The sequence below is a fragment of the Pseudomonas parasichuanensis genome, assembly GCF_021601385.1.
Taxonomy (GTDB): Bacteria; Pseudomonadota; Gammaproteobacteria; order Pseudomonadales; family Pseudomonadaceae; genus Aquipseudomonas; species Aquipseudomonas parasichuanensis.
Genome location: NZ_BQHO01000012.1, coordinates 1 through 57,297, shown reverse-complemented (window position 1 = coordinate 57,297; position 57,297 = coordinate 1). Strand labels below are relative to the sequence as shown.

Genomic DNA, 57,297 nt, shown 5'->3' with positions numbered 1-57,297 from the left:
TCACCCTGAGCCTGCATCCGGCCGGCCATGTGCTGGGCTCGGCCCAGGTGCGCCTGGAACATCAGGGCCAGGTGTGGGTCGCCTCGGGCGACTACAAGGTCGAGCCCGACGGTACCTGCGCGCCGTTCGAGCCGGTGCGCTGTCACACCTTCATCACCGAATCGACCTTCGGCCTGCCGATCTATCGCTGGCCGGCACAGGCCAAGGTGTTCGCCGATATCAATGCCTGGTGGCGCGGCAATGGTGAACAGGGCAAGGCCAGCGTGCTGTTCTGCTATGCCTTCGGCAAGGCCCAACGCATCCTCCATGGGCTGGATGCCAGCATCGGGCCGATCCTGGTGCATGGCGCGGTCGAGCCGTTGAACCGGGTTTATCGTGACGCCGGTGTGCAGCTACCCGACACCCTGTACGCCGGCGATATACCGCGCAATGACCCACTGCTGCGTCAGGCCCTGGTGTTGGCACCACCGTCGGCGGCCGGCAGTAGCTGGATGAAGCGTTTCGGCGACTACAGCGACGGTTTCGCCAGTGGCTGGATGCGCTTGCGCGGTACCCGAAGGCGACGGGGTGTGGACCGGGGCTTCGTGCTCTCCGACCATGCCGACTGGCCGGGCCTGCTGTGGGCCATCGGCCAGACCGGTGCCGAACGGGTAATGGTGACCCATGGTTCGGTGGCCACACTGGTGCGCTACTTGGGTGAACAGGGCCTGGATGCCCGCCCGTTCGTCACCGAATACGGTGAGGAGGACGATGTACCCGACGCCGAGGCCGGGCCATGAAAGCGTTCGCCGACCTCTATCTGCGCCTGGACGCCACCACGTCGAGCAACGCCAAGCTGCAGGCGCTGCGCGACTACTTTGCCGAGGCGCCGCCCAGCGATGCCGCCTGGGCCGTGTATTTCCTGGCCGGCGGCCGTCCTCGACAGATGGTCCCCAGCCGCCTGCTTCGCGAACTGGCCACCCGGTTGTCGGGCCTGCCCGAGTGGTTGTTCGAGGAAAGCTATCAGGCGGTGGGCGACCTGGCCGAAACCGTCTCGCTGCTGCTGCCGGAAAACCCGCAGGGCAGCGACGAAGGGCTGGCCGAATGGGTCGAACAGTACCTGCTGCCGTTGCGCGGGCGGCCGCCAGAGGAAGTACGCGAGCGGCTGCCGCAGCTGTGGTCGCGACTCGATCGCCCGAGCCTGATGCTGTGCCTGAAGCTGGTCACCGGCAGTTTGCGCGTGGGTGTTTCAAAACTGCTGGTCACCCGCGCCCTGGCCGCCCTCGCCGGCCTCGATGCCAAGCGCGTGGCACAGCGCCTGGTGGGCTATACCGACCTCAGCCATCGCCCCGGCGCCGCCAGTTACCTCAAGCTGATCGCCCCGGAGTGCGCCGATGAGCACCAGCAGCGCGGTGGCCAACCCTACCCGTTCTTTCTTGCCCATGCCCTGCAACTGCCGGTCGAGCAGTTCGACGCCCTGCTGGGGCCGCCGAGCGATTGGCAAGTGGAATGGAAATGGGATGGCATCCGTGCTCAGGTGGTGAAGCGTGAGGGCCAGCTTTGGATCTGGTCGCGGGGCGAAGAGCTGATCACCGACCGTTTCCCCGAACTGCACAGCCTTGCTGCGACCCTGCCCGATGGTGCGGTGCTCGATGGCGAAATTCTGGTATGGAAACCCGGCGCCAGCCCCGCTGAGGTCGCCGTGCAACCCTTCGCGCTGCTGCAGCAGCGCCTTGGTCGCAAAACCCTGGGCAAGAAGTTGCTGGCCGAAGCGCCAGTGGTCCTGCAGGCGTACGACCTGCTGGAGTGGCAAGGCGAGGACTGGCGCCAGCGCCCGCAACAGGAACGCCGCCGCCAACTGGAGCAGTTGCTCGAGCAGTACCCGCTGGCACCGGTGCGGCTTTCGCCCCTGCTCCCCGGCGACAGTTGGGCCGACCTTGCCCGCCAGCGTGAGGCCTCGCGCAGCCTGGGTGTCGAAGGCCTGATGCTCAAGCAGCGCGAGGCCCTCTATGGCGTGGGCCGGACCAAGGACATGGGCCTGTGGTGGAAATGGAAGATCGACCCGTTCAGCGTCGACGCGGTGCTGATCTACGCCCAACGTGGCCATGGCCGCCGCGCCAGCCTGTACAGTGACTACACCTTCGCCGTATGGGATGCCCCGGCGAGTACGCCGCAGCGCAGCCTGGTGCCCTTCGCCAAGGCTTACTCGGGCCTGACCGACGTGGAAATGCGCCAGGTCGATGCGATCATCCGCAAGACCACCGTGGAAACCTTCGGCCCGGTGCGCAGTGTCACCCCCACGCTGGTGTTCGAACTGGGTTTCGAAGGCATCGCCCTGTCCAAACGGCACAAGAGCGGCATCGCCGTGCGCTTCCCGCGCATGCTGCGCTGGCGTCATGACAAGCCGGTCGAGCAGGCCGACGACCTGGCCACGCTGCAGGCGTTGCTTGGCTGAGCACTGGCAATGATGCAGCGGGCGTGAAGTTGTGCTTCTATCCTTGATCCCAGCCCCTGGTCGCCGACCGTTTCAATCAGGACCCCCATGCACCATTCGACCCACGACCTGCTGTCCCCCGCGCCCGGCATCGCCCGCCAGTTGCACAGTTTCCACTTCGGCCCGCGCGGTGGCGGCAAGGTGTATATCCAGGCCTCGCTGCACGCCGACGAACTGCCGGGCATGCTGGTGGCCTGGCACCTCAAGCAGCGCCTGCTGGAGCTTGAGCAGCAGGGCCGCTTGCGCCGCGAGGTCACCCTGGTGCCGGTGGCCAACCCGGTGGGCCTGGAGCAGGTGTTGCTGGACGCCCCCCTGGGGCGTTTCGAGCTGCAGAGCGGGGAGAACTTCAACCGCAATTTCGTTGACCTGTCGGACAGCATCGGCGACCAGATCGAAGGCCACCTCAACGACGACCCTGCGCACAACCTGGCGCTGATCCGCGAATACCTGCGCCGCGGCCTGGACGCGCACCCCGCGCACACCCCGCTGCAGTCCCAGCGCCTGACCCTCCAGCGGCTGGCCTGCGACGCCGACATGGTGCTCGACCTGCATTGCGACTTCGAAGCCGTCGAGCACCTGTACACCACCCCGGATGCCTGGCCCCAGGTCGAGCCGCTGGCACGCTACCTCGGCGTGCACGCCAGCCTGCTGGCCACTGACTCGGGCGGGCAATCGTTCGATGAGTGCTTCAGCCTGGTCTGGTGGCAATTGCAGCAGCGCTTCGGCAAGCGTTTCCCGATCCCCCTGGGCAGTTTCTCGGTGACCCTCGAGCTGCGCGGCCAGGCCGATGTCAGCCATGCCCTGGCGACCCAGGATTGCCAGGCAATCCTCGACTTCCTCTGCCACAGCGGCGTGATCGACGGTCAAGCCGCGCCGCTGCCCGCCCTGCGCCAGCCTGCCACGCCGCTGGCAGCCGTGGAGCCGGTGACCGCGCCGCTGGGTGGCTTGCTGGTGTTCCACGCCAAGCCTGGGCAGTACCTGGAGGCGGGGCAGCTGATCGCAGAGGTCATCGACCCGCTCAACGATCGCGTGACCCCGTTGCGCAACACCCAGGCCGGGCTGCTGTATGCCCGCAGCGTGCGACGCATGGCCACGGCAGGGATGGTCATCGCCCATGTCGCCGGTGAGCAGGTGTGCCGCAGCGGTTACCTGCTGGGTAACTGACCCGGTAAAACCAAACCCTATGGCGGGTGGTCACTAAAGGCATAGCCCTTCGAAGGACTTGCCCCCATGCCCCATGCCTGCGACCTTGCCAACGCTTGGTTTGCCACCCGTGGCTGGACACCGCAGGCCTTCCAGCGCCGGGTGTGGGCAGCCGTCGGGCGCGGTGAGTCTGGCCTGTTGCACGCCAGCACAGGCGCCGGCAAGACCTACGCGGTATGGCTGGCGGCCTTGCGTGCATTCGCCGACCGCCACGGCACACGCCAGCCGGCGCCGCTGCAGGTACTGTGGATCACCCCCATGCGCGCCCTGGCGGCGGACACCGCGCGCGCCCTGCAAAGCCCTTTGGACGAACTGGGGCTGAACTGGAACGTCGGCGTGCGCAGCGGTGACACCGGCAGCGCCGAGCGCGCCCGCCAGGCCCGGCGCCTGCCCAGCGTCCTGATCACTACCCCGGAAAGCCTGACCCTGCTGCTGACCCGTGCCCAGGCCGAGCAGACGTTCGCCAGCCTGCGCATGGTGGTGGTGGATGAGTGGCACGAGCTGCTCGGCAACAAACGCGGCGTGCAACTGCAATTGGCCCTGGCCCGACTGCGCCGCTGGCAACCCCGGTTGCTGGTGTGGGGGTTGTCGGCGACGCTGGGCAACCTGGACCACGCGCTGCAGGTACTGTTGCCCGACGGCGGCCTGCTGGTCGAGGGGCGTCAGGACAAGCGCATTCAGGTCGACAGCTTGCTGCCAACGCAGATCGAGCGCTTTCCCTGGGCCGGGCACATGGGGTTGAAGATGCTCGAACAGGTGGCCGCCGAGCTTGACCAAAGCAGTAACAGCCTGGTGTTCACCAATACCCGCGCACAGGCAGAGCTGTGGTATCAGGCACTGCTGGGCGCCCGCCCCGACTGGGCCGGGCTGATCGCCCTGCACCACGCCTCGTTGGCGCGGGAAACCCGTGACTGGGTCGAGCAGGCGCTCAAACAGGGGGCGCTCAAGGCGGTGGTATGCACTTCGAGCCTGGACTTGGGGGTGGATTTCCTGCCGGTCGAGCGGGTGCTGCAGATCGGCTCGGCCAAAGGCATCGCCCGCTTGCTGCAGCGCGCCGGGCGCTCCGGGCATGCCCCGACGCGGACCTCGCGCATCACCCTGGTACCCACCCATAGCCTGGAACTGGTCGAGGCCGCCGCGGCGCGCCAGGCACTTGCCGCAGGGCATATCGAGGCACGCCAATCACCCAGGCTATGCCTGGATGTGCTCGTCCAGCACCTGGTCAACATGGCCCTGGGCAGCGGCTTCAGGCCCGCCGAACTGCTGGCGGAAGTCCGCAGTACCTGGGCCTTTAACGGGCTGCACGACAGCCAGTGGCAATGGGCACTGGATTTCGTCCACCACGGCGGCAGCGCGCTGGGCGCCTACCCCGACTATCAACGGGTCGAGGCGCACGCCGACGGGCTGTGGCGGGTGACCAGCGAGCGGCTGGCACGGCGCCAGCGCATGAGCATCGGCACTATCGTCAGCGATGCCAGCCTGCAACTGAAATTCTGGAGCAAAGGCGGCGGCGGCAAGTCATTGGGCAGCGTCGAGGAGGCGTTCATCGCCCGCCTGCGCCCCGGTGACACCTTGCTGTTCGGTGGCCGAGTGCTGGAACTGGTGCGGGTCGAGAACATGACCGCCTACGTACGCCGTTCCAGCGCACGCAAAGCGGCGGTGGCCCGCTGGAATGGCGGGCGGATGCCACTGTCGAGCGAGCTGGCCGATGCCCTGGTCGAGCAGCTGGATGCAGCGGCCCAAGGCCGTTTCGAGGGCGAAGAGATGCGCGCGGTAGCGCCACTGCTGCAGCTGCAGGCGCGCTGGTCGGCGTTGCCCACGCCCCATACGTTGCTCGCCGAAACCCTGACCAGCCGCCAAGGCTCGCACGTGTTTCTCTACCCCTTCGCCGGGCGCATGGCCAACCTGGGGTTGGCCAGCCTGGTAGCCTGGCGGATCAGCCAACAACAGCCTCTGTCGGTATCGATTGCGGTCAGTGACTATGGCTTCGAACTGCTCAGCCCGAGTGCCATCGATTGGGCCGCTCATCTACCGGCCGCACTGTCTGCCGAGCACTTGCTGGAGGATGTGCTGGCCAGCCTGAATGCCGGTGAGATGGCCCTGCGACGCTTTCGCGAGATTGCCCGTATTGCCGGCCTGGTGTTCGCCGGCTATCCGGCAGCGCAAAAAAGCACGCGGCAGGTACAGGCCTCCAGCGGGTTGTTCTACGAGGTCTTGCGCAAACATGACAGCGGCAACCTGCTACTGGGCCAAGCGCGCGATGAGGTGTTGCGCGAAGAGCTGGACATCGAGCGGCTGCAGCGCCAGTTGCTGAAAATGGCTACCCAGCGCCTGGACCTGCACGCACTGCAGCGCCCCGGCCCCCTGGCGTTCACCCTGCTGGTGGAGGGCATGCGCGAAACGCTGAGCAACGAGAAACTGGCCGACCGTATCGCCAGGATGGTCGCCGACCTGGAAGAGGCGGCAAGCAGGGGGCACCGCAATGCCTGACCACCTGGCCATCGAACATTGCGGCGAAAGCCTCTGGCTGCTGGCGGACAAGGCCATCTACTGGCCAGCGCGGCAGGCGCTGCTGGTGGCCGACCTGCACATCGGCAAGGCCGCCAGCTACCGAGCCCTGCACCAGCCTGTTCCCCGCGGCACCACAGCAGCAACCCTCGCGCGCCTGGATACCCTGCTGGCCCGGTATGCCTGCTCGACGTTGATCGTCCTGGGCGATTTCCTGCACGCCCGAAGCGCCCGGGCACCGGCGACGTTGGCCAGGTTGCAGGCTTGGCGTGATCGCCATTCGGCGTTGCAGATCGTGCTGCTGAGGGGCAATCACGACCGTCATGCGGGAGACCCGCCCGCTGCGCTGGGTATTGAGGTGCAGGATGAGCCATGGTTGCTCGCCCCTTTCGCCCTGCAGCACGAACCACGGGCTCACCCCACCCACCCGGTATTGGCCGGCCATGTGCACCCGGTCTTCATCCTGCGTGGCCGCGCCCGTCAGCGCCTGCGCTTGCCGTGCTTCGTATTCGACCCGCAAGTGGCCGTGCTGCCAGCATTCGGTGAATTCACCGGCGGCTGGCCAGTGAGGCCTACGGCAGGCACCCGCGTCTTCCTGGCCGGTGCCGAGCGCGTCTGGCCACTGAGCGACTGATCAGGCCACGGGGGCGGGAGGGGGTTCGTCGGGCAGGGTCGGCTCGCCGGGCTCCATCGGTGGATGCTCGCCGGGTTCTGGCGGTTGCGGGGTGTCCGGGTCGGGCTGGTGCGGCACGCCGCCGGCCTGATGGTGTGTTGGCGGATGCGCCAGCAGGGCCCAGGCCAGCAATCCGATCTGGTTCGGCTGCAGGACGGCCAGCTTGGCGCTGATTGCGGGATCGAGTTTCATGGGCTGCTCCTGACGAGAGCCGGCGCGCGTCGTACGCGCCGGGACTGCTACCTCGTTGGAGTGCCGCGCGGGCAAACAATTCCCGCGCTTGGTCGGCTCAGGTGCGTGGCAGGGTAACGCCGCGCTGGCCCTGGTATTTGCCGCCACGGTCCTTGTACGAGACTTCGCATTCTTCGTCGGACTGCAGGAACAGCATCTGCGCCACGCCTTCGTTGGCGTAGATCTTCGCCGGCAGCGTGGTGGTGTTGGAGAACTCGAGCGTGACATGGCCTTCCCACTCAGGCTCGAGCGGGGTGACGTTGACGATGATGCCGCAACGGGCATAGGTGCTCTTGCCCAGGCAGATGGTCAGCACGTCGCGTGGAATGCGGAAGTACTCGACGGTGCGGGCCAGGGCGAAAGAGTTCGGCGGGATGATGCAGACGTCGCTCTTGATGTCGACGAAGCTGCCGGCATCGAAATTTTTCGGGTCGACAGTGGCCGAGTTGATGTTGGTGAACACCTTGAATTCATCGGCGCAGCGCACGTCGTAGCCGTAGCTGGAAACACCGAAGGAGATGACCCGGCTGTCCTGCTCGCCGCGCACCTGGCGCTCGACGAACGGTTCGATCATGCCGTGTTCCTGCGCCATGCGGCGAATCCACTTGTCCGATTTGATGCTCATGGCGGGTGTGTCCTGAGAGTGCAAGGTGAAAAAATCGTGGTGCGCATCTTACCGGTCCCGGCGCCCGCGGCAAAGTCGCATCCCACAGTCTCTCTACAATGCCCGCCGGACGGGGCCTGCAGCCGCCGCCGATCCGAATTTCGACAAACCTCTCACCAGTTATTGGCAGGTCAGGGAAAGTGGGTTATGGTGTCGCCACTGTGCTGCACGCGACACCGAAGATCTGTTTGATGCACGATTTACGATCGGCCCATCTCCATGACACCTTCTGCTCCTTTGCACTCAGTCACGGTCGGGGTTTTCCTGGCCGCCATCAACTTTGTCCAAGGAGACAGAAAAATGTCCAATCGCCAATCCGGTACCGTCAAGTGGTTCAACGATGAGAAGGGCTACGGCTTCATCACCCCTCAGTCGGGCGACGACCTGTTCGTGCACTTCAAAGCCATCCAAGCTGACGGCTTCAAAACCCTGAAAGAAGGCCAAGCTGTTACTTTCGTCGCTACCCGCGGCCAGAAAGGCATGCAGGCTGAAGAAGTTCAGATCGCCTAAGTCGATCTCGCTTCCTAGCTTTCAGAAAAAACCCGCCATTGGCGGGTTTTTTTGTGCCTGTTCGAACAGGCATTTGCGCCACCGTGGGAGCGGGCTTGCCCCACCCCCACGTATATTTCTGGCGATCAATCTTCGCTGATGGTGATGCTCGGCATTGCCGGCGCTGCCGCTTCCTGCAACACGATCCGCGCCCCTACCTGGCGCGCCAGCTCCTGATAGACCATGGCAATCTGGCTTTCCGGCTCGGCAATAGCGGTTGGCTTGCCGCTGTCGGCCTGCTCGCGAATCAGCATCGACAACGGCAGCGAAGCCAGCAGCTCGACACCGTACTGGGCTGCCAGCTTCTCACCGCCACCCTCACCGAACAGGTGCTCGGCATGGCCGCAGTTGGAGCAGATGTGCACGGCCATGTTCTCCACCACACCCAGCACCGGGATGTTGACCTTGCGGAACATCTCCACGCCCTTCTTCGCATCCAGCAGCGCCAGGTCCTGTGGCGTGGTGACGATCACCGAGCCGGCCACCGGCACCTTCTGGGCCAGGGTCAGCTGGATGTCGCCCGTGCCCGGCGGCATGTCGATCACCAGGTAGTCGAGGTCGTCCCAGGCGGTCTGGGTCACCAGTTGCAGCAAGGCGCCGGAAACCATTGGGCCGCGCCACACCATCGGCGTGTTGTCGTCAGTGAGGAAGGCCATGGACATCACTTCAACGCCATGGGCCTTGATCGGCACGAACCATTTCTGGTCGCGCACCTGCGGGCGAGTGCCTTCGGCAATACCGAACATCACGCCCTGGCTGGGGCCGTAGATGTCAGCATCAAGAATGCCGACCCGCGCGCCCTCTCGCGCCAGCGCCAAGGCCAGGTTGGCCGCAGTGGTCGACTTGCCGACCCCACCCTTGCCCGAGGCAACGGCGACGATGTTCTTCACATTGGCCATGGCCGGCACCTGGGCCTGGGCCTTGTGGGTGGCGATCACGCAATCGATGGTCACATGCGCCGAAGAAACGCCATCGAGGTTCTCGATCGCGGTCTGCAGCACCTGGGCCCAACCGCCCTTGAACAGGCCGGCGGCATAGCCCAGCTGCAACTGCACGCTGACCTGCGCGCCCTGGATGTCGATGGCGCGCACGCAGCCGGCGCTGACCGGATCCTGGTTCAGGTAGGGGTCGGTGTACTGGCGAAGCACGCCTTCGACGGCGGCACGGGTAACGGCACTCATGGAGGCTCCCATTGGCAAACTGAATACGAAACAGGCGCCTATGCTAACCCGTCAATCGTCAGCAGATGCGTTCGCAAGGTGAAATATCTTCGCCAGCCCTTTATAGTGGCCGATCACCCTCATTTTTACCCCGTAGCCAGATAAGTAGCCGAGCCACCATGTCCGAGCCACGTCAGATTCTCGTCACCAGCGCCCTGCCCTATGCCAATGGTTCCATCCACCTTGGCCATATGCTCGAGTACATCCAGACAGACATGTGGGTTCGCTTCCAGAAGCTGCGCGGCAACCAGTGCATCTATGTCTGCGCCGACGACGCCCACGGCTCGGCAATCATGCTGCGCGCCGAGAAGGAAGGGATCACCCCGGAGCAGCTGATTGCCGCCGTCCAGGCCGAGCACAGCGGCGACTTCGCCGATTTCCTGGTCGACTTCGACAACTTCCACTCCACCCACAGCGAAGAGAACCGCGAGCTGTCGGGCATGATCTACACCCGTCTGCGTGACGCCGGCCACATCGCCACCCGTTCGGTCACCCAGTATTTCGACCCTGAAAAAGGCATGTTCCTCGCCGACCGTTTCATCAAGGGCACCTGCCCCAAGTGCGCGGCCGAAGACCAGTACGGCGACAACTGTGAAAAATGCGGTGCCACCTACGCGCCGACCGAACTGAAGAACCCCAAGTCGGCGATCTCCGGCGCAACCCCGGTGCTGCGCGACTCGCAGCACTTCTTCTTCAAGCTGCCCGACTTCCAGGCCATGCTGCAGCAGTGGACCCGCAGCGGCACGCTGCAGGACGCCGTGGCCAACAAGCTCGCCGAATGGCTGGACTCCGGCCTGCAGGAATGGGACATCTCCCGTGACGCGCCGTACTTCGGCTTCGAAATCCCGGGTGAGCCTGGCAAGTACTTCTACGTCTGGCTGGATGCGCCGATCGGCTACATGGCCAGCTTCAAGAACCTGTGCGCACGCCGCCCGGAGCTGGACTTCGACGCCTTCTGGAACAAAGACTCCAAGGCCGAGCTGTACCACTTCATCGGCAAGGACATCGTCAACTTCCACGCCCTGTTCTGGCCAGCCATGCTTGAAGGCGCGGGTCTGCGCAAGCCGACCGCCGTCAACGTGCACGGTTACCTGACCGTCAACGGCGCCAAGATGTCCAAGTCGCGCGGCACCTTCATCAAGGCGCGCACCTACCTCGACCACCTGCAGCCGGAATACCTGCGCTACTACTATGCCGCCAAGCTGGGCCGCGGCGTCGACGACCTCGACCTCAACCTCGAGGACTTCGTGCAGAAGGTCAACTCCGACCTGGTCGGCAAGGTGGTCAACATCGCCAGCCGTTGCGCCGGCTTCATTCACAAAGGCAATGACGGCGTAATGGTTGCCGGCGATGCCGCCCCCGAGCTGACCGAGGCCTTCCTCGCCGCCGCCCCATCGATCGCTGAAGCCTACGAAGGCCGCGACTTCGCTCGCGCCATGCGCGAGATCATGGCCCTGGCCGACCGCGCCAACGCCTGGATCGCCGACAAGGCGCCGTGGTCGCTGGCCAAGCAGGAAGGCAAGCAGGATGAAGTCCAGGCCATCTGCGCCCAGGGCATCAACCTGTTCCGTCAGCTGGTCATCTTCCTCAAGCCGGTTCTGCCGCTGCTGGCCGCCGACGCCGAGGCGTTCCTCAACGTCGCCCCGCTGGCCTGGAACGACCACCTGTCGCGCCTGGAAAACCACAAGCTCAACCCGTTCAAAGCGTTGATGAGCCGTATCGAGCCGGCCAAGGTCGAGGCCATGGTCGCCGCCAGCAAGGAAGACCTGCTGGCCTCGCAAGCCCCGGTTCCAGCTGGTAACGGCGAACTGACCAAGGACCCACTGTCGGCCGAAATCGAGTTCGACACCTTCGCCGCCGTCGATCTGCGCGTGGCGCTGATCGTCAAGGCCGAGTCCGTCGAAGGTGCCGACAAGCTGCTGCGCCTGACCCTGGACATCGGTGACGAGCAGCGCAACGTGTTCTCCGGCATCAAGTCGGCCTACCCCGACCCAAGCAAGTTGGAGGGGCGCCTGACCATGATGGTGGCCAACCTCAAACCACGGAAGATGCGTTTCGGCATCTCCGAGGGCATGGTCATGGCGGCCGGCCCTGGTGGCGAAGAGATCTACCTGCTGAGCCCGGACAGCGGCGCCAAGCCCGGCCAGCGCATCAAGTAACGCCCCTGCCCCGGCCAACTGGCCGGGGCATTTCCATCCAGCGGCCGCTGCCGGATAATCACGGCATCCTCAGGCGGCAGGCATTTCATGAGCGACTACATCCTGGTCCTGGTCAGCGCTGCGCTGGTCAACAACCTGATGTTGCAACCCGACCCGATCGAGCGCGACCGGCTGCAAGTGCTCGGACTGTGCAGCGCGTTACTGATCTGCCTTGCCCTGCCCGCCGGGCTGCTGCTCCAGCAATATATCCTGGCCCCCCTGCAACTGCAGGACTTGCGCCTGTTCCTCTTGTTGCCACTGCTGGCGATGCTGGCCTGGGGCCTGCCGCAACTGCTAAGCCGTGTGCGACCTGGCTGGCCTGTGGAGGGCCTGCAAAGGTTACTGCTGGGCAATGTCGCGGTGCTAGGCTTGCTGTTGCAGCTTGGCAGCGATGGCAGCGGCGGATGGCAAGCGCTGGCCTGGGGCGTGGCCGGCGGGCTGGGCTTCTGGCTAGCCCTGCTGCTGTTCGCCGACCTGCGTGAACGCAGCCGCCATGCGGATATTCCGCTGGCCCTGCGTGGCCTGCCTATCGAGCTGATCGGCGCTGGCGTGATGGCCATGGCGCTCTCCGGCCTCAGCGGACTATTCACACCATGAGCCTGCAAACCCATGCCACTGCCTGACCCACGCCTGCGCAACGCCATGGGCCAGGTCTTGCTGGCCTGTGTGCCGGGCTTGCTGGCGCTGTTCTGGCTGCACGGCTGGGGGGTACTGATCAACCTGCTACTGTGCGCCAGTACCGCACTGGCGACAGAGGCACTGCTACTGACCTGGCGCAGGCAAGCTGTTCGACCGGCACTGGAAGACGGCAGCGCACTGGTCAGCGCGGTGCTGCTGGCGGTGGCATTGCCCAGCCAGGCCCCCTGGTGGCTACCGGTAGCCGCAACCACTGTTGCCATAGGGTTGGGCAAGCAGGCCTTCGGCGGCGTCGGGCGCAACCTGTTCAACCCGGCCATGATTGGCTATGCCTTCGCCCTGCTGAGTTTCCCGCTGCAGATGAATCACTGGCCCGGTCAGACGCCAGGCCTGCTCGACAGCCTGCACCTGAGCTTCACGACCAGCGAGCAGATCGACGCCTGGGCCAGCCCGACGATACTGGATACCCTGCGACACAATCGCAGCCTGACCATCGATGAACTGTTTGCAACGCATCCGGCCTTCGGCCACCTGGGCGGGCGAGGCAGCGAATGGGTGAACCTGGCATTCCTGCTGGGCGGACTGTACCTGTTGCAGCGCAAGGTGTTCAGCTGGCACGCCCCTGCCGGCCTGCTCGGCGGGCTCCTGATATTCAGCCTGCTGGCCTGGAACGGGTCGGGCTCCGACTCCAATGGTTCACCTTTGCTGCACCTGCTCTCTGGCTCAACCATGCTGGCAGCGTTTTTCATCTGTACCGAGCCCATCTCCGGGTGCAAACGTCCGCTGGCCCGCCTGTTGTTCGGTATCGGAGCAGGTTTGCTGATCTACCTGCTGCGTAGCTGGGGAAGCGTGCCAGACGGGACCGCCTTTGCAATCCTGCTGATGAATCTCTGCGCCCCGGCGCTGGACCGCTGGGCCGAGCGTCGCCAAGCGGTGCCCACATGAACAGACGAGCGCGCAGCATCCTGCTGCTGTCATCGGTGACGGCACTGACGCTGGCTGCCTGCCTGGCCTGGCAACACTGGACCGCAGGCCCCATCCACGAAGCCCAGCGCTTGCTGCAAGAACGCGAGTGGCTGGCCGCGCTGCCAGAGGGCAGCTACGACAACCGGCCACTCCAGCAGCCCCTGGCGCTGACCGACAATCGGTTGCAACACAGCCGGCTGCTGGCAGGCTATCGCGCCAGCCTGGCCAACAAGCCCGTCGCCGTCATGCTGCACAGCGAGGTGCCAGGATATGGCGGACCGATCGAACTGGTCATTGCCATCAACATTCAAGGCCGCTTGATCGGGCTGCGCGTACTTCGCCAGCAGGAAAGCCCCGGGCTGGGCGACCAACTGGTCAATCCCGCACGCCACTGGTTGGATCAGTTCATCGGCAAGGCCCACGACGCCCCGCCCGAGCAGGCCTGGGCGCTCAAGCGGGACCGAGGCGCGTTCGACCAATTGGCTGGCGCGACAGTCACGTCGCGGGCAGTGATCGACGCGGTGCAGGATGCCCTGCGCTACTTCGATCAACACCGTACCTCGTTGCTCGGGGAGAACTCACATGAATAGGCACTGGTTGCTGAGCGTTTGCCTGGCACCCTTGATTGGCACGACCGGGACGGTCGTACAGGCCTTGACGATGCTGGCCTGCATGAGCGTGCTGATACTTGCGCACCAACTGCTCATGGTTACGCTACGCGACCATCTCGAGCCCGCCATGCAGGCGTGGATGTCCATGGTACTGGCCGCCGCGCTAACCACTTGCCTGCAACTCGGGCTGCAGGCCTGGGCGCTACCCATGGCGCTCGTGCTTGGCCACTACCCCGCACTGCTGGCCCTGCAATGCCTGGCCATCGAAAGCCTGCTACCGCAAACCGGCCGCTGGCGCGCTCTGCTCATTGGCCTTGCAAGCCTGGTGGCGGCCGGCCTGGCTCTGGCCATCTGCCGCCAAGCCCTGGCCGGCAGCCCAGGTTTGCACATCACTCATCTGGCGCCGGGCGCACTGATACTGCTCGGCCTTCTCCTGGGCTTGTACAATCGGCTGCGCCCCGAGCCCACCACTGCACATCGTCAAGGAACGCGTTGACCCCATGAATGCCGCAAAACGCCTGGAGATTTTTCGCAGGCTGCACGAAGACAACCCCGAGCCAAAGACCGAGCTGGCCTACACCACACCTTTCGAACTGCTGATTGCCGTGATTCTCTCGGCGCAAGCAACCGATGTGGGGGTCAACAAGGCCACCGCCCGCCTGTTCCCCGTAGCCAACACACCAGAGGCGATTCATGCCTTGGGGGTGGATGGCCTGAGTGAGTACATCAAGACGATCGGGCTATACAACAGCAAGGCCAAGAACGTCATCGAGACCTGTCGGCTGCTGGTGGAGCAGCATGGTAGCGTGGTGCCCGAAACCCGCGAGGCGCTCGAAGCCTTGCCCGGGGTAGGCCGCAAGACCGCCAACGTCGTGCTCAACACGGCCTTTGGCCAGCTCGCAATGGCCGTTGACACCCATATCTTCCGGGTGAGCAACCGCACCGGTATCGCACCGGGCAAGACCGTCCTGGAGGTGGAGAAGAAGCTGCTCAAGTTCGTGCCCAAGGACTACCTGCTCGACGCCCATCACTGGTTGATCCTGCATGGCCGCTATGTCTGCCAGGCACGCAAGCCGCGCTGCGGCAGCTGCCGTATCGAGGACCTGTGTGAATACAGGCACAAGACATCGGACGATTGAGGCAATAGAGAAAATACCGGCATTACGATTGAAAAAATCTTTTTTACCCGCTCGGTGAATCCCGCTATAAGGACGGCCAATGGCCCTTTGGCTTGGAGTGACGCATGAGCACCGATAAAGAAGACCTGGCTATCGACGACGAGTTTCAAAACGCAGAAGAAGACGCTGAGCCTCAGCCTGAAGTGGCCAAGACCAACCTCAGCAAGCGCCGGACCATCGACAATATGCTGGAAGAGCGCCGCCTGCAGAAACAGCTGGCCGATTTCGATTACGACCTGTAACCCAGGCATGAAAAAGCCTCCCGCTGGAGGCTTTTGAAGGATCAGGCCAGACCGTGCCGCTGGGCCAGCTCGATGAGATCCACCAGCGAACGGGCATTGAGTTTGAGCAGCAGCCGGGTTTTGTAAGTACTTACTGTCTTGTTGCTGAGAAACATGCTATCGGCAATTTCCTTGTTGGTCTTGCCCCGTGCAAGTTGCTGCAGCACCATCATCTCCCTACCGGAAAGACGCTCGACCATTTCAACTTCGCTGCCACCACCCACACCTGTGCGCCCCTTGTGCAGCGCCTGATTGGGAAAGTAGCTGTACCCCGACAGAACAGCCTTGATTGCACTAAGCAACTCGGTCAGCTCCTGTTGCTTGCAGACATATCCCGCGGCCCCAGCCTGCATGCAGCGCATCGAAAAATGGCCCGGCGCCTGCGAAGTCAGCACCAGCACCTTGCTTGCCGGGCTTGCCAAGGTCATTCGTGCAATGACCTCGAGCCCATCCAGTTTGGGAATTCCAATATCCAGAATGACAATGTCTGGCAGATGCTCCCGCGTTAACTGCAACGCGTCCACCCCATTGTCGGTTTCCGCCATCACCTCGTATCCATGCCGTTCCATTAACATGCGTACCGCCAGGCGAATGACCGGGTGATCATCCACGATCAGCACTTTGTTCATGCGATATCCATTATTTCGTTATTTTAGTTTTGATGCTCCGCGACAACCGAGCATAACGATTATTCATGCGCCAGTTTCCTTGGCAGATGCATCGAAGGAAGGCGCCTACTATTTTTGAGGAATATTCCTACGCGCGGTTATTTCGCAGAATTTAATGCATCCAAGACCGTGGTAGTCGTGCGCAAGTTAGCACCCTGCTCATCGGGCTCCAAGCGCACACGCGTTACACGTCGCGCAGGAAATTTCTACTATTCAATCAAGATATCGGCACGTCGATAACCAAGAGCAGCGGGAGTTGCAGAGAGGGAAATCCCTCACAGTTACTCAGTATTCACAAACAGGCTACTGATGAGCAAAGCATGCCCAGGCGCTCATCATGACCAACCAATCATTCAGCCCATTGACGCTTATCGCCGTCTTCGCCGGTGTCATCGAAGCCTCCGCCCTGGCTTCGCTGCCCTTTCTGAGTGAAGAGAGCCAGACCATCTATACCTGGTTCCTCGTGGGCTTCCCCTTCTTCCTGACAGTGTTGTTCTTCCTCACCCTGAACTTCAATACCGGGTCGTTATTCGCTCCGGAGCAACATGACCCCGCGCCCAACAACCTGCACCCCGTTCAACCCTCGGCAGCAACAAACCTCAACGTGACGACGAAAATTCAAGAGGTGCAAGCACCGCTCAACCCGCCCCCGGCGCACGCCAGCGAAGGCACAAATGCCATGATCATTGCCATCTCCGGGCCTGAGAGCCGCAAGATGTTCGATTGTCACGTCTTGCGCATGATCGATCGTCCGCACACCACTACTCGCAGCTGGATCTTGTACAACCTCGATACCCGGGCTTGCTTTCATCTATCGGCAGGCCCTATGCAAGAGGGCAGCGAGTCACTGTTCGATCAGGCCGAAGCCCCTGATTGAAGACCAAAAAAAACCCGGCCTGGGCCGGGTTCTTTTCAGCTGGATGCTCAGAGCATCGAACGGCCTTTGTTGGCCGCAATGCGCATACGCAGTGCATTGAGCTTGATGAAGCCAGCAGCGTCGGCCTGGTTGTAGGCGCCGCCATCTTCTTCGAAGGTGGCGATGTTGGCGTCGAACAGCGAGTCGTCCGACTTGCGACCGACAACCACGACATTGCCTTTGTACAGTTTCAGGCGAACCACACCATTCACGTTCACCTGCGAGGCGTCGATCATCTGCTGCAGCATCAGACGCTCCGGGCTCCACCAGTAGCCGGTGTAGATCAGGCTGGCATACTTCGGCATCAGCTCATCTTTCAGGTGAGCGACTTCGCGGTCCAGGGTGATCGACTCGATGGCACGGTGGGCCTTGAGCATGATGGTGCCGCCAGGGGTCTCGTAGCAGCCGCGGGACTTCATGCCGACGTAGCGGTTCTCGACGATGTCGAGACGGCCGATACCGTTGGCGCCGCCGATGCGGTTGAGGTCGGCCAGCACAGTGGCCGGGGACTTCTCGACGCCATCGATGGCAACGATGTCACCGTTGCGGTAGGTCAGCTCGATGTAGGTGGCCTGGTCCGGGGCGTTCTCAGGCGAGACGCTCCATTTCCACATGTCTTCCTCGTGCTCGGTCCAGGTATCTTCCAGGACACCGCCTTCGTAGGAGATGTGCAGCAGGTTGGCGTCCATCGAGTACGGCGACTTCTTCTTGCCGTGACGCTCGATCGGGATGCCGTGCTTCTCGGCGTAGTCCATCAGCTTCTCGCGGGACAGCAGGTCCCACTCGCGCCATGGGGCGATGACCTTGACGCCTGGCTTGAGCGCGTAGGCACCCAGCTCGAAACGCACCTGGTCGTTACCCTTGCCGGTGGCACCGTGGGAAATGGCGTCGGCGCCGGTTTCGTTGGCGATTTCGATCAGGCGCTTGGCGATCAGCGGACGAGCGATGGAGGTACCCAGCAGGTACTCGCCTTCGTAGACGGTGTTGGCGCGGAACATCGGGAACACGAAGTCACGCACGAATTCTTCGCGCAGGTCATCGATGTAGATTTCTTTAACGCCCATTGCCTGGGCTTTGGCGCGGGCCGGCTCGACCTCTTCGCCCTGACCCAGGTCAGCGGTGAAGGTCACCACTTCGCAGTTGTAAGTGTCCTGCAGCCACTTGAGAATCACCGAAGTATCAAGGCCGCCGGAATACGCCAGTACGACCTTTTTTACGTCCGCCATGCCATCACTCCACGGGGTTGTACGGAAAGCCTTCGATTCTAACGGCCTTGCCGCAAAAATTACAGTGGGGCGACAGCTTGTGACGACAAAGCGACAGGAACTGTCGACAGCGCGACCAGTGGTCGCACTCAACCCTGCTTGGCAGGAGCCTGCTGGACCGGTGCGGCTGCCGGTGTGGTCGTGGCCGCTGGCGCAGGCGCTGCAGCGGGAACTGCCGGCGCTGCAGCCGGGACCGGCTTCTCGACCGGGGCCACCCGATCGAGCTGGATGTTGACCCGACGGTTGCGCGCACGGTTGGCCGCGCTGTTGTTCTTGGCCAAGGGGTAGCGCTCGCCATGGAAGCGCACGGTGATCTGCTCTTCGGCGATGCCATGCGCCTTGAAGTACTCGGCGACCGCCAGGGCACGACGGCGCGAAGCGTCACGGTTGGTCAGGCGGTTGCCACTATTGTCGGAGTGGCCGTCGAGTTCGATGTGATTGACCGTCGGGTCGGCCTTCAGGTAGTCGAGAATCACGTCCAGGCGTACACGCGCCGAGCTGTCCAACTCGAAACCACTGCCGGGGAAGCCGACCTGGGTCTGACGAATCTGGTCGTAATTCATCGGCAGCAGCTTGTTCGCACAAAGCTGGTAATCGCTGTAGGCCTTGGCAAAACTGACCGGAAGCACCCGCACTTCCATGGCTCGCCCGCCTTCACCGGCATAGTTGCGCACCACCGTGCTGCGACCATCGAGCAAGCCATTGATCAAGCGGCTCGCCTGGCCTTGCGAGGACGTGAACAGCACACCCGTGCGGCCCATGCGCACAGCCCCGAGATTGATGTCGGCACGGCCCGGCTGCCACGGTGCGGCTGCCGCCAACAACGTGGCGGACCCGGCACCGAGCACGTTACTGCTGGAGCGCAGCTGGAAGGTCGGCAGCTCGCCGGCACGGCGCACGAACTCGCCACTGCCGAAACCATCGATCGGCTGAACCAGACGGCATTCGAACTGGTCACCCTCGACATTCCAGGTGACATGCTCCACGCGAGTCTGGAAGGTGAGTGCCCCGGCCGGCAGGCTGGCGACAAGGGTGAACAGGGCTAGGTAACGCTGGCGCACGGGCGGCTCCACAGATTCTGACGGCTTACATCAACGCTATCGGACGCTGGCTGGAAAACTTGATAGCCGTGCTCGTCCAAGGGTTTTCCGGTAGCATTGGCTTCTGAGTTCGACCCGCCTGGAATCCCCAATGTCCGATCGCCTGACCCTCCTGCGCCCCGACGACTGGCACATCCATCTGCGCGATGGTGCCGTCTTGCCACATACCGTTGGCGACGTGGCGCGCACCTTCGCCCGTGCCATCATCATGCCCAACCTCGTGCCCCCGGTGCGCAACGCCGCCGAAGCCGGCGCCTACCGTGAGCGCATCCTCGCAGCGTGTCCGGCCGGCAGCAACTTCCAGCCGCTGATGGTGCTCTACCTCACCGACCGCACCAGCGCCGACGATGTCCGCGCGGCCAAGGCCAGCGGCATCGTGTACGCCGCCAAGCTATACCCGGCCGGCGCCACCACCAACTCCGATTCCGGCGTGACCAGCATCGACAACATCTTCCCGGCGATCGAGGCCCTGGCCGAAACCGGCCTGCCCCTGCTGGTGCATGGTGAAGTGACGCGCAGCGAGATCGACGTGTTCGACCGTGAGAAGCGCTTCATCGACGAGCACATGCGCCGCCTGGTCGAGCGCTTCCCCACGTTGAAGGTGGTCTTCGAGCACATCACCACCAGTGACGCCGCGCAGTTCGTCACCGAGGCCCCGGCCAACGTCGGCGCGACCATCACCGCCCAGCACCTGCTGTACAACCGCAACCACATGCTGGTCGGCGGCATCCGCCCGCACTTCTATTGCCTGCCGATCCTCAAGCGCAACACCCACCAGGTGGCGTTGCTGGACGCGGCCACCAGTGGCAACCCGAAGTTCTTCCTCGGCACCGACTCCGCCCCCCACGCCCAGCACGCCAAGGAAGCCGCCTGCGGCTGCGCTGGCTGCTACACCGCCTACGCCGCCATCGAGATGTATGCCGAGGCATTCGAACAGCGCAATGCGCTGGACAAGCTCGAAGGCTTTGCCAGCAAGCATGGCCCGGACTTCTACGGCTTGCCGCGCAACACCGACACCATCACCCTGGTGCGTGAAGAATGGACGGCTCCCGCCAGCCTGCCGTTCGGCGACAACACCGTGATCCCACTGCGCGCCGGTGAAAAACTGCGCTGGCGCCTGCTGGAGGAAAACGCGTGAGCGAAGACCTCTACGACGACGATCAGGACAGCCAGGTCAGCAGCGGCTCGCGCCATCCAATGGCCGAACGCTTCCGCGGTTATCTGCCGGTAGTGGTGGATGTCGAGACGGGCGGCTTCAACAGCGCCACCGACGCCCTGCTGGAAATCGCCGCGGTGACCATCGGCATGGACGAAAAAGGCTTCCTGTTCCCCGAGCACACCTACTTCTTCCGGGTCGAACCGTTCGAAGGTGCCAACATCGAGCAGGCCGCCCTGGAATTCACCGGGATCAAGCTGGACCACCCACTGCGCATGGCAGTGAGTGAAGAAAGCGCGCTCACCGACATCTTCCGCGGCGTGCGCAAGGCACTCAAGGCCAACGGCTGCAAGCGGGCGATCCTGGTCGGCCACAACAGCAGCTTCGACCTGGGCTTCCTCAATGCCGCCGTGGCCCGCCACGACCTCAAGCGCAACCCGTTCCACCCCTTCTCCAGCTTCGACACCGCAACACTGGCCGGCCTGGCATACGGCCAGACCGTGCTGGCACGGGCCTGCCAGAGCGCCGACATCGACTTCGATGGCCGCGAGGCGCACTCGGCGCGCTACGACACCGAGAAGACCGCCGAGCTGTTCTGCGGCATCGTCAACCGCTGGAAAGAAATGGGCGGCTGGCGCGATTTCAACGACTAAGCCGCAAGCTTCAAGCGACAAGAAAGAGCAACCCGCGTACGCAGTGCTTTTTCTTGACGCTTGCAGCTTGAAACTTGAAGCATAAAAAAACCGGCCACCAGGGCCGGTTTTTTTATGCGCTCGACAATTACAGCTTGCCAGCGTTCTCGCTCAGGTAAGCGGCAACGCCTTCCGGCGAAGCGTTCATGCCCTTGTCGCCTTTTTTCCAGTTGGCCGGGCAGACTTCGCCGTGCTCTTCGTGGAATTGCAGGGCGTCGACCAGGCGCAGCAGCTCGTCCATGTTGCGGCCCAGTGGCAGGTCGTTGACGATCTGCGAACGGACAACACCGTTGGTGTCGATCAGGAAGGCGCCACGGAAGGCCACGCCGCCTTCGGACTCGACATCGTAGGCCTTGCAGATTTCGTGGGTCATGTCGGCTGCCAGGGTGTATTTGACCTGGCCGATGCCGCCGTTGTTGACCGGGGTGTTACGCCAGGCGTTGTGGGTGAAGTGCGAGTCGATCGACACGCCGATCACTTCCACGTTGCGGGCCTGGAAGTCAGGGATACGGTTGTCCAGGGCGATCAGCTCGGACGGGCAAACGAAGGTGAAGTCCAGCGGGTAGAAGAACACCAGGCCGTACTTGCCTTTGATGGCCGAGGCCAGGTTGAAGCTGTCGACGATTTCGCCGTTGCCCAGCACGGCTGGAACGGTGAAGTCAGGGGCTTGTTTACCAACGAGTACGCTCATTCGATTTCTCCTGATGAGGGGTGAAAAACCTTGCCCGGGCTCAAGTGAGTTCCCCCGGATCCGGCAAAGGCCGACCATCATACACGGCTTCTGGTGACAGGCCGAATCTCTACCATCGGTCGCTCAAGGACGGCCCTTTCAGAAAGTGCTTTGACAAGCATTCTCATTACCATTACTCTCCAACCCATCGAATCCAACCGTAATGGTCAGCCTTTATGTATGTGTGTCTCTGTGTCGGTGTCACCGATGGACAGATCCGCGATGCGATCTACGAAGGATGCTGCAGCTACAAGGATGTCCGCGCCGCCACCAACGTCGCCAGCCAATGCGGTAAATGCGCCTGCCTCGCCAAACAGGTGGTGCGTGAGACGCTGACCGAGCTGCAACTCAGCCAACAGGCTGCGCTCCCCTACCCCGTTGAATTCAACGCGGCGTAAAAATGAATTTCGAAGAACCGGGCCCAGTGCCCGGTTTTTTTATACCTGTATTTCAATAAGTTAGCGCCCTAACGCGTTTCACAAACATTCTTATTCCGATTAATTTTCACTTATTATTCAATCACTTAGGTTTGACATAGGTAGTTGTCGGGCTCAAACTTGTTTTCATTGGCTCAACTTCTACAGGGCAGGACCCCATCATGAAAGGCGACGTAAGCGTCATCCAGCATCTCAACAAGATCCTCGGAAACGAGCTGGTCGCAATCAACCAGTACTTCCTGCACGCGCGCATGTACGAAGATTGGGGCCTGAACAAGATCGGCAAACTCGAGTACAAAGAGTCCATCCAGGCGATGAAGGACGCTGACAAGCTGATCAAGCGCATCCTCTTCCTCGAAGGCATCCCCAATGTCCAGGACCTGGGCAAGCTGATGATCGGCGAGCACACCAAAGAGATGCTCGAGTGCGACCTGAAGCTTGAGAAAAAAGCCCACGCCGACCTGAAAGCCGCCATCGCCCACTGTGAAACGGCAGGCGACTTCGGCTCGCGCGATGTGCTCGAAGACATCCTCGAAGACCAGGAAGAGCACATCGACTGGCTGGAAACCCAGCTGGGCCTGATCGACAAGATCACCCTCGAGAACTACCTGCAGTCGCAGATGGGCGAAGAGTAACGCTCGCCAGATACGCCAAAGCCCCGCCAAGTGCGGGGCTTTTTTATTGGGCCTGTGGGAGAGGCTTTGCCAGGGCCCGCTGCGCGGTCCTTTCGCGGCACAAGGCCGCTCCTACAGGCAACAAAAAGCCCCGCATATGCGGGGCTTTTGCATTCCGGCGAACTAACGCTGGAATCAGGCCTCGGAGGCCTTGGCCTTGGCAGCCGCGTCCTTGATCAGGGCTTGCAGCTCACCCTTTTCGAACATTTCCAGCATGATGTCGCTACCGCCGACCAGCTCACCGGCCACCCACAGTTGCGGGAAGGTTGGCCAGTTGGCGTACTTGGGCAGGTTGGCGCGGATTTCCGGGTTCTGCAGGATGTCGACGTAGGCGAACTTCTCGCCACAGCCCATCACCGCTTGCGATGCCTTGGCCGAAAAGCCGCACTGCGGGGCATTCGGCGAGCCTTTCATGTAAAGCAGAATGGTGTTGTTGGCGATCTGCTCTTTGATTGTTTCGATGATATCCATGAAGCACCTCGGCTGAACTTTCCGACTTGGTTGTCGGCACGGTGACGCATTGTATCGGAAACCCGAGCGGCATGCTCGGCCTTGCCGGCCTCTAAGCGGCCTCCACCTGCACCGGTACGCCATTAAGTGCCGCATTGCCGGAAACACCATCACGCAGGCGCTCGTCGGTCAGGTCATTGGCGCTCACCCCGGGTTGCGCGCTGGCCACCTGCAACTGGGCGCCCTGGCGCCCATGCCCGTAACCATGGGGCAGGCTGACCACGCCCGGCATCATCTCTTCACTGGCCTGAACCTGTACGTCGAGCACACCGGTACGTGAACGCACGCGTACCGTCTGGCCGTCCTGCAGTTGACGTTGTTGCAGGTCGCTCGGGTGCATCAGCAACTGATGGCGCGGCTTGCCTTTTACCAGCCGATGGAAGTTGTGCATCCACGAATTGTTGCTGCGCACATGGCGACGGCCAATCAGCAACAACTGGCCAGGCTCGGGCGGCAATTGCCGGGCAAGCCGCTGCAGGTCTTCGAGCAAGGCCATGGGTGCTGCCTCGATCGCCTGGCTGGCAGTGCGCAAGCGACCCGCGAGGTTCGGCGCCAGCGGCCCCAGGTCGAGGCCATGGGGATGCTGGTCAAGGGTTTGCAATGACAGCTTCCAGGCAGACGCATCGCCATAGGGCCCCTTGCGCAGCGCGTAGTCGATCATCTGTGCCGGCGGCATGGTCGCCTTCAGTTCGGCCTGGGCGCGCGCCGCAAAGGCCTTGGCCAGGCCGACGAAAATCTCCCAGTCGTGCAACGCCCCCTCGGGCTTGGCCAGGATCGCCCGGTTGAAACGGGTCACATTGCGTACCGCCAGCAGATTGAAAGTGGAGTCGTAATGGTCGTTTTCCAGCGCCGAGGTCGAGGGCAGGATCAGGTCGGCATGGCGGGTGGTCTCGTTGATGTACAGGTCGATGCTGAGCATGAAGTCGAGCCCGTCCAATGCCTGATCCAGGCGCCGCCCATTGGGCGTGGACAACACCGGGTTGCCCGCAACGGTCACCAGCGCCCGTACCTGCCCTTCGCCCGGCTCGAGGATCTCTTCGGCCAGCGCTGAAACCGGCAGCTCACCGCCATACTCCGGCAGGCCCGAGACCCTGCTCTGCCATTGGTTGAAATGCCCGCCCGAGGTGCTGGCCACCAGATCTACCGCAGGTTGGGTACAGAGGGCTCCGCCTTCACGGTCGAGGTTGCCGGTGACCAGGTTGATCAGTTGCACCAGCCAGTGGCACAGCGAACCAAAAGCCTGGGTGGACACGCCCATGCGGCCATAGCACACCGCCTGCCCGGCAGCGGCGAAATCCCGGGCCAATTGACGGATGTCCCGCGCCGGGATACCGCAGAGCCCGCTCATCGCCTCGGCATCGAACGGCGCGATGGCTTGCCGTACCCGCTCCAGCCCGTTGACCGGCAGGTGCGAGCCGCTGGCGAGGTTCTCTGTGAAAAGGGTATGCAGCAGCGCAGCCAAAAGCGCCGCATCGCCACCGGGGCGGATGAACAGGTGCTGATCGGCCATCGCAGCAGTTTCGCTGCGCCGCGGGTCGACCACCACCAGGCGCCCGCCCCTGGCCTTCAGCGCCTTCAGCCGCTTCTCCACATCCGGCACCGTCATGATGCTGCCGTTCGAGGCCAGCGGGTTGCCACCGAGTATCAACATGAAGCGGGTGTGATCGATGTCCGGGATCGGCAGCAGCAAGCCATGGCCATACATCAGGTGACTGGTCAGGTGCTGGGGCAACTGGTCGACCGAGGTGGCAGAGAAGCGGTTGCGCGTCTTGAGCAGCCCGAGGAAGTAGTTGCTGTGGGTCATCAGCCCATAGTTGTGCACGCTGGGGTTGCCCTGATACACCGCCACGGCGTTGTGCCCATGGGCCTGCTGCACCGCCCAGAGGCGCTCGGCGGCGAGCGTGAACGCCTCGTCCCAGCCAATCGGCTGCCACTGGTTGCCGATACGCCGATGGGGCTGGCGCAGGCGGTCGGGGTCTTCCTGGATATCCTGCAGGGCAACAGCCTTGGGGCAGATATGCCCACGGCTGAACGGGTCCTGCGGGTCGCCCTTGATCGAGCTGATCCGCGCCCGGCCGTTGGCTTCATGGCTCACTTCGATGTTCAGGCCGCAGATGGCCTCGCACAGGTGACAGGCTCGGTGATGCAGGGTCTTGGTCATGGCCGCCTCTGCCGTATTGTTCTGGGCCTTCGACTATGCGCCGCCCCTGCCAGGCTCACCAGCGCCCTTCGCGGCGTGAATCAGCCGACATCAGGCCCACGATTCGCGACAGCGGGTTTGCCAAACGCGCGCCTGGCCGTGTACAACCCCTGTAGCAAATAAAAAACAGCGCGCCTGCAGCGGGTTACGACACCCGCTGATAAAGAGACACTGTTTCCCCTCTTGGTTTGAGGCGACATTTAATTATAGTATTGCGCCTTTCCCTATTCCGTCCGCCCCGTGCGGCTTACGCCGCAGGTCTCTCCCGTTGTCAACAAAACCCATACGGTCGACCTGCACACCGTTGCAGATAAGGTAGTCAATCATGAGCGCTAGGCACTTTCTCTCCCTGCTGGATTTCACCACCGACGAATTGCTCGGTGTGATCCGCCGAGGCATCGAGCTGAAGGACCTGCGCAAGCGTGGCGTGCTGTTCGAGCCCCTGAAGAACCGCGTGCTGGGGATGATCTTCGAAAAATCCTCGACCCGTACCCGGGTATCGTTCGAAGCCGGCATGATCCAGCTCGGCGGCCAGGCCATCTTCCTGTCGCCACGTGACACCCAGCTGGGCCGCGGCGAACCGATCGCCGACAGCGCCATCGTGCTGTCGAGCATGGTCGATGCGGTCATGATCCGCACCCACGCCCACAGCACCCTCACCGAATTCGCCGCCCATTCGCGGGTGCCGCTGATCAACGGCCTGTCCGACGAGTCGCACCCCTGCCAGCTGCTGGCCGACATGCAGACCTTCCTCGAACACCGCGGCTCGATCCAGGGCAAGACCGTGGCCTGGATCGGTGATGGCTTCAACATGTGCAACTCGTATATCGAAGCCGCTCGCCAGTTCGACTTCCAGCTGCGCATCGCCTGCCCCGAAGGCTACGACCCCGATCCACGCTTCCTGCAACTGGGCGGTGACCGTGTGCAGATCATCCGTGACCCCAAGGAAGCCGTACGCGGCGCCCACCTGGTTACCACGGATGTCTGGACTTCCATGGGCCAGGAAGAGGAAACTGCACGGCGCCTGGCGCATTTCGCGCCTTACCAGGTCACCCGCGCACTGCTCGACCTGGCGGCACCCGATGCCCTGTTCATGCACTGCCTGCCCGCCCACCGTGGTGAGGAAATCAGCCAGGACCTGCTCGACGACCCCCGTTCGGTCGCCTGGGACCAAGCTGAGAACCGCCTGCATGCGCAGAAGGCCCTTCTCGAATTCCTTGTAGAACCGGCTTACCACCACGCATGAGTCAACCCCTACTGCTCAACCTGCGCAACCTCGCCTGCGGCTACGGCGAGCAGCGCATCGTCCAGAACCTCAACCTGCACTTGAACGCAGGCGACATCGGTTGCCTGCTGGGCTCCTCCGGCTGCGGCAAGACCACCACACTGCGCGCCATCGCCGGTTTCGAGCCAGTGCATGAAGGCGAGATCCAGCTGGCCGGCGAGGTCATCTCCCGCGCAGGCTTCACCCTGGCACCGGAGAAACGCCGGATCGGCATGGTGTTCCAGGACTACGCGCTGTTCCCCCACCTGACCGTGGCGCAGAACATCGCCTTCGGCATCGGCAAGCACCCGCAACAGGCGGCCGTGGTCGAGGAGATGCTCGAGCTGGTCAAGCTGGGTGGCCTCGGCGGGCGCTACCCGCACGAATTGTCCGGCGGCCAGCAACAGCGGGTCGCCCTGGCCCGCGCGCTGGCGCCGGAGCCGCAACTGCTGCTGCTCGACGAGCCGTTCTCCAACCTGGACGTCGAACTGCGCAGGCGCCTCAGCCATGAAGTGCGTGACATCCTCAAGAGCCGTGGCACCAGCGCCATCCTGGTCACCCACGACCAGGAAGAAGCTTTCGCCGTCAGTGATCACGTTGGCGTGTTCAAGGAAGGCCGCCTGGAGCAGTGGGATACCCCCTACAACCTCTACCACGAGCCGCAGACCCCTTTCGTTGCCAGCTTCGTCGGCCAGGGTTATTTCATCCGCGGCCAGATGAGCAGCCACGAGGCGGTGGCCACCGAACTCGGCGAGCTGCGGGGCAATCGCGCCTACACCATGGCCCCGGGCAGCTCGGTGGACGTGTTGCTGCGCCCGGACGACATCATCCATGCGCCTGAAGGCGACCTGCGTGCGCAGATCATCGGCAAGAGTTTCCTCGGTGCCTCGACCCTGTATCGCCTGCAGTTGCCCACCGGCAGCCAGCTCGAAGCGATCTTCCCCAGCCACATCGACCATCAGGTTGGCCAGAACATCGGCATCGCCGTGGCGGCCGACCACCTGGTGCTGTTCCCGGTGCCTGGCAGCGTTGCCGCGCAGCTGCCACGCCAGGAGAACGGCGTGCGTCGGGTCAGCTCGGCGCTCTGAAACGCGCAAGCCATCGCGGGGCCAGTTGGCCCCACGATGGCCTGCAATCACAGGGTCAAGGTACCGCTTGCCACCCGCCTGGCATGGCCGCCGATCTTCACCCGGTCACCCTCCAGTCGGCAGAACAGCTCACCGCCCCTCGCCGAGCACTGGAAAGCACTCAACTCGGTTTTACCCAGGCGTTCGGCCCAGTACGGGATGAGCAGGCAATGGGTGGAACCGGTCACCGGGTCTTCGGGGATGCCGATTGCCGGGGCAAAGTAGCGCGATACAAAGTCATGCCTGGCGCCGGGCGCCGTCACAATCACGCCAAGCCCGGGCAGGCGCGCCACCGCAGCCATGTCCGGCGTGCAATCACGCACCGCCTGCTCCGACGGCAATACCACGAACAGCTCCTTGCTCTGGCGTACTTCCAGCACCTCGCACCCTAGTGCCTCGGCAACCGGCAACGGCTCAACCACTGGCTGCGAATCAATGCGCGGGAAGTCCAGCCACAAGCGGTCGCCTTCACGGCTGACGCTCAGCGGCCCCGACTGGCTCTGGAAGTCCAGCCGCGCCTTGTGCTCGCCGTACACCTCGAAGAGCACATACGCGCTGGCCAGCGTGGCATGACCGCACAGCGGCACTTCGGTACTCGGGGTGAACCAGCGGATCCGGTAGCCGTCGCCCTCTGCCACCACGAACGCGGTCTCGGCAAGGTTGTGCTCGGCAGCGATCTGCTGCATCAGCGCCTCGTCGAGCCACTGTTCCAGGTGGTAGACCATGGCGGGGTTGCCGGCGAAGGGTCGGTCGCTGAACGCGTCGACCTGATGGAAGTGCAACTGCATGGCACGGTCCTTCTGTCCTTGTTGTGGAGGGCCGAGCATGGGGCAAGGCTCGCCGGGCGAACAGTGACAGAGTGCGGCTTTTTGTGACCATACAGATCATGCGGGTGGCTATGCCATCGCGCATTGAACTGATGCTTCAAGTTCGCTGCGAACCCTGTGGAGCAACTGTCTTGCGCAATTTTCTGCAGGAGCGGCCTCGTGCCGCGAAAGGGCCGTGAAGCGGCCCCTAGACCTGTGATGCGCCACAAATGGCTGGGGCTGCTATGCAGCCCTTTCGCGGCACAAGGCCGCTCCTACAGAGAATGCGCGAGCCCGTCAGGGGTGGGAGCGGCTTTAGCCGCGAATCAGGCAACGCGGTGGCTGGCACCGGCTCTGCCGGTGTTCGCGGCTAAAGCCGCTCCTGCAGGGCCCTGCCGAAGCAATGCGTCATGTGCAGGTTTGCAAGACCAGGCACAGCTCATCCTCGGCCGATCTGCGCGAACTGGCCTTTTGTGTGCTCAGCCAGCACCGCCGCTGCCAGTTCAACTTCCAGGCCACGGCGGCCAGCGCTGACGTGAATGGTTTCATGTTGTTGCGCGGACGCGTCGATGAAGGTGCGCAGACGCTTCTTCTGCCCCAGCGGGCTGATGCCCCCCACCAGGTAGCCTGTAGCCCGCTGGGCTGCCTGCGGGTCGGCCATTTCACACTTCTTCACCCCCGCCGCATGGGCCAGCGCCTTCAGATCGAGAGTGCCGACCACCGGCACCACCGCCACCAGCAATTCGTCCTTCTCGCTGCTGGCCAGCAGCGTCTTGAACACCCGCAGCGGGTCAAGGCCGAGCTTTTCAGCCGCTTCCAAGCCATAGGAAGCAGTCTTCGGGTCATGTTCGTAACTGTGCACGCGGTACTCGGCGCGCGCCTTTTTCAGTAGGTCCAGGGCGGGGGTCATCGATGGCTCCAGGCGATCACAGGTCGCCGGCTACTGTAGGGCAAATCCCCCCGACCAGCCAGCACACCCGCGGGCCAGAGCGGCGGCCCGCGGTTCGTAGGCAGGCCTCTCAGTCAAATTGTGGCCAACCGTTCACTTTCGACCTTTGACATCAGCGTTTCTTGTCTATATTTTTTCGTTTCTGAATACATGGTGCACCTATAAGGTGCACTTCCTGCACCCGCCCGGCGTCAATGGGGATCGACTCCGGGCTTTTTTGCTGTCGAGCGCACTGCGCCTCACAACAACAAGAACCGAGGTCATACATGACGACTGCTCTACGCCAACCAACGCTTTCCGCCCAATGCATGGCCGAGTTCCTCGGCACCGCGCTGCTCATCTTCTTCGGCACAGGCTGTGTCGCCGCCCTCAAGGTCGCCGGCGCCAGCTTCGGCCTGTGGGAAATCAGCATCATCTGGGGGGTCGGCGTGAGCATGGCGATCTACCTCACCGCCGGCGTTTCCGGCGCGCACCTCAACCCGGCAGTGAGCATCGCCCTCACCCTGTTCGCCGGTTTCGACAAGCGCAAACTGCCGTTCTACATCCTCGCCCAGGTGTGCGGTGCGTTCTGTGGCGCCGCGCTCGTTTACACGCTGTACAGCAACCTGTTCTTCGATTTCGAACAGGCCCATGCCATGTTGCGTGGCAGCCAGGCCAGCCTGGAACTGGCCTCGGTATTCTCCACTTACCCGCACCCGGCGCTGTCCACCGGCCAGGCGTTCCTGGTCGAAGTGATCATCACCGCCATCCTGATGGCCGTGATCATGGCCCTGACCGACGACAACAACGGCCTGCCCCGCGGTGCCACCGCCCCGCTGCTGATCGGCCTGCTGATTGCAGTGATCGGCAGCGCCATGGGCCCGCTGACCGGCTTCGCGATGAACCCGGCGCGAGATTTCGGGCCCAAGCTGATGACCTTCCTGGCCGGCTGGGGCGACATCGCCTTTACTGGCGGCCGTGACATTCCCTATTTCCTGGTTCCGGTGTTCGCACCGATTCTCGGCGCCAGCCTTGGTGCGGCGTTGTACCGCGGCCTGATTGCCCGCAACCTGCCGACGGCAGAAGCCGAGAAGCCACAGACAGACGATAATCCTCAGGGTGATGCCCAGGTTTCCTGACGCCAGCGCCGGGCACAAATGCCCGCCACGCCCTGATCTACTCCTATTTCGTGCAAGGCCATCGACATGACAGACACCCTGGATAAGAACTACATCATCGCCCTCGACCAGGGCACCACCAGTTCTCGGGCCATCATCTTCGACCGCGACGCCAATGTGGTCGGCACGTCGCAGCGCGAGTTCGCCCAGCACTACCCGCAAGCCGGCTGGGTCGAGCACGACCCGATGGAAATCTTCGCCACGCAAAGCGCGACCATGGTCGAAGCCCTGGCCCAGGCCGGTATCAGCCACGCCCAGGTAGCCGCCATCGGCATCACCAACCAGCGTGAAACCACCGTGGTGTGGGACAAGGAAACCGGCCGCCCGGTATACAACGCCATTGTCTGGCAGTGCCGCCGCAGCACCGAGATCTGTGCCCAGCTCAAGCGTGACGGCCACGAACAGTACATCCGCGAAACCACCGGCCTGGTCACCGACCCCTACTTCTCCGGCACCAAGCTCAAGTGGATCCTCGACAACGTCGAAGGTGTTCGCGAGCGCGCCGAGCGCGGCGAGCTGCTGTTCGGCACCATCGATACCTGGCTGATCTGGAAGTTCTCCGGCGGCAAGGTGCATGTCACCGACTACACCAATGCCTCGCGCACCTTGATGTTCAACATCCATACGCTGGCCTGGGACGAGAAGCTGCTGGACATCCTCGGCATCCCGCGGCAGATGCTGCCCGAAGTGCGCCCGTCGTCGGAAGTCTATGGCCAGACCAAGAGCGGCATCAAAATCGCCGGTATCGCCGGCGACCAGCAATCGGCGCTGTTCGGCCAGATGTGTGTGGAGCCCGGCCAGGCCAAGAACACCTACGGCACCGGCTGCTTCCTGCTGATGAACACCGGTGACAAGGCCGTCGCTTCGTCCCACGGCCTGCTCACCACCATCGCCTGCGGCCCGCGCGGCGAAGTGGCCTATGCCCTGGAAGGCGCCGTGTTCAACGGCGGCTCCACCGTGCAGTGGCTGCGTGACGAACTGAAGATCATCAACGACGCCTACGACACCGAGTACTTCGCCAGCAAGGTCAAGGACAGCAACGGCGTGTACCTGGTGCCGGCCTTCACCGGTCTTGGCGCGCCGTACTGGGACCCCTATGCCCGTGGTGCGCTGTTCGGCCTGACCCGCGGCGTGAAAGTCGACCACATCATCCGCGCCGCACTGGAGTCGATTGCCTACCAGACCCGCGACGTGCTCGACGCCATGCAGCAGGATTGCGGCCAGCGCCTGAGTGAACTGCGCGTGGATGGCGGTGCGGTGGCCAACAACTTCCTCATGCAGTTCCAGGCCGACATCCTTGGCACCTGCGTCGAGCGCCCGAAAATGCGCGAAACCACTGCCCTCGGCGCCGCCTACCTGGCCGGCCTGGCCTGCGGTTTCTGGAGCGGCCTGGACGAGCTGCGCGATAAAGCGATCATCGAACGCGAGTTCAGCCCGCAGCTGGATGAAGCGGAAAAAGAGAAGCTGTACAAAGGCTGGCGCAAGGCCGTGGATCGCACCCGTGACTGGGAAGACCACGACGCCTGATCATCAGACCATCGCGGGGCAAGTCGCAGCAGCGACTTGCCCCGCGATCGTTTGCGCAAAACCCCAGGCTGGTCCTACTCCCCTTCCTACGGCATCATTGCAGAATTTGTCCGGCTGCCCCCAAGGACCGCCCATGAATCTGCCTCCACGCCAACAACAAATCCTCGAGCTGGTCCGCGAGCGCGGCTATGTCAGCATCGAGGAAATGGCGCAGCTGTTCGTCGTCACCCCGCAGACCATCCGCCGCGATATCAACCAGCTCGCCGAGGCCAACCTGCTACGCCGCTACCACGGTGGCGCGGCTTACGACTCGAGCATCGAGAACACCGCCTACGCCATGCGCGCCGACCAGATGCGCGACGAGAAACAGCGCATTGCCGAAGCCGTGGCCCGGCAGATCCCCGACCATGCCTCGCTGTTCATCAACATCGGCACCACCACCGAATCCATCGCCCGGGCGCTGCTCAATCACAACCACCTGAAGATCATCACCAACAACCTGCACGTGGCGGCGATCCTTGGTGCCAAGGACGATTTCGAAGTGCTGGTGGCCGGTGGCACGGTGAGGCGTGACGGCGGCGTGGTGGGCCAGGCCAGCGTCGACTTCATCAGCCAGTTCAAGGTCGACTTCGCCGTGGTCGGCATCAGCGGCATCGACGAGGACGGCAGCCTGCTGGACTTCGATTACCAGGAAGTGCGGGTGTCCCAGGCGATCATCGCCAATGCCCGCCAGGTGATCCTCGCCGCAGACTCCAGCAAGTTCGGGCGCAACGCCATGGTGCGCCTGGGCTCGATCAGCCTGGTGGACTGCCTGGTGACCGATCAGGCCCCCAACCCAGCCCTGACCCAGCTGCTCAACCAGTACAAGATCCGCCTCGAGGTGGTTTGAGACTGGCAGGGGCCTGCCTTGCGATTGCATGTAGGCCATCAGGTGCATGGCGACAGATGTGCAGCGCTCTGAAGATCGAGCGCCGCCCGCGCGGCGCATCGCGGGCAAGCCCGCTCCCACATTTATTTCGGGCCAATTAGTCCTGTGAAGGTATCGCTACACGCCTTGGTGCATGTCTCAAGACGGGTGAGGCGCCGGTAGTGCACACCTCAATATCGCGTCGTAAAAACAAGGCGGACAGCGATGAAACCACAGGAGTGACTGGCCCGAAACAGATGTGGGAGCTGGCTTGCCAGCGATGCGCCGCGCGGGCGGCGCTTGATTTCAGCGCCACTACAATATTCGAACCGATCACCCACCTTTTTCGAAAATGTTCATTTAATTGTCATCCGATCAGTTTTTTCTATAAAGACTCACTGGCGGCCGCCTGTTCATTGCGCTAGTATTTTCGCAAACGAACATTAATGTTCATATTCGATATGAACAGCCCAGGAGGCCTTGCCGTGTCCCAGCCCGTTTCGCCCACCCCTCTCGACTGCTACGACCTCGCCGTGATCGGCGGCGGCATCAATGGCGTGGGCATCGCGGCAGACGCTGCCGGGCGCGGCCTGAAGGTGTTCCTTTGCGAAAAGGACGACCTGGCCCGGCACACCTCTTCGGCCAGCAGCAAGCTGATCCACGGTGGCCTGCGCTACCTCGAACATTACGAATTCCGCCTGGTGCGCGAAGCACTCGCCGAGCGCGAAGTGCTGCTGGCCAAGGCCCCGCACATCGTCAAGCCGATGCGCTTCGTCCTGCCGCACCAACCGCACCTGCGCCCGGCCTGGATGATCCGCGCCGGCCTGTTCCTGTATGACCACCTGGGCAAGCGCAAGCGCCTGGGTGCCTCGCGCAGCCTGCGTTTCGGCCCGGGCTATCCGCTCAAGCCGGCCATCACCCGCGGTTTCGAATACGCAGACTGCGCTGTAGACGACGCGCGCCTGGTTGTACTCAATGCCATGGCCGCCCGCGAGAAAGGCGCGCACATCCACACCCGCACCCGCTGCCTGCGTGCCGAACGGGTCGAGGGCATCTGGGAAGTGGAGCTGCAACATGCCGACGGCAGCCTGCAGACCATCCGCGCCCGCGCCTTGGTCAACGCCGCCGGCCCCTGGGTGGCCAGCTTCATCAAGGACGACCTCAAGCTCGACGCGCCTTACGGCATCCGCCTGATCCAAGGCAGCCACCTGATCGTGCCGCGCCTGTACGAGGGCGAGCACGCCTATATCCTGCAGAACGAAGACCAGCGCATCGTCTTCTGCATTCCGTATCTGGAGCGTTTCACTCTGATCGGCACCACCGACCGCGAGTACAGCGGCGACCCGGCCAAGGTAACAATCACCGAGCAGGAGACCGACTACCTGCTCAAAGTGGTCAACGAACACTTCAACCACCAACTGAGCCGCGCCGACATCCTGCACACCTACTCCGGCGTACGCCCGCTGTGCAACGACGAGTCGGACAACCCGTCGGCGGTGACCCGCGACTACACCCTGGCGCTGTCCGCTGCAGCAGGTGAAGCGCCACTGCTGTCGGTATTCGGCGGCAAGCTCACCACCTACCGCAAACTGGCCGAATCGGCGATGGCCGAGCTCAAGCCGTTCTTCACCCAGATGCGCGGCAGCTGGACCGCCGACGCGCCGCTGCCGGGTGGCGAGAGCATGACCAGCGTGCAGGCCCTGGTGGACGCCGTGCTGGCCAGCCATGCCTGGCTACCACTGGATATCGCCAAGCGCTGGGCTGTGACTTACGGCAGCCGCGTCTGGCGCCTGCTCGAGGGCGTGAATGGCCCCGAGGACCTGGGCCAGGCCATCGGCGGCGGCCTGTTCACCCGCGAAGTGGACTACCTGTGCAGCCAGGAGTGGGCGGTCGGCGCCGACGATATCCTCTGGCGCCGCACCAAGCTGGGCCTGTTCACCAGTGCTGCCGAACAGCAGGCACTGGTCGATTACCTGGCGCACGCCCGGGAGTGCCGCGCATCGGTTCATGCGGCCTGAGGGCCGCCAAACCAAGGCGCACGTCGACTCGTCGCCGGATTCGCGCCCCACGGTCCGGGTTGCCCTTGCCACTGTCAACGCGCCCTAGAGCGTTCACGGGTTTGAACGCTGATAAGCTTCACGGGCCAAGATACGCAGGAGCTCCCGCTCAGCCCGTTCGAGCTCGACCATCAGCGCATTGCTTTGTTCGAGATACAACTGCTCCCCGGTTTCCTCCACGGCTTGCTCGATGATCTCCAGCCGCTGATGAAAAGGTTCGGCCAGCACTTCGAAACGCTCAGCGTAGCGCTCATGGACGTAGTGCTTCCAATACGGTCTTTGTGCCAGCGACTCGATCAACCGCTCACGGGTTTCCGCAGCAAGCACCTGGGCTTGCGCCCGCTTCAGGTCACTGGAGGTGACATTGGCGAAGCTTTCGTAGTGCATGGCAGACGGTTGTGCCGGTAGCCCCAACGCTCTGGCAAGCTTGACCCGAAAGTACAGGCGCACTTCGATTTCGTCGACCAGGGCGATATCGCGCTGAAGCAGCTCCTGCACGTGCTGCGAGGCAACACGATCAAGTTCATCCAGCCTCAGCAGGCTGCGCCCCAGCCCAACCAGCCGTGCCTCAACGTCGGCCTGGGGCCCCTCGAACACGGCCTGCTCGGCCAACACCGCCAGTTCGAACTGGCTGAGCGTCAACAACAGGCGATCTTCACAGGTACGCGGACCACTGGCTTCGCTGAACAAGCGCAAGCGCAACGGTTCATGGGCGTGGCACGCCTCAAGAATGTGCCAGACCCGGCCTCGGTAGTACTCGGGGTATTCGTCAAAATCATCGATCTGGGCAAAATCGGCGAGAAACCGGAACAGATCGGCCGAATCAGGCTCGGCTTGCAACGCCTCCCATATTGCCTGGCGCTGCGTGCGGACCTCACCGCGCTCGTGCCCCAGCCACAAATCGCGCAGGGCGAAATCGGCAGGAGCATGCGCGCCCTGCAGCTCACGTGCATCACCGGCCTGCTCCAGCAGCGCCTCATCAGCTTCGTCCAGCGGATTGTCATGCAGGCTCAGGCGGCCCAGGCGCAGGCGCAGCGTGTTCAGTTCCAGGCGCAACTGACGGATGCTGTTGTCGCGCAAGTCCGCCAGGCCGCGCCAGGACAGACGACGCGCCGGTTCCGGCAAAGTGTCCAGCCCCGTCGATCGCAGCAGCACCCGACGCAGTTGACGCAGGCCTGCCACATCTGGTGCGCGCCCCAGCGGGTTGTGGCTCATGTCCAGGGTATGCAGGCTCGATAGCGGCGCCAGCCGGGCGTTGCCTGCCATGTCCAGGCTGATCTGGTTGCGGGCCAGGTGCAACTGCCGCAGCCGCGTCATGCGTTCTACCCCAGGCGGGATCGCAGTCAGTGCGTTCTCCCGCAGGTCCAGCTCGAGCAGGTTGGGAAAACGTGCGAGAAAATCAGCGTCCACCTCAGCCAAGCCCATATCCCTGAGTACCAGGCGCCGAACGTGAGAGAAATCGACCCCTGCCGGCAGCGTCGGCAGGCTACCCACCCGCTCCCCCTCGATCATCAGCACCGGGTCACCGGCCAGATCAACCAGCTTGCGCCGCCAACTGCGTCGAATCACATCCGTCACCCGCTGCCGCCGGAGCAGTTGCAAGGGGTTGTCCGCCTCATCACGCCAGCTGCGCAATTGCTGGCGCAACTCGCCCAACTGGCGCTGCAGCAGGCTGTAATGCTCCCACAGGTCGACTCGCCTGCTGAGCAGATCCAGCACATAGGCTTCCATCTCAAGCTCGGTGAGCGTCGGGAAGATCTGGTGAATGCCCCGTCGGATCGCCTGCCGGCTGCCTGCACCCCGACCACTGAGCGGGTAACCCACACGCCCGTCGGCCAACCGCCGGGGCGGCTGCAGGCCACGCCCGACAGGCGCCATGCCGATTACCCTGGCCACTTGCTCGCGATCGGCACTGGCACTGGCAGCCAGCCGGTCGACGAACATTTGCTCATCGCTGCCGCCCTCCCCCAACTGCGCCTGCTGTGCTTGATCCAGGCTCAGCCACAGAGCGCGCATCAGGCTGTCACGGCTGGTAGCCTGCTCGGCGCCCGGACCATCCTGCAGTGTGTACCCGTCTTTGGCCTTGACCACACGCAACACGGTGCTGGCCTGCGCGCCCCCCTGAGCGGCCAGCAACGCACCATCGACCCTGGCTTCGCGCAACTCGATGCGCACGCTTGCCGGCCAGGGAGCCAAACCCTCGACCAGCCCCAGCGCCAGGCGTTCGCAGTCAGGGTTGACCGCCTCGGGTTGGCGCAGGCCGGCACAAGCGCGGTCCAGGCGGCTGTCACGCAGCTGCCAGCGCGCACGCTCGGCCAAGGCCAGCGGTACTCGACCATGCTCCAGCATGCCGGCTACCTGTTCGCTGCTGGCCTGGGCAACGATTTCCTCGGCCACCGATACACTCAGCCCCGGAAAATCCCGGCGCAACAGGCTGGCCGGGCGGCCTGCCACTTTTTCGCGCTCGGCAAGATACCCATCGAATGCCTCACCGCGCAAAGCCGGGTACTGACGATGCAGCTCATGACGCTCGAAAGCGTCGAGCAGCCGAGCGGGGGCCGGGGCGTTTTCCAGGTGCAGCTGGCGAAGACGCCCTTCGTCCAGGCCAGTCGCTTCGGCCAGCGCCTGCGCGGTAGCTTCAGGCACACTCGCCAGGCGCCGATCCAGGCGGCGTAACAGTAGGCCAGTGCCCTGCCAGCGTTGTGGCTGCTCCAGCTCATGGCGCCAGCTCCCGCTGCCATTGTGCTCAAGCCATGGCGCATGGGCTGTGCTGCGCCGGGGATGCTGGATACGCCACTGCCCCCCCTGCGCCGATTGGCTCACCTGGTAGGCCCCATCGTGCAAGCGCAGGCGCCAGCCATGCGCCATACGTGCCTGATGACCAACTGCCGTCGCCTGGTCTTCCAGCTGATAAGCCTCGAGTCGCTCACTGGCGAGCCGGGTCGTACCCCTGTCGGTACGCACCGGCATCAGCCCGTCCACAAAGGGCAACCGCCGTGTGAGCCCCACGGCGGCGGTCCCTGCCTTGCCCACCACGACCCCGACCGCCAGGCTCTGCGCCACGGCGAACAGATGGTCCAGCGCGCCTTGGCGGTCACCGATCTCCCAGTCCTGATAGCCCTCGTAGACCTGTTCAGCGATCTGTACCGCCGTCACAGCCAGCATCACCTCACCCAACACTGGAATGAACAGCCCGGCCAAGGCCAGCAAGTCGAAACCAGCTGAAATCATCCCATTCAAGCGCGCATGTCGGTCGACGTCATCTTCATCGCCGGTCGGCACCGCCAGCACGCGGGCATCGTCCAGCAACTTCTCCAATTGCAGCTTGCGCAAATGCACGAACAGCGAGTCGCCGATGGCCAGGTTGCGTCCGTCCAGTTCTAGCGCCGCACCCGGTGCAGCAGCCCGCCCCAGCGCCTTGAGCGCGCCGAAGAATACCGGGCGATCCCGTTCGCTGATGAAACGCCCAAAAAACGTCCTGGCAGCGCTGTCGCGCAAGCGCATGCCCAGTGCCAGGTAAAGTGCCTCCCACGATGCATGTCGGCTCAGCGGTTGCCGGGGGTCTCCCGGAATCCAGGCGATCACGGCCTTGAGCGGCTTGCCTGGTGCCTCGCGGACTTCCAAGGTGACCACACCGCGCACCTTCTTGCCCAGCAGGTAGAGCTGGCGGGCCGTGACCAGCCCAGGGGCCGATGGCACTGCCGGATTCGCGGCAAACACCGCCAGCAATTCCAGAAAACTTTGCTCATCGACCTGCTGCCTGAGCCTGGCCATTCGCACTGCCACCTCCAGCTGCGCCCGCTGGTTCTCCTCCATCTGCCGCTCGATTTCACGGCGGCTCAGCCCACTCCCTCCCGGGGGTTGGAACCTCAACTTGAGCAGAAACTGGTAGCTCCCCCCCAGGTCAAGCTTGCGACAAAGCGTTGTGAAGGCTTCAAAACCGAACGCCAGCGGCCTGCCAGCTTCATCGGTCAGTTCGGCACGGCGAAAGATCGAAGGCCGTGTCTCGCTTTCGTGGAAATTGTGCAGCGCGGCGGCCAGCAGGCTCTGGGTCGAGTGATGGATGTACCACGGCGCCTTGAGATGGGGCGAGGCAACGGGCAGTTCGATATCCCGGCTGATGCCCACTTGGCAGCGGCGGACATCGAGCTTGCCGGCGCCGGCCTGCTCCAGCGCCTTCTCAAGCAGCGGTGCGGCAAAAGCCTCCAGGGAGGGGATGGCATTGAACAGGGGCGCAAGTTGGTGTGCGCTTTGCTGTTGCGCGCGCAGCGCCCGATTGAACGCAGCCAGGCGTGACTCGTCTGCCTGGGTCAACCAGGCAGGCAAGCGGCTGGCAATGAATGCATCGATTGAATCAGGCGTAATGGCAACTTCTGTCATGCCAGGGGCTCCTGCCGCAAAAGCCCCAGCAGAGCATCAGCCAGCACCTGCCCGGTGTTACATAGATCTTGCCAGCCATTCATTCGGCTTTCCGAACGAACATCAATCATTCATTCGGAAATCCGCACGAAACATCAGAACTCAGAACCGTAAAAAAAGATTAATCCCCTTTGTTTTCGCACCGTTATGATCTTTGCCAGAGCTTGGCACGACTCATGCTCTACACTTGGTAGCCGAATGCACTCGCTTGATTGCGGTATTCGTTGAACGAAAGAGTCCGCCAACGGCTCCATAAAAAAAACAAACACGTCGAGGAAAATTTGATGCGCATCGTTCGTCAATTGCTGGGCGCCGCTATCGCGGCTGCAGTCATCGCATCGCCCGTCATGGCCGAAGAGCTGACCGGCACCCTGAAGAAGATCAAGGACTCGGGCACCATCACCCTGGGCCACCGCGACTCCTCCATCCCGTTCTCCTACCTCGCCGGCAAGCCGGAACCCGTGGGCTTCTCCCACGACATCCAGATCGCTGTGGTCGATGCCCTGAAGAAGCAACTGGGCACCGACATCAAGGTCAAGTACAACCTCGTCACCTCGCAAACCCGCATCCCGCTGGTGCAGAACGGCACCGTCGACCTTGAGTGCGGCTCCACCACCAACAACGTCGAGCGCCAGCAGCAGGTTGGTTTCTCGGTGGGCATCTTCGAAGTCGGCACCCGCCTGCTGACCAAGCTCAAAGACGGCCAACCAGCATTCAAAGACTTCCCGGACCTGGCCGGCAAGAACGTGGTGACCACCGCCGGTACCACCTCCGAGCGCATCCTCAAGGCGATGAACGCCGACAAGCAGATGAAGATGAACGTGATCTCCGCCAAGGACCACGGCGAAGCCTTCAACATGCTCGAAAGCGGCCGCGCCGTGGCCTTCATGATGGACGACGCCCTGCTGGCCGGTGAAATGGCCAAGGCCAAGAAGCCGTCCGACTGGGTCATCACCGGTACCCCACAGTCGTACGAAATCTACGGCTGCATGGTGCGCAAGGACGACCCGGCCTTCAAGAAAGCGGTCGACGAAGCCATCGTCGCCTACTTCAAGTCGGGTGAAGTCAACAAGAGCTACGACAAGTGGTTCACTCAGCCAATCCCGCCTAAAGGCCTCAATCTGAACTTCCAGATGAGCGACGAGCTGAAGAAACTGATCGCCGAGCCGACCGACAAGGCCGCGGACGAGAAGAAGTCCTGATCCCAGGCAACTAGTGGCCTGGTGCGCAGCGCGCACGTTTCGATCCGACAGGCCACTTTTTAGTGTCTAACCTTTACATCCGAGGGCGACGAACGCCCCCGGATGTATCAAGGTGCCCGTGAAACAACCGTCTGAGGGGAAATCCCGATGAATTACAACTGGGACTGGGGCGTGTTCTTCAAGTCCACCGGCGTGGGCAGCGAAACCTATCTGGACTGGTACATCACCGGGCTGGGCTGGACCATCGCCATCGCCATCTCCGCCTGGATCATCGCCTTGCTGCTGGGCTCGCTGCTCGGCGTGATGCGCACCGTACCTAACCGCCTGGTGTCAGGGATCGCCACCGCCTACGTCGAGCTGTTCCGCAACGTACCGCTGCTGGTGCAGCTGTTCATCTGGTACTTCCTGGTACCCGACCTGCTGCCCGAAAGCCTGCAGGAGTGGTTCAAGCAGGACCTCAACCCGACCACCTCGGCACTGATCAGCGTGGTCATCTGCCTCGGCCTGTTCACCGCCGCCCGCGTTTGCGAACAGGTGCGCACCGGCATCCAGGCACTGCCCCGCGGCCAGGAGTCGGCCGGCCGGGCAATGGGCTTCAGCCTGCCGCAGATCTACATGAATGTGCTGCTGCCCCAGGCCTACCGGATCATCATTCCGCCGCTCACTTCGGAATTCCTGAACGTGTTCAAGAACTCCTCGGTAGCGTCGCTGATCGGCCTGATGGAGCTGCTGGCACAGACCAAGCAGACCGCCGAATTTTCCGCCAACCTGTTCGAGGCGTTCACCCTCGCCACGCTGATCTACTTCACCCTGAACATGGGCCTGATGCTGCTCATGCGCATGGTCGAGAAGAAAGTCGCGGTACCTGGCCTGATCTCCGTGGGGGGCAAGTAAATGGACATGGATTTCAGCGAAATCATCCCGGCCCTGCCCGCCCTGTGGGAAGGCATGGTCCTGACCCTGCAACTGATGGTCATGGGCGTCGTCGGCGGTATCGCACTGGGCACCGTGCTCGCCCTGATGCGCCTGTCGTCGAGCAAGCTGCTGGCGAACGTCGCCGGCGCCTACGTCAACTACTTCCGCTCGATCCCGCTGCTGCTGGTGATCACCTGGTTCTACCTGGCGGTACCCTTCGTGCTGCGCTGGATCACCGGCGAAGACACCCCGGTGGGCGCGTTCACCTCCTGCGTCGTGGCCTTCATGATGTTCGAGGCGGCCTACTTCTGCGAAATCGTGCGGGCCGGCGTGCAGTCGATCTCCAAGGGCCAGATGGGCGCCGCGCAAGCGCTGGGCATGAGCTATGGCCAGTGCATGCGCCTGATCATCCTGCCCCAGGCGTTCCGCAAGATGACCCCGCTGCTGCTGCAGCAGAGCATCATCCTGTTCCAGGACACCTCGCTGGTGTACACCGTGGGCCTGATCGACTTCCTCAACTCGGCGCGCTCCAACGGCGACATCATCGGGCGCTCCCATGAGTTCCTGATCTTCGCCGGTGTCGTCTACTTCCTCATCAGCTTCTCCGCTTCCTGGCTGGTCAAGCGCCTGCAAAAAAGGATCACCGTATGATTTCCATCAAGAACGTCAACAAGTGGTACGGGGACTTCCAGGTACTGACCGACTGCAGCACCGAGGTCAAGAAAGGTGAAGTGGTGGTGGTCTGCGGCCCGTCGGGCTCGGGCAAGTCCACGCTGATCAAGTGCGTCAACGCGCTGGAGCCGTTCCAGAAAGGCGACATCGTGGTCGACGGCACCTCCATCGCCGACCCCAAGACCAACCTGCCCAAGCTGCGTTCGCGGGTCGGCATGGTGTTCCAGCACTTCGAGCTGTTCCCGCACCTGTCGATCACCGAGAACCTGACCATCGCCCAGCGCAAGGTACTCGGCCGCAGCGAGGCCGAAGCCACCAAGAAGGGCCTGGCCCTGCTCGACCGCGTCGGCCTGGGTGCCCACGCCAAGAAGCACCCCGGCCAGCTGTCCGGCGGCCAGCAGCAGCGCGTGGCGATCGCCCGCGCGCTGTCGATGGACCCGATCGTCATGCTGTTCGACGAACCGACCTCGGCACTGGACCCGGAGATGGTCAACGAAGTGCTCGACGTGATGGTCGAACTGGCCCACGAAGGCATGACCATGATGTGCGTCACCCACGAGATGGGCTTTGCGCGCAAGGTCGCCAACCGGGTGATCTTCATGGACAAGGGCAACATCATCGAGGACTGCCAGAAGGAAGATTTCTTCGGCAACCCTGAAGGCCGCCACGAGCGCACCCAGCACTTCCTCAGCAAGATCCTGCAACACTGAGTGAGCCACGTCCGCTGCCTGCCCGGCAGCGGACGCTGGTCGTGACAAGGCCACTGTGATGAAATGCGACCCTTCGCTCCTTCGCCCTGCCCAGCCTGCCGTGAAATCCCGCCTGATCCGCCAATTGCTGCTGCCACCCCTGGTCATCCTGCTGATGGTCGGTCTGGGCATGGCTGGTTATCTGATCAGCGAGAGCAATGGCATCCGCACCCTCAGCGAAAGCGGCGAGCGCGCGCTGGAACTGCATGCGCGCACGGTCGAAAGCGAAATCAGCAAGTATACCTACCTGCCCAGCCTGCTGGAGCTTGAAGACAGCGTCTCGCGCCTGCTCACCGACCCCGAAGCCGGTGATCGCCAGGCCGTCAACGAATACCTCGAAGGCCTGAACCGGCGCAGCCGCAGCCGGGCGATCTTCGTCCTCGACACCAACGGCCGGGTGCAGGCCACCAGCAACTGGCGCGACGCCGACTCCTTCCTCGGCGAAGACCTGGCATTCCGCGCCTACTTCCAAACCGCCGTGCGCGGTGAGCCCGGGCGTTTCTACGGCATCGGCAGCACCACCGGCGAGGCCGGCTACTACCTGGCCCATGGCCTGGAAGAACACGGCAAGATCATCGGCGTGGCAGTGATCAAGGTACGCCTGGACACCCTCGAGGAGCGCTGGCAACGCGCCCGCCTGGAAGCCTTCGTCAGCGACGAGAACGGCATCATCATCCTCTCCAGCGACCCGGCCCGGCGCCTCAAGTCGGTACGCCCGCTCAACCCACAGATCAAGGAACGCCTGGCGCGCAGCCTGCAGTACTACTGGTGGCCGCTCAACGAGCTGCAACCGCTGGCCCGCGAAACCCTGGCCGATGGCGTAGAGAAACTGACCTTCCCGGCCAACAGCGAAACCGCCCACGGCAAGCCCCACGAGGTGACCTACCTGGCCCAGACCCGGCGCCTGGTCGACACCCCCTGGCACTTCACCCTGCTCACCCCGCTGCAGGACCTGCGCCGCGAGTCCATGGTCCAGGGCATCCTGGTCGGCGTGGCGTTCGCCCTGCTGGCGATCCTGGCCATCGCCTGGAACGAGCGGCGCAAGGTGATCGCCACCCGCCTGGCCGCCCGCGAGGCGCTGGAAGAGGCCAATAGCCACCTGGAGCGCAAGATCACCGAGCGCACCGCCGACCTGCGCGCCAGCAACGAACGCCTCAAGGGCCAGATCCGCGAGCGCCGCCACGCCGAACAGACCCTGCGCCAGGCCCAGGACGAGCTGGTGCAGGCCGGCAAGCTGGCGGCCATCGGCCAGATGTCCACCAGCATCGCCCACGAACTCAACCAGCCGCTGGCGGCCTTGCGCACGCTGTCGGGCAACACCGTGCGCTTCCTAGAGCGCGGCGCGCTGGAAACCGCCAGCGCCAACCTGCGCACCATGAACGACCTGATCGACCGCATGGGCCGCATCACTGCCAGCCTGCGCTCGTTCGCCCGGCGCGGCGACGACCGCGGCCAGGCCTCGCTGGAAAAGGCCGTCGAAGCCACCCTGCAGGTGCTGGGCAACCGCATCAGTGCGTGCCATCTGCAGTTGCACCGCCAGTTCGATGACCAGCAGCTGGCCATCGACCAGACCCGCCTGGAACAGATCCTGGTCAACCTGATCGGCAACGCCCTGGACGCCATGGCCACCCAACCGCTGCCGCAGCTGTGGCTCGAAGGCGAAGCCCAGGGCGACAAGTACCGCTTGTGGGTACGCGACAACGGCCACGGCATCGACCCGGAAGCGCGCAAGCACCTGTTCGAACCGTTCTTCACCACCAAACCGGGCGAGCATGGCCTGGGCCTTGGCCTTACCCTGTCGGCCAGCCTGGCCACCGCCGCCAAGGGCACCCTGAGCGTCGAACACCCCGCCGGCGGCGGTACGGCGTTCGTCCTCGCCCTGCCCCTGGCCACGCCGCCCACCGAATCCGCAGAGCTCCCATGAACGAAGGGTCCCTATGAACCAAGCACCCTTGACGGTCTTGATCGTCGAAGACGATCCCCATGTGCTGCTCGGCTGCCAGCAGGCGCTGGCCCTCGAGGACATCGCCTGCGAAGGCGTCGGCAGCGCCGAGCAGGCACTGGAACGCATCGGCGATGACTTCGCCGGCATCGTCGTCAGCGATATCCGCCTGCCGGGCATCGATGGCCTGGAGCTGCTCAACCGCCTCAAGGCCCGCGACCGCAGCCTGCCGGTGGTGCTGATCACCGGCCACGGCGATATCGACATGGCGGTCGGTGCCATGCGCAACGGCGCCTACGACTTCATGGAAAAGCCCTTCTCGCCGGAGCGCCTGGTCGACGTGGTGCGCCGCGCGCTGGAGCAGCGCGGCCTGTCCCGCGAAGTAGTCGCCCTGCGTCGCCAACTGGTCGAACAGAGCAGCCTGGAGGGCCGCATCATTGGCCGCTCGCCGGCCATGGAGCACCTGCGCGAGCTGATCGCCAACGTTGCCGACACCTCGGCCAACGTGCTGATCGAAGGCGAGACCGGCACCGGCAAAGAGCTGGTCGCCCGCTGCCTGCACGACTTCAGCCGGCGCCAGGGCCAGCCGTTCGTGGCGCTGAACTGCGGCGGCCTGCCAGAGAACCTGTTCGAAAGCGAGATTTTCGGCCACGAGGCCAACGCCTTCACCGGCGCCGGCAAGCGGCGCATCGGCAAGATCGAGCACGCCAATGGCGGCACGCTGTTCCTCGATGAAGTGGAGAGCATGCCGATCAACCTGCAGATCAAGCTGCTGCGCGTGCTGCAGGAGCGCACCCTGGAGCGCCTGGGCTCGAACCAGAGCATCCCGGTGGACTGCCGGGTGATCGCCGCCACCAAGTCCGACCTCGACGCCCTCGGCCAGAGCGGCCAGTTCCGCAGCGACCTGTATTACCGCCTCAACGTGGTGACCCTGGAGCTGCCGCCCCTGCGCGAGCGCCGTGAAGACATCCTGCAGCTGTTCGAGCACTTCCTGCAGCAGTCGGCGCTGCGCTTCGACCGTGAGGCACCGGAGCTCGACAGCCAGACCCTGTCGCAACTGATGGCCCACGACTGGCCGGGCAACGTGCGTGAACTGCGCAACGTCGCCGAACGCCATGCCCTGGGTTTGCCGGCGTTCAAGAAAAGCTCAAGCGGCGGCGCCAGCCAGGGCCTGGGCTTTTCCGAGGCGGTCGAGGCGTTCGAGCGCAACCTGCTCAGCGACGCCCTGCAGCGCACCGGCGGCAACCTCAGCCAGGCCAGCCAGGAGCTGGGCATGGCCAAGACCACGCTGTTCGACAAAGTGAAGAAATACGGCCTCGGCTGATCGGCAACCTCAACCTGGAAAGACAACGTGGACCTGGTATTCAAAGCGGCCCTGGGCGCCGGCGTGGTGGTGCTGCTGGCCATTCTGTCGAAGACCCGCAACTACTACATCGCAGGGCTGGTGCCGCTGTTTCCCACCTTCGCCCTGATCGCCCACTACATCGTCGGCAAAGGGCGCTCGGTGGACGACCTGAAGACCACCATCCTGTTCGGCATGTGGTCGATCATTCCGTACTTCGTGTACCTGGCAACCTTGTATGTGCTGGTCGACCGGATGCGCCTGGAGGCGTCGCTGGCGCTGGCCACGGTGGCCTGGCTGATGGCCGCGACGGTGCTGGTGAGTGTGTGGGTGCGGCTGCACTGACAGACGCCTGCCTCGTGCGATCCCTGTAGGAGCGGCCTTGCCGGGGCGCCGGACCGGCCGGAATGGGCTGCAGAGCAGCCCCGGCAATTTGTGTTGTGACACTAAAACTGGGGCCGCTCCGCGCCCCTTTCGCGGCACAAGGCCGCTCCTACAAGGGCCATGCAATCAGGCCAGGCGCTTCAAAGCCCGGCGATATGCGTCACATCCTGCCGATGCGACTGCAGGTAAGGCAGCACCGCCCCCAACAGCGGCTGCTTGAACGGCTCCTGGAAGCGATGCGCCAACCCCGGAATCAAGCGCAACTCACTGCCCTGGATATGCGCCGCCAAATGCACCCCATGCATCACCGGCAACAACGGATCGGCGGTGCCATGCACCACCAGCGTCGGCACCCGCAGTTGATTCAACAGCTCCACCCGGCTCGGCTCGGCAAGGATCGCCATGATCTGGCGCTTCACACCCTCGGGGTTGAACGCCCGGTCATAGGCCTGCGCCGCCTGCTTGAGCAACACCGCACGGTCATCCTTCACCTGCGGGCTGCCCAGGGCCGCCAGCAGGTCAGCCTGCTGCTCGATCGCCACCTCGCGATTCGGCGCGTTGCGCCGCGCCAGCAACTGCACCAGCGCCGGGTTGGGTGCCGGCAGCCCGGCCGCGCCTGAACTGGACATCACCAACGTCAGGCTGCGCACCCGCTCCGGCGCCATGGCCGCGAGGTGCTGGGCAATCATCCCGCCCATGCTCACCCCCAGCACATGGAACTGGCGAATCTGCAGCGCATCCATCAGGTGCAGGCCGTCACCGGCCATGTCGGTCAGGCTGTAGGGCGCCGATACCGGCAGGCCCAGTTTGTAGCGCAACACTTCGAGGGTGAGGTTGGCCGAGCCCGGCAGTTGGTTCCAGCGCGACAGGCCGACATCGCGGTTGTCGTAACGGATCACCCGAAAGCCCTGGCGGCACAGCGCCTCGACCACATCGTCCGGCCAGTGGATGAGCTGGCCGCCCAGGCCCATCACCAGCAGCAACGCCGGATCACGCGGCGCGCCGACGCTCTGGTAGACCAGGCTCAGCTCACCCAGCTCGGCACGTTGTACCGGCACCTGTGGGTTACAGCGGTCATCGGCAAAGCTCGCCGAAGCGCTGATCAGCAGAAGGAATAAAAGTAAAAAAGCCCGCATGAAAAAAACACCAGAATGCAGATCCCCAGTAGAGCGCGAGTCTGATGAAATCCATTCGCTCGCGCTGCCACAAAACCGTGACGGTTTCATGAACCTTGCCGAGCGGTCATTGCCAAGCAGCGGTCGACAGGCCAGGGCAACATGAGGGAAACTCAACGCCATCCCGTTTCCCTCAAATATTTTTCACGGAGCCCTTGTGCTGGAAATCCGTCACCTGAAAACCCTTCATGCCCTGCGCGAGGCCGACAGCCTGGTGGAAGCCGCCGAGCGCCTGCACCTGACACAATCGGCGCTGTCGCACCAGTTCAAGGAGCTGGAAGAGCGCCTGGGCTTGCCGCTGTTCGTGCGCAAGACCAAGCCGATCCGCTTCACCAGCGCCGGGCTGCGCCTGCTGCAACTGGCCGATGCCACCCTGCCGCTGCTGCGCGGCGCCGAGCGCGATATCGCGCGGCTGGCCGGCGGCACCGCCGGGCGCCTGCACATGGCCATCGAGTGCCACAGCTGCTTCCAGTGGCTGATGCCGACCATCGACCAGTTCCGCGACGCCTGGCCGGAGGTGGAGCTGGACCTGGCCTCGGGCTTCGCCTTCGCCCCGCTGCCGGCCCTGGCCCGCGGCGACCTCGACCTGGTGGTGACTTCCGACCCGCTGGACCTGGCCGGCATCACCTATGTGCCGCTGTTCACCTATGAAGCCATGCTGGCCGTGGCCAACCAGCACCCGCTGGCCAGCAAGCCCTACATCGTGCCCCAGGACCTGCTCGACCAGACCCTGATCACCTACCCGGTGGAGCGCGACCGCCTCGACATCTTCACCCGCTTCCTCGAGCCGGCCGACATGGAGCCGGCAGCGGTGCGCACCTCGGAGCTGACGGTAATGATGATGCAACTGGTGGCCAGCGGCCGTGGCGTGTGCGGCATGCCGCACTGGGCGCTGCACGAGTACAGCTCGCGCGGATACGTGAAGGGCAAGCGCCTGGGGGAAAAAGGCCTGTTCGCCACGCTGTACGCGGCGGTGCGCACCGACATGCTCGATGCGCCCTACATGCGCGACTTCCTGCTGACCGCCAAGGACACTTCGTTCGCCACCCTCGACGGGGTCAGCGCGGTGCGTTGAGGCCCTGGCGCCACAGCGGCAGGATCAGGTCGCGGGTCAGCGGCGCCAGGTTCAGGGCTGGCGTGTCGCTGGCGGCCAGCCACACCACTTCTTCGATTTCCGCTGCCGGGGTCACGGCCTCGGCGCTGTCGACGCGGAACAGCTCGGCCTTGACCACGAATCCTGGCTCGTTGGCGGCCGGGGCGCTGAAACTGCCCAGGTGCGTGGCCTGTGCCGGGTCGATGCGCAGCCCCAGTTCCTCGTGCAGTTCACGCGCCAGTGCCTGGGCCGCTGACTCCCCCGCATCGATCTTGCCACCCGGCTGCATGAAGGCCAGGGTGCCGCGCTTGCGCACCAGCAGGGTACGGCCTTGCGGATCGGTCAACAGCGCGGCGGCGATGTGGATGGTATTGGGCATGGGGCGGCCTCTGGGTGAACAGGGGCCGCAGGATACCTGATCGGGCCTCATCGCTGGCAAGCCAGCTCCCACATTGAGGATGGCGCGGTCCCTGTGGGAGCTGGCTTGCCAGCGATGGGGCTCGATCAGGCAGACGAACGGCCCCTTGCCTATCCGCCTGCAACGCGCCATAACCCCTCCATGAACCTCCCCGCCCACCAGCACCCGGTGCTCGGCCTGTTTCACCCCGCCGTGGCCACCTGGTTCCGCCAACGTTTCGCCACGGTCACCGAGGCCCAGGCCGGCGCCTGGCCGCTGATCCACGCGGGCCAGTCAATGCTGCTGGCCGCGCCGACCGGCTCGGGCAAGACCCTGAGCGCCTTCCTCGCCGTGCTCGACGAACTGCTGCGCCAAGGGCTGGAACACGGCGGTGAACTGCCGGCGCAAACCCAGGTGGTGTACGTCTCGCCACTCAAGGCACTGTCCAACGATATCCGCCTGAACCTCGAGGCCCCGCTCGAAGGCATCCGCCAGCAGGTCGAGCAGCTCGGCCTCAAGGCCCCACGCATCACCACGGCAGTACGCACCGGCGACACCCTGCAGAAAGAACGCGCGGCCATGCGCAAGCTGGCCCCGCACATCCTGGTGACCACGCCGGAATCGCTGTACGTGCTGATGGGCTCGGCATCGGGCCGCGAAGGCCTGGCCGGCGTACACACGGTGATCGTCGACGAGATCCACGCCCTGGCCGGCAACAAGCGCGGCAGCCACCTGGCCTTGACCCTGGAACGCCTTCAAGCCTTGGCAGGCCGGCCCTTGCGGCGCATCGGCCTGTCGGCGACCCAACGCCCGGTGGAGCGGGTCGCGCAGTTTCTGGCCGGCCACCAGCGCCCCTGCGCCATCGTCGACATCGGCCATGTGCGCCAGCGCGACCTGGCCCTTGAAGTGCCGCCGGTGCCGCTGGGCGCGGTCATGGCCACCGATGCCTGGGCATTGGTCTATGAGCGCCTTGCCGCGCTGGCCCGCCAGCACCGCACCACGCTGATCTTCGTCAACACCCGGCGCCTGGCCGAACGGCTCACCCGCCACCTGGGCGAGCGCCTGGGCAACGCCGCCGTGGCCGCGCACCACGGCAGCCTGGCCAAGGAACACCGCCTGAAGGCCGAACGGCAGCTCAAGGCCGGCGAATTGCAGGTGCTGGTCAGCACCGCCTCGCTGGAGCTGGGCATTGATATCGGCGATGTCGACCTGGTCTGCCAGATCGCCTCGCCCGGCTCGATCGCCGCCTTTTTGCAGCGCGTCGGGCGCTCCGGGCATCAGGTCGATGGCGTACCCAAGGGCCGGCTGTTCCCCACCTCGCGGGACGAGCTGATCGAATGCGTCGCCTTGCTCGACTGTGTGCGCCGGGGCGAACTCGACGCATTGCATATCCCGGCAGCGCCGCTGGACGTGCTCGCCCAGCAGATCGTCGCCGAAGTGAGCAACCAGCCCTGGGACGAGCGCGCGCTGTTCAACCTGCTACGCCAGGCCACCCCCTACGCCACCCTCGATGAAGGCCACTACCAGGCCCTGCTGCGCATGCTGGCCGACGGTTACAACGGCCGCCAGGGCGTGCGCAGCGCCTACCTGCACCGGGATGCGGTCAGCGCCAGCCTGCGCGGGCGTCGCGGTAGCCAGCTGACCGCGTTGACCAGCGCCGGCACCATCCCCGAAACCGCCGACTACGCCGTACTGCTCGAACCCCAGGCGCTGAACATCGGCAGCGTCAACGAAGACTTCGCGGTAGAAAGCATCGCCGGCGATATCTTCCAGCTGGGCAACGCCTCCTACCGCATCCTGCGGGTAGAGCCCGGGCGGGTGCGGGTCGAGGATGCCGGCGGCCAGCCACCGACACTTCCGTTCTGGCTCGGCGAGGCGCCCGCGCGCAGCGACGAGCTGTCGGCCGCGGTCGCGCGGCTGCAGGCACGCCTTGATGAACAGCTGCAGAACGGCGATTTTGACCAGGCGCTGGGTTGGCTGCGTAGCGCCTATGACCTGGATGAAGGCTGCGCCCAGCAGTTGCTCGACTACCTCGGCCGCACCTGGCAGGTACTCGGCGCCCTGCCCTCGCAGCAAACCCTGGTGATGGAGCGCTTCTTCGACGCGTCCGGCGGCACCCAGCTGATCATTCACTCGCCCTACGGCAGCCGCATCAACCGCGCCTGGGGCCTGGCCCTGCGCAAGCGCTTCTGCCGTACGTTCAATTTCGAGCTGCAGGCGGCGGCCAGCGAGGATGCCATCGTGCTGTCGCTGTCCGACAGCCACAGTTTCGAGCTGGACGAGGTCTGGCGTTACCTGAACAGCCGCACGGCCGAGCCGATCCTGGTCCAGGCCCTGCTCGACGCACCGCTGTTCGGCGTGCGCTGGCGCTGGTGCGCGGCGGTGGCAATGGCGTTGCCGCGCTATGTGGGCGGGCGCAAGGTGCCACCGCAGATCCAGCGGATGAAAAGCGAAGACCTGATAGCCGCGGTGTTCCCCGACCAGATCGCCTGCCTTGAGAACCTGGTCGGCGAGCGGCAGATTCCTGACCACCCGCTGGTCGAACAGACCCTCGACGACTGCCTGCACCAAGCCATGGACAGCGAGGGCTGGCTGGCGCTGTTGCAGCGCATGGAGGCCGGCGGCATCCGCCTGCTCAGCCGCGACCTGCCGGCGCCGTCACCGCTGGCCTCGGCAATCCTCAACGCCCGGCCCTACACCTTCCTCGACGATGCCCCGCTTGAAGAGCGGCGGACCCAGGCCGTGCTCAATCGCCGCTGGAACGAGGTGCACAGCAGCGACGACCTCGGTGCGCTGGACCCGGATGCCATCAGCGCCGTGCAGGCCGAAGCCTGGCCACAGGCGACCAACCCCGATGAACTGCATGAATCCTTGATGAGCCTGGGTGTGATCACCCAGGCCGAAGCCGAAGCCAACCCCGGGTGGATAGCCCTGCTTGGGCAACTGGCGCAGGCCGGCAGGGCGTGCCGCCTGCAGGCGGGCGGGCAGCCTTTGTGGCTGGCCCGTGAGCGGCTTTGCCAGATCAACGCAGTGTTCCCCGACGCTCGCCTGGAGCCGGTGTTGCCAGCGCTGCCGGGCTTCGACCAGCCTTTTGAGCAGGACACCGCGTTGACCGAACTGCTGCGGGCCCGGCTGGGCGGGTTCGGCCCCTTGACCCTCGCCCAAGCTGCCACCCCGCTGGGTTGTGCCTTGAGCGACTGCGAGCAGGCCCTGGCCCGATTGGAAGCCGAAGGCTACGTGCTGCGCGGCCTGTTCAACCCGGGTGAGCGCGCCGTGCAGTGGTGCGAACGGCACCTGCTGGCGCGCATCCACCGCTACACGGTCAAGCGCCTGCGCCGCGAGATCGAACCAGTCAGCCTGCAGGATTTCATGCGTTTTCTGTTCGACTGGCAGCACCTGGCCGGCGAAGAGCGCCTGCGTGGCCCGCAGGCCGTGGGCGAGGTGCTCGGCCAGTTGCAAGGTTTCCCGGCTGCTGCCGGCGCCTGGGAGGCGGAACTGTTACCAGCGCGGATCAAGGACTACAGCCCGCACTGGCTGGACGATGCCTGCCGTAGCGGCCAGTGGGCCTGGAGCCGTTTGGCGGCCTCGGCTTCGGCCAGCACCTTGACCAGCACACCCCTGGTGCTGCTGCCACGCGAGCAGCTTGGGTTGTGGCGCAGCCTTGCGCCCACGCCGGATCCCGAACAGCTGTCGCCGCGGGGCCAACGCGTGCTGCAAAGCTTGCAGGCCCACGACGCCCTGTTCTTCGACGAACTGACCCACGAGGCTCACCTGCTGCCCAGCGAGCTGGAGACCGCGCTGCAGGAGCTGGTCGGCTTTGGCCTGGCCAGCGCCGACGGTTTCAGTGGCCTGCGCAGCCTGATCACCCCGGCGGCCAAACGCGCTTCGCGCAGCAGCCGGCGCGGGCATCCGCCGCTGTCGAGTGCCATGGCCCATGCCGGGCGCTGGGCGCTGCTGCGCCGCGCGGGCAGCGACGTGGACAACGACCTGCGCCTGGAGCATATCGCCCGCAGCCTGCTGCGCCGCTACGGCGTGGTGTGCTGGCGCCTGCTGGAGCGCGAGAGCGATGTGCTGCCGGCGTGGCGTGAGTTGCTGCAGTGCTATCACCGCCTCGAAGCGCGCGGTGAGATCCGTGGCGGGCGCTTCATCGCCGGGCTGGCCGGCGAGCAGTTCGCCTTGCCCGAGGCCATCGGGGTGTTGCGCCAGGTGCGCAGGCGCGAAGCGGACGGGGCGTTGGTGGTGGTGAGTGGTTGTGATCCGTTGAACCTGTTGGGCACGTTGCTGCCGGGGGCCAAGGTGCCGGCGGTGAGCGGCAATCGGCTGTTGTACCGGGATGGGGTGGCGGTAGCGTGCCGGGTGGCGGGGAAGTATCAGTATCTGGTTGAGGCGTCGGCCACCGAGCAGGATCGTTGGCGCCAGCATCTACTGCGCGGTACGCCACTGCTCTCGTAAAACTGCATGGGACCAATTGATTTAGCAGGAAGTTGTGGGAGCGGGTTTACCCGCGAACACCGGCAAGGCCGGTGCCATCCACCGCGTCGCCTGCTTCGCGGGTGAACCCGCTCCCACAAGAATCCAGTGCTATGGGCGAATGGCTGGGCAATCCCCACAAGCTCAGCGTTTGGCCTGGAAGCCGGCAAAGCGCTTGTTGAAGCCTGCCACCCGCCCTTCCACCGTGGTCTTGCGCTGCTGACCGGTGTACACCGGGTGCGAAGCGCTGGACACATCCAGCGCCACATAGGGGTAGGTCTGGCCATCGCTGTGCTGCTGGGTGCGATCGGTATCGACGGTCGAGCCGATCAAGAAGTACACATCGGCAGCGGTGTCGTGGAACAGCACGGTGCGGTACGCGGGGTGGATGCCAGCTTTCATGGTGGGTACTCCTCGGGATCAAAGTGATACTTTATAACATATATTATCGCGAATGATTTTCGATACCCATCTTTTCATTTTTCCTGCGCCGCACCAGGCTGGCCATGGGCCGGCCAGCGGGCTATGGTCGGGGTTCGCCCCAGGCCCTGAGCCTGACCGAGCCATTCGCAAGGACCCCGTATGAGCCTGTCACTTCTCAGTCGCTACGCCTTCTTCGCCGCCTGCGTGCTGTTCACCCTCGCCAGCCTGCCGCTGCTCCACTACGAGTGGTTGTGGCCCTTCACCCTGGCCACCGGGGTGCTCAGCCTGATCGGCGTGTTCGACCTGCTGCAGCAGCGCCACGCGGTACGCCGCAACTACCCGATCCTCGGCAACATCCGCTACCTGGTCGAAGCCATCCGCCCGGAAATCCGCCAGTACCTGCTGGAGGCCGACAGCGACGCCCTGCCGTTCTCCCGTGCCCAGCGCTCGCTGGTGTATGCCCGGGCCAAGAACGAAGCCTCGGACAAACCCTTCGGCACGCTGATCGATGTGTACGAGTCGGGCTTCGAGTTCATTGGCCACTCCATGCGCCCGGCGCCCTTGGCCGACCCGGCCAGTTTCCGCGTCACCGTGGGCGGCCCGCAGTGCACCCAGCCGTACTCGGCGTCGATCTTCAACATCTCGGCCATGAGCTTCGGCTCGCTCAGCGCCAACGCCATCCGCGCGCTGAACCAGGGCGCCAAGCTCGGCAACTTCGCCCACGACACCGGCGAAGGCAGCATCAGCCCCTACCACCGCGAGCACGGCGGCGACCTGACCTGGGAGCTGGGCAGCGGCTATTTCGGTTGCCGTACCCCCGACGGGCGCTTCGACCCCGAGCGCTTCGCCGCCCAGGCGCAGAACCCGCAGGTGCGGATGATCGAAATCAAGATGAGCCAGGGCGCCAAGCCCGGCCACGGCGGCATCCTGCCCAAGCACAAGGTCACCCAGGAGATCGCCGAGACCCGCGGCATCCTGATGGGCGAGGACTGCATTTCGCCGTCCCGCCACAGCGCGTTTTCCACCCCCATCGAGATGATGCAGTTCATCGCCCAGTTGCGTGAGTTGTCCGGCGGCAAGCCGGTGGGCTTCAAGTTCTGCCTGGGCCACCCGTGGGAGTTCATGGGCATCGCCAAGGCCATGTTGGAGACCGGCATCCTCCCTGACTTCATCGTGGTCGATGGCAAGGAAGGCGGTACCGGCGCAGCGCCGGTGGAGTTCACCGACCATATCGGCGTGCCGCTGCGCGAAGGGCTGCTGTTCGTGCACAACACCCTGGTGGGCTTGAACCTGCGCGACAAGATCAAGCTCGGCGCCAGCGGCAAGATCGTCAGCGCCTTCGACATCGCCAGTGTGCTGGCCATTGGTGCCGACTGGGCCAACTCGGCGCGTGGGTTCATGTTCGCCATTGGCTGCATCCAGTCGCAGAGCTGCCACACCAACAAGTGCCCGACCGGGGTCGCCACCCAAGACGCCCTGCGCCAGCGCGCGCTGGTGGTGCCGGACAAGGCCCAGCGGGTGCTCAACTTCCACCACAACACCTTGCGCGCACTGGCCGAGATGCTGGCGGCGGCGGGGCTGGAGCATCCCGCACAGTTGGAGGCCAAGCACCTGGTGCGGCGGATTTCGGCGACCGAGATCAAGTTGTTTTCGCAGATGCATGTGTTCCTCAAGCCGGGGGAGTTGCTGACCGGCGAGGTGAATGGGCAGTTTTATTCGCGGATGTGGCAGTTGGCTCGGGCGGATAGTTTTGAGCCGCAGAGTGAGGTGGCGGCTTGAGGGGGCTGGGTTGCCTTTCAAGAGGTTTGAGTGAGGGCTGCCAGGTGCTCGTCGGGATATTGGGTGAGGGCCACCAGGTGTTCGCCGATGTTTTTGCAGCGCCTATAAGATCGAGCGCCGCCCGCGCGGCGCATCGCTGGCAAGCCAGCTCCCACATCTGTTTCGGGCCAGTCACTCCTGTTGTTTCATCGCTGTACGCCTTGTTGGCACGACGCGGTATTGAGGTGGGCACCACTGGCCCCCCGCCTGACTTGAGACATGCACCAAGGCGGGCAGCGGTACCCTCACAGGCATAACTGGCCCGAAACAGATGTGGGAGCTGGCTTGCCAGCGATGCGCCGCGCGGGCGGCGCTCGATCTCATAGGCGCTGTAAGGCTCCCGCCAGGCACCTGGCCGCCCTCACGCGGTAGCCCGCCAGAACCTCCAAGGCCACACCACCCACCCCGTAAGACATTTCCGAACCTGCAACCAAATGCTTCAGCCCAAAAGGCTTGGGAACTATCCTACGCGCCTGCCGGAAGTTGCTGCGTTGTCGGGGAAATCCCTCAGGGCTAACTTCACCCGGTCGCCAAAATGGGTGACCGGGTGTGAGAACCCGACCTGCACTGCCAAGGCTTTCGGTTTATGGCAGCCATGCGCGGGCAGACTTCGGTCTGGCCGGCTTCAGTGCACCGGTTTCTCACCCCGCGTACGGCTGCCACCTTCATCCGTGAGAAAGATCGAGATGGCGGCTCCCGTAACGCACTGAGGTTTCGCCATGAAGAAGATCGTCCCCGACCCACCCCGTTTCGTCCCCTACCT

At 64.1% G+C, this 57,297-nt stretch carries 49 protein-coding genes (1 of these 49 only partly in view); 34 read left to right on the top strand and 15 right to left on the bottom strand.

All coding sequences use genetic code 11. The features are described from left to right. From L6D77_RS12015 to pdeM, 5 genes are all read left to right on the top strand, one after another. A protein-coding gene (locus L6D77_RS12015) for a ligase-associated DNA damage response exonuclease (protein ID WP_232883383.1) crosses the window boundary here: on the top strand, window positions 1-779 show its 3' portion. It extends 238 nt beyond the left edge of the window; 779 of the gene's 1,017 nt are visible here — the last part of the coding sequence; its start codon lies beyond the left edge, outside the window; the stop codon is at window positions 777-779. Further along, window positions 776-2,434, top strand: a complete 1,659-nt coding sequence (locus L6D77_RS12010; RefSeq protein WP_232883382.1) for an ATP-dependent DNA ligase — start codon at window positions 776-778, stop codon at window positions 2,432-2,434. The genes L6D77_RS12015 and L6D77_RS12010 overlap by 4 nt, the downstream gene beginning before the upstream one ends. A gap of 87 nt (window positions 2,435-2,521) precedes the next feature. Continuing rightward, entirely contained in the window at window positions 2,522-3,637 is a 1,116-nt protein-coding gene (locus L6D77_RS12005; protein ID WP_232883381.1) for a succinylglutamate desuccinylase/aspartoacylase family protein, read from the top strand. A gap of 66 nt (window positions 3,638-3,703) precedes the next feature. Continuing rightward, window positions 3,704-6,166, top strand: coding sequence for a ligase-associated DNA damage response DEXH box helicase (locus tag L6D77_RS12000; RefSeq protein WP_236170050.1), 2,463 nt, complete (start codon window positions 3,704-3,706; stop codon window positions 6,164-6,166). Further along, window positions 6,159-6,818 (top strand): ligase-associated DNA damage response endonuclease PdeM, encoded by a 660-nt coding sequence (gene pdeM / locus L6D77_RS11995; RefSeq protein WP_232883379.1) that lies wholly within the window; start codon window positions 6,159-6,161, stop codon window positions 6,816-6,818. Before L6D77_RS12000 ends, pdeM begins: the two co-directional genes overlap by 8 nt. Here pdeM and L6D77_RS11990 read toward each other — a convergent pair whose 3' ends face one another. Then, window positions 6,819-7,049: a hypothetical protein gene (locus tag L6D77_RS11990; RefSeq protein ID WP_232883378.1), complete on the bottom strand. Its 231-nt coding sequence runs from the start codon at window positions 7,047-7,049 to the stop codon at window positions 6,819-6,821. Window positions 7,050-7,146: 97 nt separating this feature from the next. Next, window positions 7,147-7,713 (bottom strand): dCTP deaminase, encoded by a 567-nt coding sequence (dcd, locus tag L6D77_RS11985; RefSeq protein ID WP_003258001.1) that lies wholly within the window; start codon window positions 7,711-7,713, stop codon window positions 7,147-7,149. Window positions 7,714-8,052: 339 nt separating this feature from the next. On the opposite strand from dcd, the gene L6D77_RS11980 reads away from it, so the two are divergent. Further along, window positions 8,053-8,262 (top strand): cold-shock protein, encoded by a 210-nt coding sequence (locus tag L6D77_RS11980; RefSeq protein WP_016488765.1) that lies wholly within the window; start codon window positions 8,053-8,055, stop codon window positions 8,260-8,262. Between the two features lie 125 nt (window positions 8,263-8,387). On the opposite strand, the gene apbC is transcribed toward L6D77_RS11980, so the two are convergent. Further along, the gene (apbC, locus tag L6D77_RS11975) at window positions 8,388-9,482 is read right to left on the bottom strand and encodes an iron-sulfur cluster carrier protein ApbC (protein WP_232883377.1); all 1,095 of its coding nucleotides are present in this window, start codon (window positions 9,480-9,482) and stop codon (window positions 8,388-8,390) included. A 158-nt stretch (window positions 9,483-9,640) separates the two neighbouring features. On the opposite strand from apbC, the gene metG reads away from it, so the two are divergent. The 7 genes from metG (at window position 9,641) to L6D77_RS11940 (ending at window position 15,352) form a co-directional block, all read left to right on the top strand. Continuing rightward, window positions 9,641-11,680, top strand: a complete 2,040-nt coding sequence (gene metG, locus L6D77_RS11970; RefSeq protein WP_232883376.1) for a methionine--tRNA ligase — start codon at window positions 9,641-9,643, stop codon at window positions 11,678-11,680. Window positions 11,681-11,767: 87 nt separating this feature from the next. Continuing rightward, window positions 11,768-12,316, top strand: a complete 549-nt coding sequence (locus tag L6D77_RS11965; RefSeq protein ID WP_232883375.1) for an Rnf-Nqr domain containing protein — start codon at window positions 11,768-11,770, stop codon at window positions 12,314-12,316. Between the two features lie 12 nt (window positions 12,317-12,328). Then, on the top strand, window positions 12,329-13,300 hold the full coding sequence (locus tag L6D77_RS11960; protein ID WP_232883374.1) for an RnfABCDGE type electron transport complex subunit D: 972 nt from the start codon (window positions 12,329-12,331) through the stop codon (window positions 13,298-13,300). Then, window positions 13,297-13,911, top strand: coding sequence for an RnfABCDGE type electron transport complex subunit G (locus tag L6D77_RS11955; RefSeq protein ID WP_232883373.1), 615 nt, complete (start codon window positions 13,297-13,299; stop codon window positions 13,909-13,911). The genes L6D77_RS11960 and L6D77_RS11955 overlap by 4 nt, the downstream gene beginning before the upstream one ends. Further along, the gene (locus L6D77_RS11950; RefSeq protein ID WP_232883372.1) at window positions 13,904-14,428 is read left to right on the top strand and encodes an Rnf-Nqr domain containing protein; all 525 of its coding nucleotides are present in this window, start codon (window positions 13,904-13,906) and stop codon (window positions 14,426-14,428) included. Before L6D77_RS11955 ends, L6D77_RS11950 begins: the two co-directional genes overlap by 8 nt. A 4-nt stretch (window positions 14,429-14,432) precedes the next feature. Beyond that, complete coding sequence (nth, locus tag L6D77_RS11945) at window positions 14,433-15,071, top strand: endonuclease III (RefSeq protein ID WP_232883371.1); 639 nt, start codon at window positions 14,433-14,435, stop codon at window positions 15,069-15,071. 104 nt (window positions 15,072-15,175) lie between these two features. Further along, on the top strand, window positions 15,176-15,352 hold the full coding sequence (locus L6D77_RS11940) for a PA3496 family putative envelope integrity protein (RefSeq protein WP_167409855.1): 177 nt from the start codon (window positions 15,176-15,178) through the stop codon (window positions 15,350-15,352). 41 nt (window positions 15,353-15,393) lie between these two features. On the opposite strand, the gene L6D77_RS11935 is transcribed toward L6D77_RS11940, so the two are convergent. Further along, complete coding sequence (locus L6D77_RS11935; protein WP_110995496.1) at window positions 15,394-16,020, bottom strand: response regulator transcription factor; 627 nt, start codon at window positions 16,018-16,020, stop codon at window positions 15,394-15,396. A 376-nt stretch (window positions 16,021-16,396) separates the two neighbouring features. Here L6D77_RS11935 and L6D77_RS11930 point away from each other — a divergent pair, with 376 nt between their 5' ends. Continuing rightward, the gene (locus L6D77_RS11930; protein WP_232883370.1) at window positions 16,397-16,936 is read left to right on the top strand and encodes a hypothetical protein; all 540 of its coding nucleotides are present in this window, start codon (window positions 16,397-16,399) and stop codon (window positions 16,934-16,936) included. Between the two features lie 47 nt (window positions 16,937-16,983). Here L6D77_RS11930 and L6D77_RS11925 read toward each other — a convergent pair whose 3' ends face one another. Next, window positions 16,984-18,201, bottom strand: coding sequence for an argininosuccinate synthase (locus tag L6D77_RS11925; protein WP_194789295.1), 1,218 nt, complete (start codon window positions 18,199-18,201; stop codon window positions 16,984-16,986). Window positions 18,202-18,329: 128 nt separating this feature from the next. Further along, window positions 18,330-19,301 carry a flagellar protein MotY gene (locus tag L6D77_RS11920; protein WP_232883369.1) on the bottom strand — a complete coding sequence of 324 codons (972 nt, stop codon included), beginning with the start codon at window positions 19,299-19,301 and terminating at the stop codon, window positions 18,330-18,332. A 130-nt stretch (window positions 19,302-19,431) separates the two neighbouring features. On the opposite strand from L6D77_RS11920, the gene pyrC reads away from it, so the two are divergent. Both pyrC and rnt read left to right on the top strand, forming a co-directional pair. After that, complete coding sequence (gene pyrC, locus L6D77_RS11915) at window positions 19,432-20,478, top strand: dihydroorotase (protein ID WP_232883368.1); 1,047 nt, start codon at window positions 19,432-19,434, stop codon at window positions 20,476-20,478. Beyond that, window positions 20,475-21,149, top strand: coding sequence for a ribonuclease T (gene rnt, locus L6D77_RS11910; protein ID WP_232883367.1), 675 nt, complete (start codon window positions 20,475-20,477; stop codon window positions 21,147-21,149). Before pyrC ends, rnt begins: the two co-directional genes overlap by 4 nt. 127 nt (window positions 21,150-21,276) lie before the next feature. On the opposite strand, the gene L6D77_RS11905 is transcribed toward rnt, so the two are convergent. Then, window positions 21,277-21,879 (bottom strand): peroxiredoxin, encoded by a 603-nt coding sequence (locus tag L6D77_RS11905; RefSeq protein ID WP_023629028.1) that lies wholly within the window; start codon window positions 21,877-21,879, stop codon window positions 21,277-21,279. A gap of 215 nt (window positions 21,880-22,094) precedes the next feature. Here L6D77_RS11905 and L6D77_RS11900 point away from each other — a divergent pair, with 215 nt between their 5' ends. Both L6D77_RS11900 and bfr read left to right on the top strand, forming a co-directional pair. Next, a complete protein-coding gene (locus tag L6D77_RS11900; protein WP_110995144.1) occupies window positions 22,095-22,316 on the top strand; it encodes a bacterioferritin-associated ferredoxin in 222 nt (73 codons plus the stop codon). A 200-nt stretch (window positions 22,317-22,516) separates the two neighbouring features. After that, window positions 22,517-22,990, top strand: a complete 474-nt coding sequence (gene bfr / locus L6D77_RS11895) for a bacterioferritin (RefSeq protein WP_232883366.1) — start codon at window positions 22,517-22,519, stop codon at window positions 22,988-22,990. Window positions 22,991-23,164: 174 nt separating this feature from the next. Here bfr and grxD read toward each other — a convergent pair whose 3' ends face one another. Both grxD and L6D77_RS11885 read right to left on the bottom strand, forming a co-directional pair. Beyond that, window positions 23,165-23,500: a Grx4 family monothiol glutaredoxin gene (grxD, locus tag L6D77_RS11890; protein ID WP_110995142.1), complete on the bottom strand. Its 336-nt coding sequence runs from the start codon at window positions 23,498-23,500 to the stop codon at window positions 23,165-23,167. A gap of 91 nt (window positions 23,501-23,591) precedes the next feature. Continuing rightward, the gene (locus L6D77_RS11885; protein ID WP_232883365.1) at window positions 23,592-25,700 is read right to left on the bottom strand and encodes a molybdopterin oxidoreductase family protein; all 2,109 of its coding nucleotides are present in this window, start codon (window positions 25,698-25,700) and stop codon (window positions 23,592-23,594) included. Window positions 25,701-26,064: 364 nt separating this feature from the next. Here L6D77_RS11885 and argF point away from each other — a divergent pair, with 364 nt between their 5' ends. Beyond that, a complete protein-coding gene (gene argF, locus L6D77_RS11880; protein ID WP_232883364.1) occupies window positions 26,065-26,985 on the top strand; it encodes an ornithine carbamoyltransferase in 921 nt (306 codons plus the stop codon). Then, window positions 26,982-28,091, top strand: coding sequence for an ABC transporter ATP-binding protein (locus tag L6D77_RS11875; RefSeq protein ID WP_232883363.1), 1,110 nt, complete (start codon window positions 26,982-26,984; stop codon window positions 28,089-28,091). The genes argF and L6D77_RS11875 overlap by 4 nt, the downstream gene beginning before the upstream one ends. A 47-nt stretch (window positions 28,092-28,138) precedes the next feature. On the opposite strand, the gene L6D77_RS11870 is transcribed toward L6D77_RS11875, so the two are convergent. Further along, entirely contained in the window at window positions 28,139-28,918 is a 780-nt protein-coding gene (locus tag L6D77_RS11870) for a PhzF family phenazine biosynthesis protein (RefSeq protein ID WP_232883362.1), read from the bottom strand. A 457-nt stretch (window positions 28,919-29,375) separates the two neighbouring features. Next, the gene (gene ybaK / locus L6D77_RS11865; RefSeq protein WP_232883361.1) at window positions 29,376-29,846 is read right to left on the bottom strand and encodes a Cys-tRNA(Pro) deacylase; all 471 of its coding nucleotides are present in this window, start codon (window positions 29,844-29,846) and stop codon (window positions 29,376-29,378) included. Between the two features lie 305 nt (window positions 29,847-30,151). On the opposite strand from ybaK, the gene L6D77_RS11860 reads away from it, so the two are divergent. The 4 genes from L6D77_RS11860 to glpD all read left to right on the top strand — a co-directional run bounded on the left by L6D77_RS11860 (window position 30,152) and on the right by glpD (window position 35,494). Further along, window positions 30,152-31,003, top strand: a complete 852-nt coding sequence (locus L6D77_RS11860) for an MIP/aquaporin family protein (protein WP_125462848.1) — start codon at window positions 30,152-30,154, stop codon at window positions 31,001-31,003. A 66-nt stretch (window positions 31,004-31,069) separates the two neighbouring features. Continuing rightward, complete coding sequence (gene glpK, locus L6D77_RS11855) at window positions 31,070-32,569, top strand: glycerol kinase GlpK (RefSeq protein WP_232883360.1); 1,500 nt, start codon at window positions 31,070-31,072, stop codon at window positions 32,567-32,569. A 133-nt stretch (window positions 32,570-32,702) separates the two neighbouring features. Continuing rightward, window positions 32,703-33,458 (top strand): DNA-binding transcriptional repressor GlpR, encoded by a 756-nt coding sequence (glpR, locus tag L6D77_RS11850; RefSeq protein ID WP_232883359.1) that lies wholly within the window; start codon window positions 32,703-32,705, stop codon window positions 33,456-33,458. A gap of 503 nt (window positions 33,459-33,961) precedes the next feature. Then, a complete protein-coding gene (glpD, locus tag L6D77_RS11845) occupies window positions 33,962-35,494 on the top strand; it encodes a glycerol-3-phosphate dehydrogenase (protein WP_232883358.1) in 1,533 nt (510 codons plus the stop codon). A gap of 93 nt (window positions 35,495-35,587) precedes the next feature. Here the strand turns inward: glpD and L6D77_RS11840 are convergent, their stop codons facing one another. Then, window positions 35,588-39,913: an NEL-type E3 ubiquitin ligase domain-containing protein gene (locus L6D77_RS11840; RefSeq protein ID WP_232883357.1), complete on the bottom strand. Its 4,326-nt coding sequence runs from the start codon at window positions 39,911-39,913 to the stop codon at window positions 35,588-35,590. 323 nt (window positions 39,914-40,236) lie between these two features. On the opposite strand from L6D77_RS11840, the gene L6D77_RS11835 reads away from it, so the two are divergent. From L6D77_RS11835 to L6D77_RS11805, 7 genes are all read left to right on the top strand, one after another. Continuing rightward, complete coding sequence (locus L6D77_RS11835; protein WP_232883356.1) at window positions 40,237-41,154, top strand: glutamate/aspartate ABC transporter substrate-binding protein; 918 nt, start codon at window positions 40,237-40,239, stop codon at window positions 41,152-41,154. Window positions 41,155-41,301: 147 nt separating this feature from the next. After that, the gene (locus tag L6D77_RS11830) at window positions 41,302-42,048 is read left to right on the top strand and encodes an amino acid ABC transporter permease (protein ID WP_153786296.1); all 747 of its coding nucleotides are present in this window, start codon (window positions 41,302-41,304) and stop codon (window positions 42,046-42,048) included. Beyond that, complete coding sequence (locus tag L6D77_RS11825; protein ID WP_232883355.1) at window positions 42,049-42,720, top strand: amino acid ABC transporter permease; 672 nt, start codon at window positions 42,049-42,051, stop codon at window positions 42,718-42,720. It abuts the gene before it with no gap. Continuing rightward, window positions 42,717-43,451, top strand: coding sequence for an amino acid ABC transporter ATP-binding protein (locus tag L6D77_RS11820; RefSeq protein WP_038706667.1), 735 nt, complete (start codon window positions 42,717-42,719; stop codon window positions 43,449-43,451). Before L6D77_RS11825 ends, L6D77_RS11820 begins: the two co-directional genes overlap by 4 nt. A 58-nt stretch (window positions 43,452-43,509) precedes the next feature. Then, window positions 43,510-45,414 carry a two-component sensor histidine kinase AauS gene (aauS, locus tag L6D77_RS11815; RefSeq protein WP_125857622.1) on the top strand — a complete coding sequence of 635 codons (1,905 nt, stop codon included), beginning with the start codon at window positions 43,510-43,512 and terminating at the stop codon, window positions 45,412-45,414. A 13-nt stretch (window positions 45,415-45,427) separates the two neighbouring features. Then, the gene (gene aauR, locus L6D77_RS11810; RefSeq protein WP_269807514.1) at window positions 45,428-46,756 is read left to right on the top strand and encodes a two-component response regulator AauR; all 1,329 of its coding nucleotides are present in this window, start codon (window positions 45,428-45,430) and stop codon (window positions 46,754-46,756) included. 27 nt (window positions 46,757-46,783) lie between these two features. Further along, window positions 46,784-47,119 (top strand): GlpM family protein, encoded by a 336-nt coding sequence (locus tag L6D77_RS11805; protein WP_151030154.1) that lies wholly within the window; start codon window positions 46,784-46,786, stop codon window positions 47,117-47,119. Window positions 47,120-47,298: 179 nt separating this feature from the next. Here the strand turns inward: L6D77_RS11805 and L6D77_RS11800 are convergent, their stop codons facing one another. After that, on the bottom strand, window positions 47,299-48,294 hold the full coding sequence (locus tag L6D77_RS11800) for an alpha/beta fold hydrolase (RefSeq protein ID WP_232883354.1): 996 nt from the start codon (window positions 48,292-48,294) through the stop codon (window positions 47,299-47,301). Between the two features lie 196 nt (window positions 48,295-48,490). On the opposite strand from L6D77_RS11800, the gene metR reads away from it, so the two are divergent. Then, window positions 48,491-49,408 carry a transcriptional regulator MetR gene (gene metR, locus L6D77_RS11795; protein WP_125462838.1) on the top strand — a complete coding sequence of 306 codons (918 nt, stop codon included), beginning with the start codon at window positions 48,491-48,493 and terminating at the stop codon, window positions 49,406-49,408. Here the strand turns inward: metR and L6D77_RS11790 are convergent. After that, window positions 49,392-49,805: an NUDIX hydrolase gene (locus L6D77_RS11790; RefSeq protein ID WP_232883353.1), complete on the bottom strand. Its 414-nt coding sequence runs from the start codon at window positions 49,803-49,805 to the stop codon at window positions 49,392-49,394. The genes metR and L6D77_RS11790 overlap by 17 nt on opposite strands. 180 nt (window positions 49,806-49,985) lie before the next feature. Between L6D77_RS11790 and L6D77_RS11785 the strand changes: the two genes are divergently transcribed. Continuing rightward, window positions 49,986-54,275: a DEAD/DEAH box helicase gene (locus tag L6D77_RS11785; RefSeq protein ID WP_236170049.1), complete on the top strand. Its 4,290-nt coding sequence runs from the start codon at window positions 49,986-49,988 to the stop codon at window positions 54,273-54,275. Between the two features lie 162 nt (window positions 54,276-54,437). Here the strand turns inward: L6D77_RS11785 and L6D77_RS11780 are convergent, their stop codons facing one another. Further along, window positions 54,438-54,695 (bottom strand): type B 50S ribosomal protein L31, encoded by a 258-nt coding sequence (locus tag L6D77_RS11780; protein ID WP_232883351.1) that lies wholly within the window; start codon window positions 54,693-54,695, stop codon window positions 54,438-54,440. A gap of 180 nt (window positions 54,696-54,875) precedes the next feature. Here L6D77_RS11780 and L6D77_RS11775 point away from each other — a divergent pair, with 180 nt between their 5' ends. Continuing rightward, complete coding sequence (locus L6D77_RS11775; protein ID WP_232883350.1) at window positions 54,876-56,495, top strand: FMN-binding glutamate synthase family protein; 1,620 nt, start codon at window positions 54,876-54,878, stop codon at window positions 56,493-56,495. The last annotated feature ends 802 nt before the right edge of the window (window positions 56,496-57,297 follow it).

Excerpts from the sequence above, each read along its gene's own strand:
- L6D77_RS11955 (WP_232883373.1), top strand. The coding sequence starts at position 13,297 with ATGAACAGACGAGCGCGCAGCATCCTGCTGCTGTCATCGGTGACGGCA.
- L6D77_RS11960 (WP_232883374.1), top strand. The coding sequence starts at position 12,329 with ATGCCACTGCCTGACCCACGCCTGCGCAACGCCATGGGCCAGGTCTTG.
- apbC (WP_232883377.1), bottom strand. The coding sequence starts at position 9,482 with ATGAGTGCCGTTACCCGTGCCGCCGTCGAAGGCGTGCTTCGCCAGTAC.
- L6D77_RS11905 (WP_023629028.1), bottom strand. The coding sequence starts at position 21,879 with ATGAGCGTACTCGTTGGTAAACAAGCCCCTGACTTCACCGTTCCAGCC.
- L6D77_RS11965 (WP_232883375.1), top strand. The coding sequence starts at position 11,768 with ATGAGCGACTACATCCTGGTCCTGGTCAGCGCTGCGCTGGTCAACAAC.
- aauS (WP_125857622.1), top strand. The coding sequence starts at position 43,510 with ATGAAATGCGACCCTTCGCTCCTTCGCCCTGCCCAGCCTGCCGTGAAA.
- pyrC (WP_232883368.1), top strand. The coding sequence starts at position 19,432 with ATGTCCGATCGCCTGACCCTCCTGCGCCCCGACGACTGGCACATCCAT.
- L6D77_RS11800 (WP_232883354.1), bottom strand. The coding sequence starts at position 48,294 with ATGCGGGCTTTTTTACTTTTATTCCTTCTGCTGATCAGCGCTTCGGCG.
- ybaK (WP_232883361.1), bottom strand. The coding sequence starts at position 29,846 with ATGACCCCCGCCCTGGACCTACTGAAAAAGGCGCGCGCCGAGTACCGC.
- L6D77_RS11780 (WP_232883351.1), bottom strand. The coding sequence starts at position 54,695 with ATGAAAGCTGGCATCCACCCCGCGTACCGCACCGTGCTGTTCCACGAC.
- L6D77_RS11835 (WP_232883356.1), top strand. The coding sequence starts at position 40,237 with ATGCGCATCGTTCGTCAATTGCTGGGCGCCGCTATCGCGGCTGCAGTC.
- L6D77_RS11980 (WP_016488765.1), top strand. The coding sequence starts at position 8,053 with ATGTCCAATCGCCAATCCGGTACCGTCAAGTGGTTCAACGATGAGAAG.
- L6D77_RS11990 (WP_232883378.1), bottom strand. The coding sequence starts at position 7,049 with ATGAAACTCGATCCCGCAATCAGCGCCAAGCTGGCCGTCCTGCAGCCG.
- L6D77_RS12010 (WP_232883382.1), top strand. The coding sequence starts at position 776 with ATGAAAGCGTTCGCCGACCTCTATCTGCGCCTGGACGCCACCACGTCG.
- L6D77_RS11860 (WP_125462848.1), top strand. The coding sequence starts at position 30,152 with ATGACGACTGCTCTACGCCAACCAACGCTTTCCGCCCAATGCATGGCC.
- L6D77_RS11830 (WP_153786296.1), top strand. The coding sequence starts at position 41,302 with ATGAATTACAACTGGGACTGGGGCGTGTTCTTCAAGTCCACCGGCGTG.
- L6D77_RS11885 (WP_232883365.1), bottom strand. The coding sequence starts at position 25,700 with ATGACCAAGACCCTGCATCACCGAGCCTGTCACCTGTGCGAGGCCATC.
- pdeM (WP_232883379.1), top strand. The coding sequence starts at position 6,159 with ATGCCTGACCACCTGGCCATCGAACATTGCGGCGAAAGCCTCTGGCTG.
- L6D77_RS11870 (WP_232883362.1), bottom strand. The coding sequence starts at position 28,918 with ATGCAGTTGCACTTCCATCAGGTCGACGCGTTCAGCGACCGACCCTTC.
- L6D77_RS11900 (WP_110995144.1), top strand. The coding sequence starts at position 22,095 with ATGTATGTGTGTCTCTGTGTCGGTGTCACCGATGGACAGATCCGCGAT.
- aauR (WP_269807514.1), top strand. The coding sequence starts at position 45,428 with ATGAACCAAGCACCCTTGACGGTCTTGATCGTCGAAGACGATCCCCAT.
- L6D77_RS11940 (WP_167409855.1), top strand. The coding sequence starts at position 15,176 with ATGAGCACCGATAAAGAAGACCTGGCTATCGACGACGAGTTTCAAAAC.
- L6D77_RS11840 (WP_232883357.1), bottom strand. The coding sequence starts at position 39,913 with ATGACAGAAGTTGCCATTACGCCTGATTCAATCGATGCATTCATTGCC.
- L6D77_RS12005 (WP_232883381.1), top strand. The coding sequence starts at position 2,522 with ATGCACCATTCGACCCACGACCTGCTGTCCCCCGCGCCCGGCATCGCC.
- L6D77_RS11785 (WP_236170049.1), top strand. The coding sequence starts at position 49,986 with ATGAACCTCCCCGCCCACCAGCACCCGGTGCTCGGCCTGTTTCACCCC.
- dcd (WP_003258001.1), bottom strand. The coding sequence starts at position 7,713 with ATGAGCATCAAATCGGACAAGTGGATTCGCCGCATGGCGCAGGAACAC.
- L6D77_RS11775 (WP_232883350.1), top strand. The coding sequence starts at position 54,876 with ATGAGCCTGTCACTTCTCAGTCGCTACGCCTTCTTCGCCGCCTGCGTG.
- L6D77_RS11825 (WP_232883355.1), top strand. The coding sequence starts at position 42,049 with ATGGACATGGATTTCAGCGAAATCATCCCGGCCCTGCCCGCCCTGTGG.
- L6D77_RS11925 (WP_194789295.1), bottom strand. The coding sequence starts at position 18,201 with ATGGCGGACGTAAAAAAGGTCGTACTGGCGTATTCCGGCGGCCTTGAT.
- L6D77_RS11950 (WP_232883372.1), top strand. The coding sequence starts at position 13,904 with ATGAATAGGCACTGGTTGCTGAGCGTTTGCCTGGCACCCTTGATTGGC.
- L6D77_RS11935 (WP_110995496.1), bottom strand. The coding sequence starts at position 16,020 with ATGAACAAAGTGCTGATCGTGGATGATCACCCGGTCATTCGCCTGGCG.
- glpK (WP_232883360.1), top strand. The coding sequence starts at position 31,070 with ATGACAGACACCCTGGATAAGAACTACATCATCGCCCTCGACCAGGGC.
- bfr (WP_232883366.1), top strand. The coding sequence starts at position 22,517 with ATGAAAGGCGACGTAAGCGTCATCCAGCATCTCAACAAGATCCTCGGA.
- metG (WP_232883376.1), top strand. The coding sequence starts at position 9,641 with ATGTCCGAGCCACGTCAGATTCTCGTCACCAGCGCCCTGCCCTATGCC.
- L6D77_RS12000 (WP_236170050.1), top strand. The coding sequence starts at position 3,704 with ATGCCCCATGCCTGCGACCTTGCCAACGCTTGGTTTGCCACCCGTGGC.
- nth (WP_232883371.1), top strand. The coding sequence starts at position 14,433 with ATGAATGCCGCAAAACGCCTGGAGATTTTTCGCAGGCTGCACGAAGAC.
- L6D77_RS11790 (WP_232883353.1), bottom strand. The coding sequence starts at position 49,805 with ATGCCCAATACCATCCACATCGCCGCCGCGCTGTTGACCGATCCGCAA.
- argF (WP_232883364.1), top strand. The coding sequence starts at position 26,065 with ATGAGCGCTAGGCACTTTCTCTCCCTGCTGGATTTCACCACCGACGAA.
- L6D77_RS11930 (WP_232883370.1), top strand. The coding sequence starts at position 16,397 with ATGACCAACCAATCATTCAGCCCATTGACGCTTATCGCCGTCTTCGCC.
- L6D77_RS11875 (WP_232883363.1), top strand. The coding sequence starts at position 26,982 with ATGAGTCAACCCCTACTGCTCAACCTGCGCAACCTCGCCTGCGGCTAC.
- L6D77_RS11820 (WP_038706667.1), top strand. The coding sequence starts at position 42,717 with ATGATTTCCATCAAGAACGTCAACAAGTGGTACGGGGACTTCCAGGTA.
- grxD (WP_110995142.1), bottom strand. The coding sequence starts at position 23,500 with ATGGATATCATCGAAACAATCAAAGAGCAGATCGCCAACAACACCATT.
- glpR (WP_232883359.1), top strand. The coding sequence starts at position 32,703 with ATGAATCTGCCTCCACGCCAACAACAAATCCTCGAGCTGGTCCGCGAG.